The organism is Streptomyces erythrochromogenes (assembly GCF_040684695.1).
Classification (GTDB): domain Bacteria; phylum Actinomycetota; class Actinomycetes; order Streptomycetales; family Streptomycetaceae; genus Streptomyces; species Streptomyces erythrochromogenes_C.
In genome coordinates, this window is sequence record NZ_JBFBGM010000030.1 from 1 (window position 1) to 56572 (window position 56572).

Genomic DNA, 56572 nt, shown 5'->3' on the forward strand with positions numbered 1-56572 from the left:
GGACATCGAGCGGGTTCGCCGGCAGGTGGATGCCCTGCGTACGCTCACCGCCCAGCTCGGCAACGTGTACCGCCCGAGCCGGCCGGCTCGGGGGGCGCCCCTGTCTCGTATACGAAAATCGGCTGACCGGGTCAGCGCATCTTTCCGCCGCGCGGCATCTTCATGCCCTTGGGCATGGGGCCCTTCGGCAGCGGCATGTTGCTCATGAGGTCACCCATGGCACGCAGCTTGTCGTTGACCGCGGTGATCTGCGGGCCGGTCAGGACGCGCGGCAGCTTGAGCAGGGTGGTGCGCACCTTCTTGAGCGGCACCTCGCCCTCGCCCGTACCCACGATGAAGTCGTGGACCGGCACGTCCGGCATGATCCGGGCCATCTTCTTCTTCTCGTTCGCGAGCAGCGGCTTCACCCGGTTCGGGTTGCCCTCGGCGATCAGCACGACGCCGGCCTTGCCCACGGCACGGTGGACGATGTCCTGCTGCCGGGTCATCGCGATGGCCGGGGTGGTCGTCCAGCCCCGTCCCACGTTGTCCAGTACGGCCGCGGCCGCTCCCGGCTGTCCCTCCATCTGCCCGAAGGCAGCCCGCTCGGCCCGTCGCCCGAAGACGATCGCCATCGCGAGGAACGCCACCAGGAAGCCCAGGATGCCCAGGTAGACCGGGTGGTCGATCAGGAAGCCGATCGCAAGAAAGACACCGAAGGTGACGATTCCCACGCCCGCGACGATCAGACCGACCTTCGGGTCGGCCTTGCGCGTCATCTTGTACGTCAGGGCGATCTGCTTCAGTCGCCCGGGGTTCGCAGCAGTCTCTGCGTTTGACTTCCTCGCCATACAGCGAAGTTTACGTGGCCTGCGGGGTTCGGGTAGCCGCGGCCTCAAGTACGTGTTCGGTTTCGACGCGGTCCTTGGCCCGCTGGCGGTCCTCCAGGACCGCCGTCCAGGCGTTGCGGCGGGCCCCGCTCATGAGGAGGGATTCGAGGCCCCGGAAGGCGTCGGAGAGCGTCGGGATGGCGATGGCGCGTACGGGCGCGGCCTGCATGATGTCGATCCCTTTCACGATGCTCACGTCTTCGCGAGGTGGGCGGGTGTCTACGGTGCGTGGACCAAGCGTCACTGACTGGTGTTACCAGGGCGTGACCGGTCGGTCAAATGTGATGGACACGTTGCATACGCCGACGCGGCCCGCCGGGTTCCTTCGTCACGAAAGAGCCTAGGGGCCGCGTCGATGCGGTATTACTCGTTGGTAGCACTTTGTGCGCGACTTCACACGGACGGTCGCGCCGCGCGGCGTCAGACGGTCGCGCTCTTCTCGGCTCCGCTGCGCTTCTCGTTCCCTCGGTCGAGCTCCGCCTCGCCACCGCTTCGGCCGCGTGCCCGCCCTCGTACCTCGGGCAGACCCGCAACCTACGCTACGGCTCCGCTGCGCTTCTCCATCGCCTGCTGGTACAGGCGCCCCGCGCGGTACGAGGACCGGACCAGCGGGCCGGACATCACACCGGAGAAGCCGATCTCCTCGGCCTCCTTCGCCAGCTCGACGAACTCGGCCGGCTTCACCCAGCGCTCGACGGGGTGGTGGCGCGGCGAGGGCCGCAGGTACTGGGTGATGGTGATGAGCTCGCAGCCGGCCTCGTGCAGCTCCTTCAGGGCCTGCGAGACCTCCTCGCGCTCCTCGCCCATGCCGAGGATCAGGTTCGACTTGGTGACCAGGCCGTAGGCGCGGGCCTGGCGGATCACGTCGAGGGAGCGCTCGTAGCGGAAGCCGGGGCGGATCCGCTTGAAGATGCGGGGCACGGTCTCGACGTTGTGCGCGAAGACCTCGGGGCGGGAGGCGAAGACCTCCTCCAGCAGCTCCGGCACCGCGTTGAAGTCGGGGGCCAGCAGCTCGACCTTGGTGTGGCCGGCCTCGCGGTCCGCCGTCTGCTGGTGGATCTGGCGCACGGTCTCGGCGTAGAGCCAGGCACCGCCGTCGGGCAGGTCGTCGCGGGCGACGCCGGTGATCGTGGCGTAGTTCAGGTCCATCGTGACGACGGACTCGCCGACGCGGCGCGGTTCGTCGCGGTCCAGCGCCTCGGGCTTGCCCGTGTCGATCTGGCAGAAGTCACAGCGCCGGGTGCACTGGTCACCGCCGATGAGGAAGGTGGCCTCGCGGTCCTCCCAGCATTCGTAGATGTTGGGACAGCCGGCCTCCTGGCACACCGTGTGCAGTCCTTCGCCCTTCACCAGGGCCTGCATCTTGGTGTACTCGGGGCCCATCTTCGCCCGGGTCTTGATCCACTCGGGCTTGCGCTCGATGGGGGTCTGGGCATTCCGGACCTCGAGGCGCAGCATCTTGCGTCCGTCGGGTGCGACTGCGGACACGACCGGCTCCCTGTGACTTCGATTGTTCGGGCGCCCACCAGGGTACGCCCGTAATTTCGTACGCTCTTACGCCGACCAACCTGCGAGCGGCCGGACTCATTCCCGTTGCCGGGAGGTCTCTATGCGGTCTCGATCTCGCGGGGCCGCAACTCGGCGTGCTCCAGTACGTCCTTCAGGTGGCGCTCGACCACCGGGAGCACCTCGGCGATGGTGACCTCACGGCCCAGTTCGTACGAGAGCGAGGTCACACCGGCGTCCCGGATCCCGCACGGGATGATCCGGTCGAACCACGTGCTGTCCGGGTTCACGTTGATCGCGAAGCCGTGCATCGTGACGCCCTTGGCGACCCGGATCCCGATGGCGGCGAGCTTGCGGTCCTCGCGCCGCTGCCCGGCGTTGGACGGGGCGTACTCGGGCCCGTTGAGCCGGGGGTCGAACTCCTCGTCGGCGAGCCGCGGGTCGAAGTCGAGCGAGAGGCCGCCGATGCTGGGGCGCTCCTCGACCGGGTCGCCGAGCACCCAGACGCCGGAGCGGCCCTCGACCCGGGTGGTCTCCAGGCCGAAGTCGGCGGCGGTGCGGATCAGCGCCTCCTCCAGGCGGCGGACGTGGGCGACCACGTCCACCGGCCGGGGCAGCTTCATGATCGGGTAGCCGACGAGCTGGCCGGGGCCGTGCCAGGTGATCTTTCCGCCGCGGTCCACGTCGATGACGGGGGTCCCGTCGAGCGGGCGCTCACTGGGGTCGGTGCGCCGGCCGGCCGTGTAGACCGGCGGGTGCTCGACCAGCAGGCAGGTGTCGTCGATCTCGTCCGCGAAGCGGGCCGCGTGCACCCTGCGCTGCTCTTCCCACGCCTGGGTGTACTCGACGGATTCCGCCCCGAAGCCCAGACGGACAAACCCAAGCTCAGCCACCGCAGCGCCTCCTCGTCGAACCTGCTGTGTGCACGTACTTCACTGAGCAAGGGTACGGCTGCCGGTACGGGCCCCCTCAGGACCCCGCACCGGGCCCCGACCCCGGTGCCGCTCCGGGCTCCGGCAGGCGGGAGGGCAGGGGCTTCGGCCGGCGGCGGCCCTTCGGCGGGCGGTCCGGATCCTCGTCCGCGCGCGGCAGCCGCCGGTGGCCCTCCGAGTGGTCGTTCACCCAGCCGCACACCCCGCAGGCGTAGCGCCCGTCGAGCCCCGCGATGTAGGTGCCGCAGCGCCGGCACTCGGCCTCGGTGAGCTCGGGCGGAGGCAGCGGAGCCGTGGATTCGGGTCGTTCCTCGGGCAGGTGTGACGGGTGGTGCCGGCGGGTCATGGCCCGCAGCGTACGCGGGCGGAGGGGGGCAGTCCGTAAAGGGCCCTACCGATTCTGCACACGATCGGATGAATGTGGGGCAGAGAGGGCGGCGCGGGCGAAGTTCGCCGCTACATTCACGCCGTTCAAGGGCCGGGACTCCGGTCCGTCGCGTCAGGAAACCGTGGAGCCGATGACGGAACGACCTGCCCAGCGCGTCCCCAACCGCCAGCTGGCGGCGCTGATCGCGGAAGCCGGGTTCTCCAACGCCGGGCTCGCCCGCCGCGTCGACCAGCTCGGTCTGGAACACGGTCTCGACCTGCGGTACGACAAGACCTCCGTGACCCGCTGGCTGCGCGGCCAGCAGCCGCGCGGCACCACCCCGGCGCTGATCGCCGAGGTGTTCACCCGGCGCCTCGGGCGCCGGCTCTCCGCGCAGGACCTGGGACTCGACGCGTGCGCCCCGGTCTACGCGGGCCTGGAGTTCGCGGCCACCCCCGAGGAGGCCGTGGACATCGCGAGCGGCCTGTGGCGCAAGGACTCCGGCTCCCACGCCGAACTGCGGAAGATCGCCTTCACCCCGGCCGGGCTGGTCGTGCCCAGCCGGGACTGGCTGATCGGGCGGCCCGACGAGCGCGTGGCCCGGGGCGCGGAACCGGCGGCGGCCCGCGTGCCCCTCCAGGGCCGGACCTCGGTGCCGCGGCAGCGGCAGATCGACCGGGGGCCCGGGCAGCGCGTGACGGCGGGCGACATCGCCGCGCTGAGATCGGTCAGCGAGCTCTTCCGGACCCTGGACCACACCTACGGCGGCGGGCACGCCCGCCAGGCCCTCGTGCGGTACCTGGAGCACGAGGCCGAGCCGATGCTCCGGGGCACCTACGGCGAGACCACGGGGCGCCGGCTGTTCGCGGCCGCCGCGGACCTGACCCGGCTCGCGGGCTGGACCTCGTACGACATCGCCGCGCACGGGCTCGCCCAGCGGTACTTCGTGCAGGCCCTGCGGCTCGCGCAGGCGGCCGGGGACCGCCCCTACGGCTCGTACGTGCTGGTCACCATGAGCCGGCAGGCGGTCTACCTCGGGCACGGCCGGGAGGCCGTGCAGCTGGCCCGGGTGGCACAGCAGGGCGTCGGTTCCGGTCCGCCGCCGGTGGTGCAGGCGCTGCTGCACGCGTCGGAGGCGCGCGGGCACGCGGTCCTCGGCGAGGTCCGGGCGGCGACGGCCTCCCTGGTGCGGGCCGAGCGCGCGCTGGGCGCGGCCCGGCCGGGTGACGACGTGCCGCACTGGGCGCGGCTGTTCGACGAGGGACAGCTGGCGGACGAGTTCGGGCACTGCCACCGGGACCTGCAGCAGTACCGGGCCTCGGCGCAGCACGCGGAGCGGTCCCTGCAGCTCAGGGCGCCGGGGTTCGCGCGGTCACGGCTGTTCTGCCGGGTGGTGCTGGCCACGGCCCGGCTGGGGCTGGGTGAGCTGGACCAGGCGTGCGCGCTGGGGGCGGAGGCGGCGCAGCAGGCGATGGAGATGCGGTCGGTCCGGGCCGTGGAGTACGTACGGGACTTCGAGCGGCGGCTGGAGCCCTACCGGGACGCGTCGGCCGTGCGGACCTACCGGGACCGGGTGGCGGCGCTGTCCTGACCGCGGCGGGATCTGCGGGTCCGGACCGCCGCCCCGTGCCTTCCTGCGAGAACGGGGGTGCGGCAGGGGCCCGGTCCCGAGGCGGAAGGCCGGGCCCCTGTGTCGTGGGTGGTTCTCAGGCCGCCACCGGGAGTGCGGGCTCCGGGGCGACCGGGAGCGGGATGCCGAAGTCGCGCAGGATGGCGCCGCCGGCGCGGCGGGCCGAGTGCAGGGCGCCCTGGACGGTGTTGGTGTCGCGGTGGTCGCCGCACACGTAGAGCCCGGCCAGGACCCGTACCGGGCGGCGCCGGTCGTGCGGCGGGGGCATCGCGGGGACGGCCTCCGGGGTGTGGTGGACGACCAGCAGCTCCCATTCCCGGGTGCTGGTGTCGTAGAGGCGGGCGAGGCGCGAGGCGACGGTGCGGACCGGCGGCGGCGGACCGAGCACGGTCGTGGTGACGAGGCTGCGGCCGGCCGGGGCCCGCGTCGGGTCGACCGCGCTCATCACGGCGGTGTGGGAGACGGGCCAGTTGGGGTCCCCGTCCAGGACCAGCGAACCGTCCCGGGGCAGCGGGCCGGCCGTGGCGTGGTGCAGGACGGTGACCTCGTGGAACGCGGGCACGCGCAGGCCGGGCAGGAGCTCGGCGGCGGCGCGGGCGCCGGTGGCGAGCAGGACCGAGCGGCAGCGGAACGCGCCGTGCTCCTCGGTGGTGACCAGGTTGGTGGCCACCGACCGGACCCGGACGCCGGTCCGTACGGTGCCGGGCGGCAGTCCCGCGGCGAGCAGGTCGGGCAGGGCCGCCGCGCCGCCTTCGGGCACGGCGAGACGGCCGCGGGCGAAGGTGCGCAGGGCCAGGTCGGCGACCCGGCTGGAGGTGGTGAGCTCCGGGTCCCGCAGCAGGGCGGCGAGCAGCGGCCGGAGCACGCCGTTGAGGGTGCGCGAGGGCAGGCCGCGGGTGCGCAGGGCCGCGGACGCGGTGCGTTCGGGCCGTGCGAGGAGCTTGTCCTCGGGCAGCGCGGCGAGCCTGCCGAGGGCGGCGCTGAGCCGGGCCTGGTCGAGGGAGCCGCTGGCCAGGGCCCGGGCGGGGGTGAGGGACCCGGCCCGCACCTGCCTGCCGTCGGTGTGGACCAGGACCCCTGGCGAGAAGGGGCGCAGGACCAGGGCCCGCAGGGCGTGGGTCCGCTCCAGCTCGCTGTACGCGGTGTTGAGCAACTGTGCGGTCCGGTCGAGCCGGAACCCGTCGGCCGATTCGGTGGCCATCCGCCCGCCGGGATCGTCCGCGGCTTCCAGGACGGTGACCGTGACCCCGGCTGCGATCAGGTGGTGCGCGGCCGCGAGTCCTGAGACTCCGGCTCCTACGATGACGACGTCCGCATGGTGTGCGGCATTGGGTGCGCTGCTGAGCACGTGCCCCTCCCCGAGGTCGGCGCGGCTGTGTGGGGATCCTCCTTCCCCCAACCGGTCGAACGGGAACCCGAGTTGGGCCGGGTATTACGGGCAACTCCGGTCGCACGACGGTCGCATCCGGGTCACGAACGGTCGCACACGGTCGCACGCCGTTTATCGGAGCGCGGCGCGGATGGCCTGTTCGATACCGGGGTCGCGGAAGACGAACCCCGACCCCAGGAGCCGGGCCGGGCGGGCGCGCTGACCGCCCAGCACGTCCTGGGAGAACTCCCCGAGCACCACGCGCAGGGCCACGGCCGGTACGGGCAGCACCGCCGGCCGGTGCAGCACCCGGCCCATGGCGGCGGTGACCTGGCGGTTGGTCAGCGGTTCGGGGGCGGTGAGGTTGACCGGGCCGCTCAGGGCCGGGGTGTCGATGATGTGGCGCAGGGCCGCGACCTCGTCGTGCAGGGAGATGTACGGCCAGTACTGGCGGCCGTCCCCGAGCCGGCCGCCGACGCCGGCGCGGAAGAGGGGGAACATCCGCCCCCAGGCCCCGCCCTCCTTGGCGACGACCAGTCCGGTACGGGCGAACGCGGTGCGGATCCCGGCCTCCTGGGCGGGGGCGGCGGCGGCCTCCCACTCCACGCAGACCGAGGGCAGGAAGCCCTGGCCGGCGGGGCTGTCCTCGTCCACGGGGCGGTCGCCGGTGTCCCCGTAGTAGCCGACGGCGGAGCCGCTGACGAGGACGGCGGGCGGTTCGTCGAGGCCGGCGAGGGCGGTCGCGAGCGCGGCGGTGCCGAGCACGCGGCTGTCGCGGATCTTCCGCTTGTACGCGGCGGTCCACCGGTGGTCGCCGATCCCGGCGCCGGCCAGGTGCACGACGGCGCCGCAGCCGGCCAGCCCGGCCGGGTCCACGTGGCCGCGCTGCGGATCCCACCGCGCCTCGTCCGCCCCGGTGGGCTCCCGCCGCACGAACCGCACCACTTCGTGGCCGTCGGCCCGCAGGGACCGCACGAGTGCACTGCCGATGAGGCCGGTCGAGCCGGTGAGTGCGATGCGCATGGGGCCATCCTGCCGGGTCGCTGCGCTGTGCTCGGCGGCTTTGGGGGTGCGTCGTCGGGTTTCGGGTGCGACCCGGCTCGGCGGGCGTCACTGCACGGCGCTCCGCGCCCGCGCCTCAATCGCCGGCGGGGCTGTTTTCCAGCCCCGCCGGCGATTGAGGCGATCTCCCAGCCCCGCCGGCGATTGAGGCGATCTCTCAGCCCCGCCGGCGTTTGAGGCGCGGGGTGTGGGGCGGAGCCCCACCGGCCGGGCCGGGGCGTCAGGCCGTGGCGGTGCCGAGCCAGGTGCCTACCGCGTAGGTGACGGCCATGGCCAGGGCGCCGCCGGCCACGTTGCGGGCGACGGCGCGCGGAACCGGGGCCCCGCCGAGCCGTGCGCTGAGCACCCCGCACAGCGTGAGCGCCGCCAGCACCGCCACCACCGTCACCGGCACCCGCGCCGACGGCCCCGGCAGGAGGATCGCCAGCAGCGGCAGCAGCGCCCCCACGGTGAAGGCGACGAGGCTGGCGAAGGCCGCGTGCCAGGGGTTGGCCAGCTCGTCCGGGTTGATCCCGAGCTCCACGCGGGCGTGGGCCCGCAGGGCGTCCCGTTCCGTGAGCTGCTCGGCGGCCTCCCGGGCGACCTCGCGGCTCAGGCCCCGCTCCGCCAGCAGGTCGGTGAGCTCGTCGAGCTCCGCCTCCGGCTCCTCGGCCAGCTCCCGGCGTTCCATGTCGAGCGCGGCCCGCTCGGAGTCCCGCTGGGAGCTGACCGACACGTACTCCCCCGCCGCCATGGACAGCGATCCCGCCAGCAGTCCGGCGACGCCCGCCGCCAGGATCGACGCACGCGAGGTGGTGGCCCCGGCCACGCCGACCACCAGGCCCGCCGTGGAGATGATCCCGTCGTTGGCGCCGAGCACGCCCGCGCGCAGCCAGTTGAGCCGTGTGCTCATCTCCCCGCTGGCCGAGCCGTCGCCGGTGCCGTGCGCCTCGACGTGGGCCGGGCCGGGCGTCCGGCGCGGGCCTTCGTTTCCCGTCACGCCACCACTGTCGCGGCCCGGGGCGGGCGGGGCCACCCGGTGGGGCCGGTCCGGGGTGCGCGGGCCCGGCCCCCGTACCAGGGTGGAGGGGTGAGACGCGGACGCGCTGAGCCGGGCGGGCTGCGCGGCGAGCCACCGCCGCGCTGGGCCCGGATCGCGCCCGCGGCGGCCCTGGTGGCGCTCGTCCTCGCACAGTCGCTCACCACCGACGTGGAGCTCGGCTTCTTCCTGGCGGGCCTGCCCCCGGTGGCGGCGTTCGCGTACGGGGCGGCCGGTACCGCGTGCTTCGCGGCGATCGTCCTGCTGCTCCTGGGTGTGCACGACATCGGCGTCGCCCAGGCCCGGGGGACGGACCTGGCCACGGTGGCCGTCGTCGGGCTGCTGAGCGTGGTCATCGCCTGGGTCCGCCAGCGCCGGGACGAACAGCTGGTCAGCGTGCGGACGGTCGCGGAGGCGGCCCAGCTGGCGGTGCTGCCGCCGGTGCCGGAACGGGTGGGCGAGGTGCGCTGTTCGGGCCTCTACCGGGCGGCGCAGCGCGGCACCCTCGTGGGCGGCGACCTGTACGACGTACGGGTGGGGCCGTTCGGGGTGCGGGCGCTGGTCGCGGACGTGCAGGGGCACGGCCTGGCGGCGGTGGCCACCGTGGCGGCGCTGCTCGGGGCCTTCCGCGAGGCCGTGCTCGACGACGCGGAGCTGGCGGCGGTGGCGGTCCGGCTGGACCGGCGGCTGCTGGCGGACTCGGCGGACGCCCATGTGGACCATCCGGAGCTGTTCGCGACGGCGGTGCTGGTGGAGTTCCCGCCCGGGCTGGACCTCGTACGGTTCGTCTCGTGCGGGCATCCGCCGGCGCTGCGGCTGCGGGGGGCGGAGGTCGACGAGGTGACCGTGGAGCCGGGGCCTCCGCTGGGCCTGGGGCTCGCGGGGCCGGACCCGCCGAAGGTGGTGGAACTGCCGGTGCGGCCCGGGGACCAGTTCCTGCTGCACACCGACGGGGCGACGGAGGCCCGGGACGCGGCCGGGCACTTCTACCCCCTGGCGACCCGGGTGCCCGTGCTGGCGCGGGACCCGGCGGGCCTGGTCGGGGCGGTGTGGAAGGACCTTGCGGCCTTCACGAACGGCGGGCCGGGCGACGACGTGGCCCTCCTGCTGCTCTCACCGGACGAGCGTCCGTGACCGGCCCGCCCCGGCTCCGCCCGCCGCCCGTGGCCGGTCGGCGGGCGGCGGGCGGGGTTTCCGGCATGCCGGGGAGCGCCGTCACGACTCCTTGATGAACGCGCGCACCATCTTGCAGGTGACGTTGGACGGCCGGTGGATCCCCGTCCGGACCGCCATCGTCCGGATCTTCCGGTTGGTGGCGCGCTTGGCGTCGTACGTCCCCGAGTCGAGCAGGGATATCGCCAACCGCATCGCCTTCAGACGGCGGTTGTGGCTCTCGTACCACTCGCGGGGCAGGCCCGCCGGCAGCGGCTTCTTCTGGACGGGCCGGACGGTGCTGGCAGTGGCCATCTACAGCCTCCCAAACGGTAGTTGGCTTCCTGTCGTTCTTCCTCGATTTTACCGGGGACCACTGACAAAAGCCCTGGCCGGGCGGGCCCTGGGTAGGGTTGGAGCCATGGAGATCTGGATCAACCCGGCGTGTTCCAAGTGCCGCAGCGCGCTCACCCTGCTGGACGCGGAGGGCGCCGACTACACCGTGCGCCGCTACCTGGAGGACGTGCCCTCCGAGGAGGAGATCCGCGAGGTGCTGGGCCGTCTGGGGCTGGAGCCGTGGGACATCACCCGCACGTCGGACCCGCTGGCGCGGGAGACGGGCGTCCGGGACCTGCCGCGCGAGGGGACGGATGCGGCGCGGGCCCGCTGGATCACCCACCTGGCCGCGCACCCGAAGCTCATCCAGCGCCCGATCATCACCGCCGAGGACGGCACGGCCGTGGTGGCCCGCACCGAGGAGGCCGTCCGCGACGCGCTGTCGCGCACGGCCTGAGATCCTCCGGCCTTGCCCTGCCCTACCCGGCCGGGCAGGGCCCGGCCGGCGCAGCGCCTCAGCGTTTCACGCACAGTGCGCTCTCCCCGAGGGAGTGCGTGCGCCAGCGGACCGGATCGCTCAGGTACCCGGTCACCTCGGGCGCCGGGCCGAGGATCAGATTGCCCGCGATCAGCGTGCCGCCCGGGCGCAGCAGCCGGTGCAGGTGGGTGACGACCTCCAGGGTCGGGGTGAAGCCGTCGAAGAAGGCCAGGTCGTATCCGCCGGAGCCGAGGCCCGGCAGGACCTCCTCGGCCGTGCCGGGCCGGACGCTCACCCGGTCGCCGAAACCGTGGCGGGTGATCTGGCCCCGGGCCAGCCGGACGTGGTCCGGGTCCATCTCGACGGTGTCGACGTGCGCCAGGGGCGCCGCGTCCGCCATCGCCATCGCGGTGTAGCCGAGGGCCGTGCCCACCTCCACGATCCGCAGCGCGCCCAGCGCGGCCGCCACGGTGGCGGGCAGCGAGCCCTCCCCGTACGCGTACGCGCCGCAGCGGTGCGCGCGCCGGTGCCGGCGGGTGGCCTCCTGCACCGCGGCGAAGGCGTCGGGCACCTCCAGGGGGTGCCGCACGGCCGCGATCACCGCCACCGCGGCGGTCCGGACCCGGCGCCACCGGTCCGCGTGATCCGCTGTCCTCGTCCACGGCCTCATCGTCGTCCGCTCCCAGGGAATCGGGCGGGCCCGCACGGCACGCCGCTCTCCGCGTACCGTGGCACTTGAACCGGACTTCAAGTCAAGGGACGACCGGGCTCCGGAACGGCGGACGGGAGACGCATGGACACCGCGGCGGGAGCACGGCTCCTGGACATCGCCGAAGTGGCGGAGGCGACGGGCGTCGCCCCTTCCGCCCTGCGGTACTACGAACGGCTCGGCCTGCTGGCGTCCGAGGGCCGCAACGGCCTGCGCCGGACCTACCTCCCCGAGGCGGTCGACCGGGTGGCCCTGATCCTGGCCGCGCGGGCCAGCGGGTTCTCCCTGGCCGAGCTGAAGGAGCTGCTGGAGGCGGCGCCGGGCGAGGTGCGCCCCTACCTGCACGGCCGGATCGAGGTCCTCGACCGGCGCATCGAGGCCATGCGGGAGGCTCGGGCACGGATCAGCCACGCCCTGAACTGCGAGCATCCGTCCCTGCTCGACTGCCCAACCTTCCGGGCGGGGCTGCGGGACCTGCTGCCCGAGCAGTCTGCCGGGGAGACCGCCTAGACGCGGCGGGCGATGACCTCCATGCAGGCGCGGTAGCGCTCGCTGACCGAGTACTGCAGGGGCTCGAAGCCGTGCTCCTCCATCAGTGCGTAGAGGCGTCGGCGGCTGAAGTTGTGGAAGTGCTCCAGCTCCCCCCAGTAGGGGTTGGCCTCGCCGGCGTCGAGCAGGCGCCAGACCGAGCAGTCGTAGTTGGGCATCGACGCGAAGATCACGCCGCCGTCCCGGAGCAGGCGGTGTGCGGCGGCCAGGCCCTCCCCCGGGTACGGCATGTGCTCCAGCACGTCGGCCAGGCTGATCACGGAGTACCGGCCGGGGGCGTCGAGTTCCGTGAGGTCGGCGCAGTGGGCCTCGATGCCGAGCCGGCGCAGGCCCTCCGCCGTCGACGGCCGCAGATCGAGTCCGTGGGGCTCGAAGCCCCACTCCTCGGCGGTGAACAGCAGCGATCCGTTGCCGAAGCCGACGTCGAGCCAGCGGCCGTCGCCCACGTGGCGCGCGACGCGTTCGACGATGCGCGCCGAGGTGTAGCGGTTCTGCTCGAAGCCGGCGCCGGGCTGCTGGTGGGGGTTGGTCGCGGAGAAGATCTCGGCCGAGACCTCGTCCGAGAAGTAGCCGTCGGTGAAGACGTGTCCGCAGGCGGCGCAGCGCATCCAGGTCATGACCGGTGCGACCACGGGCTTGTAGAGCGGGTGGCGCGAGCAGTCCCCGGTCCTCAGGACGGAGATCTCGGCGTCGGAGCAGAGCGGGCAGGCGTCGTACAGCAGGCGCGGCTGCGGGGAGGCGAGCGGGACGGTGGCGGGAGTGGCCGTGAGGGCCGAACCGGCGGACATGTCAGGAAAATAGCGACTTACGCCTCTGAAACGCCGCTGCCGCGCGGGCCGCGGACGCCGAACGCCGTGAGCGGGCCGGACAGCCGCCGACGGGCACCCTAGGGGTCGGCGAGCAGGCGGGCGATCTCGGTGGCGGCCGTCAGGGGCAGGGCGTGGTGCGGGACCCCGGGCAGTACGTCGACCCGCGCGCCCGGCAGCGCCTCGCGCGCGGCGCGGGCCGCCCGGCCGGGGTCGTGGCAGCGGGCGCGCCCGGCGAACAGGACGTCCACCCGGACGTCGGACTCGGCAAGGCGGGCCAGGGCCACGAGGTCGGGGCGCGGGCCGGTGACCGGCCGGGAGGTGGGGAAGCCGGCGGTGGCGTCCTGGAGCCGGAGCCAGGCCGGGTCGAGGGCGGCCCCGCGGGTCTCCCAGTGGAGGAAGGAGCGGATCCGCTCCGGGGTGGGCCGCACGAGCACGGGCAGGGCGCGCAGGACGTAGCCGGGGTGCAGTCCCACGAAGACCTGGGTGGGGTCGAGCAGGACGAGGCGGCCGAGCCGGGCGGGCCGCCGGGCGGCGCGGTGGGCGGCGATCCAGGCTCCGTACGAGTGTCCGGCGAGGGTCACCGGTCCGTGCGGGGCGAGCCCGTCGAGCACCGCGTCGAGCCAGTCGGCCAGGTCATCGGGGGTGCGCGGGGCCCGTCCGGGCGCCGGGACGCTGAGCCCCGGTTCGCCCACGAGGTCCACGGCGTGCACGCGGTGGGTGCGGGCCGCCCCGGCGGCGGCGCAGGCGCCCCACACCGCGGAGGTGGCCCCGCCGCCCGGCAGCAGCACCAGCGGCGGGGCGCCGGCCGGGCCGCAGCTGTTGACGCGGGTGGTCCCGCAGGGGGTCGGCAGGTCGACGGCGTCGACCGGCCCGGGCCATCCGGCGAGCACCTCGCCGTAGGCGGAACGGAAGGCGGGGGAAGCAGGGGAACGGGAGGACGACGTCCGGGACACGGCGCTGCTCCAATGTCTCGCCAGCCGATAATCTCGCTCAACGAGATAGTAGGCAGGAGGCACTGTGCCGGACAACCACGAACCCGAAAACCACGAGCCCGACAACCACCAGCCCGACGACCACGAGCCGGAGAATCTGCGGCTGGTGCACCTGCTGCGGGCGGTGACCGTGGACTTCGGCCTGCGGCAGGCGGAGTTCGCCGCCCGCAACGGCATGCACCCGACCGACGTGCGGGCCCTGATCTGCCTGCTGGACGCGGCCCGCGCGGGCGAGCCGGCCACGGCGGGCCTGCTCGGTGCCCGGCTCGGCCTCAACTCGGCGGGCACCACGGCCGTGATCGACCGATTGGAGCGGCTCGGCCACGTGGCCCGGATCCGCGACGAGCACGACCGGCGCCGGATCCTGCTGCGGGTGGAGCCGGCCGCGATCCGCCTGGGCCGGGAGTTCTTCGGGCCTCTCATCGACGGGGTGCTGCGGGTACTGGACTCCTTCGACCCCGCCGAACGGGACACCGTCCGCCGCTTCCTGACGGCCACCCACACCGTCTTCGCGAAGGAGCCCCGCCCGTGACCGCCCCGGCCACCGGCCCCGCCCCCGACCCCGGTCGCGACCCCGCCCCCGGCACGGACTCCGAATCCGCATCCGGCTCCGGCTCCGGATCCGGCTCCGACCTGCACCTGGACCTCCCCGCCGAGGGCCCCCGCCGCACCGCCCTCGCCCGGGCCCTGCGCGGCGCGGTGCGCAGCGGGCGGCTGGCCGGCGGGACGCGGCTGCCGCCCTACCGGGCCCTGGCCGCCGACCTCGGGCTGGCCCGCAACGCCGTCGCCGACGCGTACGCCGAGCTGGTCGCCGAGGGCTGGTTCACGGCCCGGCAGGGCTCCGGCACCAGAGTCGCGGAGGGGGTGGCGGTCGCACCCGCGCCGTCCCCCGGGGCCGGACCGCCGCCCGAGCGCCCCCGGCACGACCTGCTCCAGGGCAAGCCCGACCCCGCCTCCTTCCCGCGGGGCCCCTGGGCGACGAGCGCCCGGCGGGCCCTGGCCGGGGCACCCACCGAGGCCTTCGGCCCGGGCGATCCGCGGGGCCGTCCCGAGTTGCGGCGGGCGCTGGCCGGCTACCTGTCCCGGACGCGGGGCGTGCGCACCGGCCCCGAGAACATCGTGGTCTGCTCCGGTTTCGCCAACGGGCTGCGGCTCCTCGCGTCCCTGCGCCCCCGGGACTGGGCCGTCGAGGCGTACGGACTCCCCTTCCACCACGGCATCCTGGACGCCGCCGGGGTCCGCCCGCATCCCGTCGCGGTCGACGAGGACGGCGCCCGGACCGGGGAAATCCCCTCCCCCGCCCGTACGGTGCTGCTCACCCCGGCGCACCAGTTCCCCACCGGGTGCGCCCTGCTGCCCGCCCGGCGGGCGGCGGCCGTGGAGTGGGCCCGCACCACCGGCGGCCTGATCGTGGAGGACGACTACGACGGGGAGTTCCGATACGACCGCAAACCGGTCGGAGCGGTTCAGGGACTGGCCCCCGAGCACGTGGTCCACGCGGGCTCGCTCAGCAAGAGCCTCTCCCCCGCGCTCCGACTGGGCTGGCTGGTGCTCCCGGACCACCTGGTCGGGCAGGTGCTGGCGGCGAAGGGGTTGCGCGAGTCCTGGGCGAGCGCGCTGGACCAGCTGGCGCTCGCCGACTTCATCGAATGCGGGGCGTACGACCGGCACGTGCGGCGGATGCGCCTGCGCTACCGGCACCGCCGCGACCAGTTGGTCTCCGTACTGGCCGCACGGGCCCCCGAGGTCCGGGTCACGGGCATCTCGGCCGGACTGCACGCCGTGGTGGAGCTCCCGCCGGGCCGCGAGGCCCGGGCGCTCGCGGCGGCCCGCGCCGCGGGGCTGGCCCTGGACGGCCTCTCCTCCTACCGGCACCCCGCCGACCGGACCCCGCCCCGCGAGGGGCTGGTCGTCGGCTACGCGGCGCCCCCGGACGCGGCCTTCGCCGAGGCCCTGGAAGCCTTGGCCGAGGTGGCTCGCCGCGCGGTGGACGGGTAGCGGGCTCCTTCACAACGCCCCCACGCGCCGTTCTCGTATGGTGGCCGGAGTGCCGAAAGAGGACATACCGCACCTTAAGGACCGAGTCGTGACCGAGCAGCAGCCGCAGGGAGAGAGCCTGACCACCACCCGCTCGTCCCACCCGCCCTACCCGTCCCACCGGCACGCCGACTGGATGTTCGGCGGGATCTACGGAACGGTCCTGGCCAGCGCCCTGATGGCCGCGCTGAACCAGGAGGGCGAGGACTTCACCCCCTTCTACGACGCCAGCTGGGTCCTGGTGACGGCGGCCACGGCCGGTCTGGCGCACGGCTACTCGCACCACATGGCCTCGCACCGGGAGGAGGCCGGTGGCCACCGCTGGCACGTCCTGGGCCGGGCCCTGTGGAACGAGTGGCCGCTGATCGTGGCCACCCTTCCCACCGTCCTGCTGCTGACCGCCGCCGGGTTCGGCGGCTGGGACGCCTACGACGTGACGGCGGCCGGGCTCGGCCTGAACACGGCCCTGTTGTTCGGCTGGGGCGCGCTCACGGCCCTCCGGGTCGGCCACCGGCTCGGCCGGTCCCTGCTGATCGGCCTGGCCGACGCCACCATCGGCCTCGCCATCATCGTGGCCAACGCCCTCATCAAATAGGGCGCCGCACCTCGCGCGGGGAGCCGCGACCCGGCCGGGGAGCCGGGTGACCGGGGAGCCGGGTGGCCGGGGAGGCGCGGCTCCCCGGCCGTACGCCGCGCCTCAGTCGGGGAGCTGCGCCTCCGCCTGCGCCAGGATCTCCGTCAGCCGGGCCCCGAACTCCGCTCCGCGCGGGTCGGGCACGCCCGTGCGGGCCGCGGTGAGCAGTGCGTCCAGGGCCCGCCCGTAGGCACCCGGTACGTCGCTCCAGCCGGGCAGTTCGTGCACGCCCTCGCTGCCGCGCAGTTCCAGCCCGACCCCGGCGGCCGCCTGCGGGGCACCCAGGCTGAGCACGGCGGTGCTGGCCGCGCCGGAGGCGTGCCGCAGCGCCAGCTGGACGACGTCGGAGGGGCCGCGGGTGGCGCTGACCTCGGTGACGTCCCCGAGGATCGGGATCAGGACCGACAGGGCGTGCGGCCCGACGTCCCACAGTCCGCCCTTGGCCTTGCGCCAGGGCGAGTCGGCGTAGGCGCTGGGGGTGCCGTCGGGCGGGAACACGGCGCCGAGCCAGTGCGCGGCGGCCGTGAACCAGCCGGTGCGGGCGGCCTGCTCCTCGACCCAGCCCGCGGTGGGCTCGGCGAAGCGCAGGGTGAGGAAGACGACGGAGGAGACCCGGTGGCGGGCGACGGCGTCGGCGACGGCGCGGGCGTCCTGCGGTGTCGTCGCGACGGGCTTGTCGAGCAGCAGGTGGCAGCCGGCGGCGGCCGCGCGCACGGCGAGCGGTGCCTGTACGTCGGGCGGCAGGGCGAAGGCGACGACATCACAGTCGGCGAACAGCTCGTCCGGGTCTTCGTACACCTTCACGCCGTGCTGGTGCGCAAGCTCCGCGGCGGCTTCGGGCCGGCGCCCCCACACACCGGCGAACTCGGAGCCCGTGTGCGCGGCGAGCGCGGGGGCATGGGTGCGGGTCGCCCAGGGGCCGGTCCCGAGCAGCCCGACCCGGGGGCGGGTGTCTGCGGGGGCCTGGTCGGCGGCAGTTGGGGCGGTGGTCTCGGCGGGAACTCCGGCGCGGTCTCCGGCGGAGCTCATATCAGACGAAATGCTCACGCGGTCAGTCTGCCCCACCCGGACGGGTGCTCGACCGCCAACCCGCACGAGCCGCCCGACCAGGGGCGTAAACCTCGGTAACACGGGGTTCACACACGGGCAACGGAAGAGAAATCGCGGGCGGGCACGCTGCGGTCAACACCGCAGCGATGAAGCAGCGTCCAGCAGCACCCGCAGAGTCTGAGGATGGGGCCCGTGAGCTACAAGGCTGAGTACATCTGGATCGACGGCACCGAGCCGACGGCGAAGCTTCGCTCCAAGACGAAGATCCTGGCCGACGGCGCCGAGCTGCCGATCTGGGGCTTCGACGGATCGAGCACCAACCAGGCCGAGGGCCACGCCTCCGACCGCGTGCTGAACCCGGTGTTCTCCTGCCCGGACCCGATCCGCGGCGGGGACAACGTCCTCGTGCTGTGCGAGGTCCTGAACATCGACATGACCCCGCACGAGTCGAACACCCGCGCGCTGCTGCGTCCGGTAGCCGAGAAGTTCGCCGGCCAGGAGCCGATCTTCGGCATCGAGCAGGAGTACACCTTCTTCGACGGCGTCCGTCCGCTCGGCTTCCCGGTGGGCGGCTTCCCGGCCGCGCAGGGCGGCTACTACTGCGGCGTCGGCTCGGACGAGATCTTCGGCCGCGAGATCGTCGAGAAGCACCTGGACCACTGCCTGGCGGCGGGCCTGGAGATCTCCGGCATCAACGCCGAGGTCATGCCCGGCCAGTGGGAGTTCCAGGTCGGCCCGCTGAGCCCGCTGGAGGTCTCCGACCAGCTGTGGATCGCGCGCTGGCTGCTCTACCGCACCGCCGAGGACTTCAACGTCTCCGCGACGCTGAACCCGAAGCCGGTCAAGGGCGACTGGAACGGCGCGGGCGCGCACACCAACTTCTCCACGAAGTCGATGCGCGAGGAGTACCGGGCGATCATCTCGGCGTGCGAGGCACTGGGCGAGGGCAGCAAGCCGCTCGACCACGTGAAGAACTACGGCGCCGGCATCGACGAGCGCCTGACGGGCCTGCACGAGACGGCCCCCTGGAACGAGTTCAGCTACGGCGTCTCGGACCGCGGCGCCTCGGTCCGCATCCCGTGGCAGGTGGAGAAGGACGGCAAGGGCTACATCGAGGACCGCCGCCCGAACGCGAACGTGGACCCGTACGTGGTGACCCGCCTGATCACGGACACCTGCTGCACCGGCCTGGAGAAGGACGGCCTGGCCTGACGGCCCCGCCTCCCCGCCCGCACCCCGACGCCCGCCGCGCCTCCCGAGGCCCGGCGGGCGTTGTCACTCCCGCATGGGACGGTGTCCCCATGACGACAGCGGACGTGCCGGCCCTCGGGGCCGAGGTGGAGCGGGAGTTGGCGGGGGTCGTGCGCGGGTGGCTGGTGTGCGGGTACGACGGGCGGGACGCGCTGGCCGAGTCCGCCGAGGAGTACCTCGTCGACGGCGACGTCCGGCCGGTCACGCGCGAGCAGGCCGCGCGGCTCGTGGACCGGCTGTGGCGGGAGCGGCAGGCCGAGCAGGCCGGCTGGACGGGTACGACGGATCCGGAGCGCGTCACCCGCGCCTTCGCCGCCCTGGAGGCGTCGGGCATCACGGCCCGGGAGAACTTCACCTGCTGCCGCGGGTGCGGCCTCGGCGAGATCCGGGGCGACGGCGAGGAGGACGCGCGGGGGTTCGTGTTCTTCCACCGGCAGGCCGCCGAGGGGGCGGCCGCCGGCGGGGACCTGTTCCTCATGTACGGCGGGTTCGAGCCCGACGAGGACCTGACGGTCTCGGTCGGCCGGGAGGTCACCGCGGCGCTCGACGCCGAGGGGCTCTGCTGGACGTGGAGCGGGGCCGCCCACGATGCGATACAAGTGACGGGCCTGGACTGGCGGAAGCGGCTGGCCGGTTGAGGGTTTCTGCCCCGGTTTGACCGACACGTCGACCGTATCGTGAGACAGCCATCCGGGATGCGAGACACAGCCTGCCCCGGGGGCGGCTCTTCTGCTTGAATGGGGCCATGGCCAGCCACTCGCACACCTCGTCAGGTCGCAGCGACCTCGAGCCGTTCTGGCCGTCCCGTCAGGACCACGACTTCGATCGTGAGTGTTGCCGCGCGAAGAACGCGCCGGCCCTCTAAAGCCTCCGGGACCTCTCCTCCGGGTTTCCCCGAGGCCTTCGGTCTGCGCGGTACGACATCGATGACGCACGCACGTCTCCTGCCGACCACTCCGCGTGAAAGAGCTGACCACTCATGGCGAACACCCGCTCCCTGACCTCCGCTGCGACCTCTCCGCTCTCCTATCCCCCCAGTCCCCGCCACCGGCTGCGCGCCGTGGACCGGGACGAGGTGGCCCGGGTCGTGGACTTCCTCCCGCCCGGCGCCACCTGGCTGCCCGCACCCCAGCACACCCTTCCGGCGCTGCCGGGCCAGCCGCCGATGGTCGGCTACCTGGTCCTCGTACCGGCGGACCAGCAGCCGCCGATCGCCTTCGCCCCGCAGGCCGTGGCCACCCCGGCCCAGCCGGTCCCCGGCGCCCGTACCGAGCCCGCGGCGACCGCAGCCACCGCTGCCCCGGCCCCCGCCCCGACCCCGGCCGCCGGCCAGGGCGACGCCCTGATCCGCATCGACGCGGCGCAGCGCACCGCCGAGGTCGACGGGCGCGTACTCGACCTGACGTACCTGGAGTTCGAGCTGCTGGCCCATCTCGTGCAGCACCCGCACCGGGTGCACAGCCGCGACCAGCTGGTCACCACGGTCTGGGGCTACGGCCACGTCGGCGACGGCCGGACCGTCGACGTCCACGTCGCCCGGCTGCGGCGCAAGCTGGGCGGGGCCCACCGCGGTGCGATCCAGACGGTGCGCCGGGTGGGCTACAAGTACGCCCCCTGACCGGCCCGGCCCGGTCCGGTCCGGTCCGGGAACGACGGTGGGCCCGCACTCCTCCACGGAGTACGGGCCCACCGTTTTCAGCGGTGCGGCGCTACGCGGCCGCGGCCGCCGCCCGGCGGCGCGCCACGAAGCCGAGCAGCAGGTCCACCACGAGGAAGGCGGCCAGGCTGATGCCCAGCAGCGGGATGAACCAGCCCACCAGGGCGGTCACCGCGGCCAGCGGCAGCAGCACGGTGACGGGCAGCTTCCGCCAGGCGCCGCGCGGCTGCGCGCGGCCGACCGACAGCGTGCGGTCCTTCGTCGGCCGGCGCAGCCACCACATGCGGTAGCCCCAGAAGACGAGGAACATCACGCCGACGGCCAGGGCGGCGAGCACGATCTGGTTGACGAGCCCGAAGGTCTGGCCCATGTGCAGGTCGATGCCGTAGCGGGTCATCTTCGCGAGCACCGGGTAGTCGGCGAAGCGCAGTTCGTCCATGACCCGGGCGTCGGCGGGGTCGACGGCGACGGCGTCGAAGTGCACCGGCACCTGCTTGTCCTGCTCCTTGATGACGTACCCCTTGCCCTCGGCGGGCAGGGTCACGCGGATCGCCTCGGTGACGCCGGCGTCCCGGGCGGCGGCCACGGCCCGGTCGAGGCCGACGTCGGCGGTGGGAGCGGGCGGGGGCATCGTCGTGCCCTCGGGCATGGTGTGGCCCGCGTGCTCGTCGGCGCCGCCGGCGTCCGTACCCGGGTTCAGCTTGGCGGAGACGGCCGGGGTGGCGCCGCCGAGGCTGTCCTGGAGCTGCCCGATGTTCTCACCGGCGTACTTCGACCAGGTCAGGCCGGTGGCGGAGAGGACGACGAGTCCGGCGACGGACCACAGGCCGACGACCCCGTGCCAGGACAGGGTCCGGCGCCGGTCGGTGGCCCCCCGCTCCGGGAGGACGAGCTGCGCCGCCCGCTTGCGGCGGCGGCCGATCCACAGGGCGAGGCCGCCGAGCGCGACCACCCACATCCAGCTGGCGGCCATCTCGCTGTAGTTGCGGCCGAACTCCCCGAGCTGGAGGTTGGAGTGGAAGGTGCTCAGCCAGGCGCGCAGCGGCAGCGCGTCGCCGACGGTGGTGAGCTGCCCGCGCACCTCGGCGGTGTACGGGTCGACGAAGACGGTGAGGGTCTCGCCCTCCGCGAGGCCCGGGTTCTCCATGATCACGCGGGTGGTGGCCTCGGCGTCGGGGCCCGGCCACACGGACACGACCTCGCCCTCGGGCGCCGCGCCCTTGGCCGCCTCGACCTGGGCGCTGAGCGGCAGGGCTCCGTCGCCGACGCGGGCGACGGTCAGCTCGTCGGCGTAGACGATCTTCTCGGCCTGCCAGGAGGCGGCGTAGAGCAGCCCGGTGGCGGCGGCGAGGAAGAGCAGCGGGGCGATGAGCAGGCCCGCGTAGAAGTGCATGCGCAGGAGCAGCGGGCGTACGGAGGCCCAGCCGCCGCTGCGGCTCCTGGAGGGGGCGGGCGGGTCGGAGTCCGGGGTGGTTGCCGGGTCGGAGTCCGGGGTGGTTGCCGGGGTGGGGTCCGGGGTCGTTTCCGGGGTGGCGTCCGGGGTGCGGACGTCCTTGACCTCTTCAAGGGACATGCTGGTCCTCGGTGTTGGCGAAGGCATGGGGACGGCGGCCCCAGGTCTCGCCTCCCCTCGCACGGGTGCCGTGGAGGTGCGCCGGATCAGGCGCGGGCAGGACGGCCGGGGGCCGTGGAGCGGTGGACACTGCCGCTCCACGGCGGCCCTCGGCGCACCACGGCATGGGCGTGGACCGCTCCGCGCAGCCGGCGCGGCCGCCGGTACGGGGCACGGAAGGCGGGCGGGGCCGGCACGGCGGCCACCCGGGCCCGCACCAGGTCGAGCGCGCGGGCCAGCGGCCGGGCCGCGTGCAGCGCGGCGGCGCCCAGGACGCGGGCCAGCCGGAAGACGGCGGCCTCGCCGCGCGCCAGCCAGGCGGCGCAGACCAGCCCGGCGAGCACGTGCGCGGCGATCATCCCCGCGCCGCCGTGGGAAGCCGTACCGGCCATGTCGGCCATGCCCGCCATGTCGGCCACGCTCGCCATGTCGGCCGCACCGGGGGCCCCGGCGGCGGGCATGTGGTGGTGCCCCCGCGTCGCGGCGGGCCCGGAAGCGGACTCGACCGCCTGCGTGCCGGAGAAGACGAGGTGCAGCACGCCCTGCATGGAGAGCACGGCGCCGGTGATGCCCACGGGTCCGCGCCGCCGCCCGGCGAGGAGCCAGGCGAGGACGCCCGTCACCGCGAAAGCGCCCAGAAGACCGAGAAGGGGAACATCCATCCCGGACATGTGCGAATGCCCCACGGCGCCCAGCGCGACGCACATCGCCGCGAAGAGTGCGGCTCGGGTGGCGCGCAGTGGCGCGAAGGATTCGAACATGGCCGGGACATGTTCGCACGGGGCCCCTTGGTTTCCGCCAGAGGCTTATCCGATCATGAGCAGGTGAATCCAATTCCATGGGGAGCGGTGTACGCCGGCGGGGTCCAGCTCGGCGCGTACGCACTGGAGCGCACCGGACCGGCCGACCGCGAGCGGCTGCTCCGGGGATGCTCGACGAATGTCGACAACCTCGCCGCCGGGCGCTGGGAGACCCTGCTGAGCAGCGCTCTCGTCGTCGAGGAACCGATGCCCCTGCCGTACGCCCTGCTGCTGGTCGCGGTGCTCGGCTACGCCGAATACGCGTACGGGGCCTGGTGGACGGCCGCGGTGTTCCTGTTCGGGCACGCCTCGGCGACCCTCCTGGTGTACGGCGCGCTGCGCAGGACGACCGATTCCGCGACCCGCGCCGCCCTGGACGTGGGGACGAGCTACGGGTTCAACGCGGTCCTCGGCGCGCTGACCTCGGCCCTGCCGCGCGGGCCCGTCCGCACGGCGGCCCGGGCCGGCCTGCTGGCGCTGGCCGCGGCGCCCGTGCTGAAGCGCGGCCGGACCTTCACCGACGCCGGACACCTCGCGGCGCTCGGGATCGGCCTGGGCGTCTCGCTGGCCCTCGATTGCCTTTCCGGCGCAAAGCATCAGAAAATTGGCTGAATCGCCGCATGACACGAGTAACTCGAACACCGCTGGAGCCGCCACGATGACCGCCACCCCCTCCACCACCGTCGCCAACCTCCGCGACCTCGGAGGCACCCCGCTCTCCGGCGGCCGCACCGTCCGCCCCGGCCTGCTCCTGCGCTCCGGCCAGCTCGACCGGCTCGACCTCGACGCCGACCCGGTGGTGGCGGCGCTCGGCGTACGCACCGTCATCGACTTCCGCACCGAAGCGGAGCGCGCCGACCACCCCGACCGCATACCGGCCGGGGCCCGCCTGCTGGTCGCCGACGTCTTCGCGGACAAGCTGCGGGAGGCCGGCAAGAAGCCCGCCGCCGCGCAGCTCAAGGACCTGCTCTCCGACCCGGCGGTGGCCGAGGAGCACCTGGGCGGCGGCAAGGCGCAGACCCTGTTCACCGACATCTACCGGTCCTTCGTGCACTCCGGCTCCGCGCAGGCCGCGTACCGGATGCTGCTGACCGAGGCCGCCGACCCGCAGGCGGGCCCGCTGCTGTTCCACTGCACGGCGGGCAAGGACCGCACCGGCTGGGGCGCGACCGTCGTCCTGGCGCTGCTCGGCGCGGACGACGACACCCTGATGGCCGAGTACCTGTCGGTGAACCCGGCGGTCAAGCAGGCCTTCGCCCCCATGATCGAGGGCTTCACGGCGGCCGGCGGGAACCCGGACATCGCGCTCGCGCTGATCGGGGTCTTCCCCTCCTACCTGGAGGCCGCCCTCGACGAGGTCGAGACGCGCTACGGCTCCATGGAGAAGTACGTGCGCGAGGGCCTCGGCGTCGCGGACGAAACGGTCGAGGCGCTCCGCGCCCGCCTCGTGGCCTGAGGACCTCCCGGGGGGCGCAGGCCGGGTCGGGGACGCCGACGGGGGCGGGGCCCATCCGCCTACTGGGGCGGGGCGCGGACGGGTGACCATCCGACGGCGGGGGCGGGGCGCGGGCGGGTGACCATCCGACGATTCGCTCGTTCTGCTGAACGTGACTGCGCCGGATACCGCCACCCGCCCCCAGCCTCCCGCGGCTCCCGTGCCGCCCGACGTCGAGCAGGCCGAGGCCGCCATCGTCGAGCACTACCCGCGGCTGGTGCGGCTCGCCTATCTGGTGCTGCCCCCCACCCTCGGCCGCAACCGTCGGGTGCTCACCGCCCACTCCCTGGTCCAGCGGGCGCTGCCGCGCGGGCGCCGGGACGCGGCGGCGGGCGCGGCCGCCGTCCAGGGCGGGGTGCCGGGGCAGCGGGGCGGCCCGGACGACTCCGGGTACGCGTACGTCCGGCTGCGGGTGCTCCGCGCGGCGCTGGAGGCGGGGATCCCGCTGACGTTCCGGGCGCTGCCCCGGCGCGCGCAGCTCCCGCCGGCGCTGCCCCAGGTGTGGGGCCTGCGGCTGTTCCCCCGCTCGGGCGGGGCCGAGGAACTCGCCCTCGACCAGTGGCTGGCCACCCTGGACGGTCCCGGCCGGGCCGCCTGCGTCCTGCGCGCCCTGGAGCGGCTGCCCGAGCCGGAGGTGCTCCGGGTGCTCGACGAGGCCGGTGTCCCGGACCCGGCCGCCGCAGTCGCGGAGTCCGGTGATCCGGCGAACGACGCGCTGTTCTCCTCCCCCGAGTTCGACCCGTGCGTGCTCCAGGCCCGGCCCACCGACCTGCTGCGGCGCCGCCGCCTGACGCGGGCCGCGCTGGCCGCCGCGGCCGCCCTCGCCGTGTGCGGGGCGCTGCTCGCGCTGCCCGGCGGGGGCTGGGGCTCGGACGGGGCCGCGGCGCCGCCGTACGCGCGCAACGCCGCGGCCGAACAGGCTCTGGATCCGGCCAAGCTGGTCCGGGTCGCGCCCGCGCTCTGGCACACGTCCTCCCGTACGGACTTCTCCACCTGGCCCGTCCGCGGGGACCGCGCGGACGACACGGCGCTGCTGCGCCGGGCGCTGGCCGTCTGGGCACGGCCCGGCTCCTCCGTGGTCGTCTCGGCCACCCCCGGGACCCCGTCCGGGCCGCCGATGGGACCGGCGCAGCTGCTGTTCGCGGGCGCCGTCGACCAGGCCGTGGTGGTCCTGCTGTACGACGGCCTGCGCGTGGTCCGCTACGCCGAACCGCGCTCCGGTTCCGCGGGCGCGGCCCTGGACTTCGCCCGGGTCGACGGCGCCTCGGCGGACACCGCGACCGCGCTGGTCGTCAGCCGGGTCGACGGCAACGTCCGCTATCTGGCGGCGCCGTGGGTGACGGGGGTGGCCCTGCGGGACCTGCTCAAGCCCGGCGGCCCTCCGGCGGTGCTGAAGACGACGCAGGACGGGGTCACCCCGCCGGTGCCGGGGCCGGCTCCGACCGGCGACTGCACCAGCTGGAACGCCCTGTCCCTGACCGGGGACGGCGCCACCCGGCTGATCACCGACCTGGGCGAGCTGACCCCGGCCCGGCTCACCTCGGGTGCGCCGGGTGCCGAGCGGAACGCGACCGAGGCCGCGGAGCTCGCGGACTGGTCGAGGATCGCCTGCCTGCTGCCGTCGGTGCGCTCGCACGGGGTCCGCACGGTCAACGCCTGGACGTACGCGAAGCAGCCGCTGCCGGAGGGCGACGGGACGGCGGCCTGGCTCTGCACCCGTGCCGAGACCTGGCAGGGCGCGGCGGACCGCGTGCAGGCCCAGTTCCTCGCGCCGGGCACGGCCACGGCGGCTCAGGCGGCGGCCGCGGAAGGGTCCGCGGCGTGCGGGCCGCGCGAACCGCGGGTGCTGGCGGGCGTGCTGTGGAAGTCGCGGGCGGGCCAGTGGTACGTCCTGGCCGCGGGCAGCGCGCAGTTCGCCTCGCTGTCGGTCTCGGGCGGCGGCGTGAACGGTTCGGCGAACGGCAACCGGCTGGCGGTCAAGGCCCCGGCCGGCGCCCAGGTCGACCTGTCGGGGAAGCTGACGGACGGCACGAAGGCAGGCGTCCTGCGCTGACCGCCGGGGCCGGGGCGGGCCGGGGCGGGGTGAGCGCAGGGTCGGGTGAAGATTCAACGACTGTGCGGTTGAAGGGAGTTGGCGGGATCCGGGCATGACGGTCAGAGCGCGTACATGGCATGATCGGATTCCGGTTACCGCTCGGTAATCCCCCACACCCCTGCCCCTTGAAGGTCCACCACGTGCGCACGCTTGCCCGCAGCCTCCTCCTCCCCGGTCTGACCGCCCTCGCGCTCACCGCCACCGGCTGCGCCTCGACATCCCACACCGGCGCCGCCGAACCGGCCGCCCCCTCCTCCCTCGCGCCGTCCGGCGACGGCGGCTCGCAGCAGCTGGACGTGGCCGCCGCGCCCCAGGGCGAGCCGACCCCCGCCGCCGTCGCCCGGGGCGGCTCGAAGGGCCGGACCGAGAAGTCCGCCCTGAAGGTCGCCTCGTACGACGCCGCGACCGGACGGGCCGTCATAGCCAAGGCCCCGCCCAAGGGGTCCTCCCAGGCGCCCTCGCCCGCCACGTCGCCCGAGGCCGACAAGCCCGTCGCCGCGGGCGACGTCATCGCCAGCGCCCCGGCGCCCGGCGCACCGAACGGCCTGCTCGCCAAGGTCACCGAGGTCGTCGGCAAGACCGACCGCGGCACCGAGGTCAAGACCGCCTCCACCACGCTGGCCGCCGTCCTCAACGACGACAAGGCCGACGGCAAGGTCCCCGTCGACCCCTCGACGGTCGTCGTCGAGCCCCTGATGAAGGGCGTCACCTTCTCCTGGGCCAAGGGCGACGGCCTGAAGTTCGGCCCCGAGGGCGCCAAGCTGCCGCTCGGGAACCTCCGGCTCGACGTGAACGCCTCCGTCGACACCGCCCCGGACGCGCCCGCCTCGGCCGGCGCCTCCGTCTCCGGCTTCGTCCAGCTCGCCCCGCAGGTCGAGTTCCAGTACGACGGCAGCCAGGGCGGCGGCTCCGGCCCGCACGGCGCCTTCCTCGGGATGAGCGGCGACTGGTCCTCGCAGTGGAAGCTCCAGGGCCGCGCCGCCGCGAGCACCGGGGCCCCCAAGCGGATCCCCTTCGCCAAGCTGCACAGCTCCCCGGTCATCCAGGTCGGCCCGGTTCCGGTGGTCGTCAACCTCGGCCTGACCTGCTACATCCAGGTGGAGGCCGACGGCAAGGTCACCCTCGACGTCCAGCAGGACGTCAAGGGCGACTTCAAGGTCGGCGGCAGCTACGCCTTCGGCAAGGGCTGGACCCCGGTCAGCTCCTCGAACGTGAAGAGCACGCCGGTCCGGGCGACCGTCACCGCCGCCGGGAAGGTCAAGGGCGCGCTCGGCGCCGAGGCGTCCGTCGGCCTCTACGGAGCCGTCGGCGTCACCGGCGACTTCGCCCCGTACCTGCGCGGCGAGGCCGACGTCAAGGCGACCGCGTCCAGCGACGGCAAGACCTCCGTCGACGGCGCCTGGGCGCTGTACGGCGGGTTCGACCTGAGCGGGAACCTCCAGCTCCAGCTCTCCCTCTTCGGCACGCCCGCCTTCGAGCGCAAGATCCCGCTGGGCTCCCTGAACCGCGAGTGGGCGCTCGCGAGCGGCAGCACCGGGCGCTAGCCGCCCCGGAGGCCGGCCGCTTCGGAGGCCGGCCGGACCGGGCGCCCCGGACGACGCCACACCGCGGCGGGCGCGAGAAGTCGGAGGCGCCGGGGTCTTCTCACCTCCTGTACCCATCAGTACATTGACGCCATGTCTAATACGCCGCTCGCGCCCGCCCCCGTGGCGTCGGAACACGTGGACCTCAAGCCCAGGAACGTGTCCTTCGGCTGGGAGGGCACCCCGCTCCACTGGCTGCCCGGCGAGCCCTTCGCCGGGCACATGATCAATGTGCTGCACCTGCTGCTGCCCGCCGGGGAGCGGTGGTTCGTGCACGTGTACAAGCAGGCGCTCCCCCACATCAAGGACGAGCGGCTGCGGGAGGACGTCGTCGGCTTCATCGGCCAGGAGGCCATGCACGCCGCCGCCCACGACGACGTCCTCCCGCACCTGAAGCGCCTGGGGCTCGACCCGACCCCCTACACCGCCCAGGTGGACTGGCTGTTCGAGAAGCTGCTCGGCGACCGCACCCTGCCGCCCGGCCGGGCCAGTCACTGGTGGCTGATGGAGCGGGTCGCGATGATCGCGGCGATCGAGCACTACACCGCGTTCCTGGGCGACTGGGTGCTCAACGCCGATGCCCTCGACCGGCGCGGCGCGGACCCGACCATGCTGGACCTGCTGCGCTGGCACGGCGCGGAGGAGGTCGAGCACCGCTCGGTGGCCTTCGACCTCTTCATGCACGTCGACGGCGGCTACCGGCGCCGGGCCCGGACGTGGGCGACCGCCTTCAGCGCCCTGGTCTTCCTGTGGCAGCGCGGCGTCCGCTTCTTCATGGAGAACGACCCCCATCTCGTGGACGGCAAGGCCTCCTTCGGGCAGTTCTTCATGGCCGGACAGCAGGGGGTGCTCCCCTCGACCGGCTCCATGCTGAAGTCCATACCGAAGTACCTCTCCCGTACGTACCACCCCTCGCAGGAGGGTTCGACGGCCCAGGCGGTGGCCTACCTGGCCTCCTCCCCCGGTGCCAACGGCGGGCTGGGGGCGCGGGCATGAGGCGCACCCTCGCCGTCACCACGGCAGCGGCGGTCGCGGGCGCGGCCTGGGCGGCCCGGCGGGCCCTGAACCGCCGCATCGGCGACTCCCCGCTGTGGCCGCTGCCGGCCCTGGACGTACCGGTCTCGGGCCACTCCCCGCGCCGCGCGCTGCGCGCGCTGATCGTCTCCCGTACGCAGCCCGCCCAGGACGTGCTGGAACTGCTCCTGGAGTCCCCCGAGCTGCCCGCGTGGACGCCCGGCGCGCACGTGGACGTCACCCTGCCCTCCGGCCTGGTCCGCCAGTACTCGCTGTGCGGCGACCCGGCGGACGAGGGCCGCTACCGGATCGCGATCCGGCGGGTGGAGGACGGCCGCGGCGGCTCCCGCGAGGCGCACGCCCAGCTCGTCGAGGGCGCGGAGCTGGAACTGCGGCCGCCGCGCAACCGCTTCGAGCTGCTGCCGGCGCCGTCGTACGCGTTCGTCGCGGGCGGCATCGGCATCACCCCGATCCTGCCGATGCTCCGCGCCGCCACCGACGCCGGCGCCGACTGGACCCTCCTGTACGGGGGCCGCTCCCTCGACTCGATGCCCTTCCTGGACGACCTCGCCGTCTACGGGGACCGGGTCACGGTCCACCCCGAGGACGAGGTGGGCCTGCCCGACCTGGCCCCGCTCGCCGAGACCGCGCCGGGCACCCTGGTGTACTGCTGCGGCCCCGAACCCCTGATGCAGGCCGTCACGGCGGCGGTCCGGGACCCGGCGGCCGTGCACCTGGAGCGGTTCGCGCCGGTGGCGGCGCCCGGTCCGGCGCGGGCCTTCACCGTCGAACTGCGCCGCTCGGGACGGGTCGTCGAGGTCGGCCCGCAGGAGAGCACGCTCGCCGCCGTGCGCCGCGAGCTGCCGGACACCCCGTACTCGTGCGAGCAGGGATTCTGCGGGACCTGCCAACACCGGGTCCTCGCGGGCGAGGTGGACCACCGCGACGACCTGCTCACGGACCAGGAGCGCGGGGAGTCGATGCTGCTGTGCGTCTCGCGCGCGAAGGGGGACCGCCTCGCCCTGGACCTGTGAGCGCTCCCCAGTAGGGTGTCCCGCATGACGACCGGAGTGCGGCGCAGGATGGGTGTCGAGGAGCGGCGGCAGCAGCTGATCGGGGTTGCCCTGGAGCTGTTCAGCCACCGGTCGCCCGACGACGTGTCGATCGACGAGATAGCGGCGGCCGCGGGGATATCCCGGCCGCTGGTCTACCACTACTTCCCCGGCAAGCTCAGCCTGTACGAGGCGGCGCTGCGGCGGGCCGCCGACGAGCTGGCGCTGCGGTTCGTCGAGCCGCACGAAGGGCCGCTCGGGGCGCGCCTGCTGCGGGTGATGGGGCGGTTCTTCGCCTTCGTCGAGGACCACGGGCCGGGCTTCTCGGCGCTGATGCGGGGCGGTCCGGCGGCCGGCAGCAGCCGGGCCAACGCGATGATCGACGAGGTTCGGCAGGCGGCGTACGAGCAGATCCTCACCCACCTGGGGGTCGGACTGGACGAGGTGCCGGCCCGGCTGGAGCTCGTGGTGCGCTCCTGGGTCTCGCTCGCCGAGTCCACCGCGCTGATCTGGCTGGACGGGCGCAGGATCCCGCGGGCCGAGCTGGAGCTGCAGCTGGTGCACGACTTCGCGGCGCTGGCCGCGGTGAGTGCCGCGTACGACGCGGAGATGGCGGGGATCCTGATGCGGATCCTGGCCGGCGAGCCCGCCGACGGGCCTTTCGGGGAGCTGGTCGGGCGTCTGGTGGGGCTCGTTCCGGGCGGCGCGGCCCCCGCTTTGTGACCCGGCGCGCAAACCCCCGCCCTCTCTTGATCACGACCGATGGTGATCACCGATAATGCCCGCGTGATCATTGACGACGGGATCTTGTTCCGGCCGGCCGTGGAGAAGGACGCCGGCACGCTGGTGCGCCTGTACGACGAGGCCGCCCGCTGGATGGTGAAGCACGGGATCGAGCAGTGGAAGCCCGGCGACAAGGACGCCGCGCACTTCCGGTCGAAGATGCACGACGGAGAGGTGTGGCTGGCCGGCGACGCCGACGGCCGGGTCTGCGGGGCCTACGAGTTGTGGTGGTCCGACGAGGAGGCCTGGGGGATCCAGCCGCCCGTCGCGGGCTACGTGCACCGGCTGATGGTCTCGCGCGAGACCGCCCCCGCCGGGGCCGGCCGCCGGCTGCTCGAACATGCCGAGCGGCGGACGGCCAGGACCGGGCGGGAGCGGGCGCGGCTGGACTGCGTCTCCACCAACCCCCGGCTGCTCGCGTACTACCTGGGCGCGGGCTACCGGGTGGTCGGGGAGCTCCCCGACAAGCGGGGGAAGGACGGCAGGGTCTACGGGGTGATCCTGCTGGAGAAGCGGCTCGACCGGCTCAGCGTCGTGTGAAGACGGAGACGGTGCGGGCGGGGACGGTGAACTCTCCTGTCGTCGCGTCGTAGGCGGACTGCTTGACCGTGGCGTCGGAGCCCGTCGCCTGCACCGGGTGCAGGCGGTAGGCGGTGCCCGCGAGGGCGGCCACGCGCTGGGGCCGGGCGGTGGGCGTGGCGTTGAAAACCACGACCAGGTCGCCCAGGGTCATGGTGATCACGCCCGGGGTCTCCTCCCGGCCCGAGAGCGGGAAGCCCAGCCGGGACTGGACGGCCTCGGCGGTGGTGAGGGCGAAGTCCGGCTCGGTGGTGCGGATCTTCAGCAGGTCGCGGTGGGCCGCCGCGGTCGCGTTGATGTCGGTGCAGGTGGGCGCGGGCCCGGTCAGCAGGGGCTTCGCGTAGGGCCACTTCGGGCCGTTGTCGGCGGCCGGGGGCAGGCCGCGGCCGAAGCCGTTGCCGGCGCGGCAGTCCCACTGGATGGCGTTGAACCAGTCGCCGCTGTCGTAGGAGTTGCGGTCCAGGGACTTGGAGCGCAGCAGGTCGGTGCCGGCCTGGGAGAGGGCCGGGCCCTGGGAGAGGGTGGCCGTCGCCATGGCCAGGACCTGCATGCGGGCCCTGTCGCGGTTGGTGGTGGCGGGCGGGAGCTTGTAGGTCAGGGCGTCGGCGAGGGTCTCGTTGTCGTGGGCGTCCGCGTAGGCGAGGGCGTCGCCGGGGGCGGCCGCGTAGCCGGCCGGAGAGCCGTTGTAGTCCACCTCGGAGCCCTTGACGCGGCGCCCGGAGGTGTCGGTGAAGGAGTACGGGGCGAGGTTGCCGGAGAGGCCGACCTTGATCAGGTCCTGGGCGTGCAGGAGGCGGGCCCTCTGCTCGGCCGGGGTGCCGTTGGCGGGCGATCCGTTGGGCTCGGTGAACAGGCCCGACGCGAAGCCCTGGACGCGCGGGTCCTCGTCGAAGGGGCCGCCGCCGCGGACCGCGTCGCGCGCCCGGTCGGAGAAGGTGGCGATGCCGGTCCCGGCCATGTTCTTCTGCGTCGCCTGGACGAAGCGGGCGTCGTCGGCGATCTCGCCGAAGTTCCAGCCCTCCCCGTAGAGGACGATCTTCTTGCCGTCGACGCCGTCCTTGGCGGGCGTCAGGGCGTCCAGGGCGGCGCGCACCGCCAGGATGTTGGCCTTCGGGTGGTGGCCCATCAGGTCGAAGCGGAAGCCGTCGACCTTGTACTCCTTCGCCCAGGTGACGATCGAGTCGACGACGAGGCGGCCCATCATGGCGTTCTCGGGGGCGGTGTTGGCGCAGCAGGTGGAGGTGGCGACGCCGCCGTCGGCCAGCAGGCGCTGGTAGTAGCCGGGGACGATGCGGTCGAGGACCGACTTGTCCGACTGCCCGGCGGCGACGGTGTGGTTGTAGACGACGTCCATCACGGTGCGCAGCCCGGCCCCGTTCAGGGACTGGACCATCCTGCGGAACTCGACGGTGCGGGCGGTGCCGTTCGGGTCGCTGGCGTAGCTGCCCTCAGGGACGGTGTAGTGCAGCGGGTCGTAGCCCCAGTTGTAGGAGTCCTTCGCGGCGGCGGCCGCCACGCACGCCTGCTGCTCCTGCGAGTCCGGCGCGTACACCGTGAGGTCGCAGGCGGGCTCGGTGCGGTCCGCGGCCTTCTCCGGGATGGTGCCGATGTCGAAGGCGGGCAGGAGGTGGACGTAGGAGGTGCCGGCGGCGGCCAGGTCGCGCAGGTGGCGCATGCCCGCCGAGCCGGTGTCGGTGAAGGCCAGGTACTGGCCGGGGTGGCCGCTGGTGCGGTCCGCGACGGAGAAGTCGCGGATGTGCAGCTCCTGGATCTGCGCGGAGGTGAAGGGGACGGCCGCGGGCTTGCGCAGCTGCTTCCAGCCGGGCGGCGCCAGCTTGGGGTCGGCCAGGTCCACGGCCAGGCTGTGGGTGGAGTCGGCCGTCAGGGCGGTGGAGTAGGGGTCGGTGACGAGGTTGCGGACCACCTGGCGGGTGCTGGGGGCCCAGACGGTCACCGCGTAGCGGTACGGCTTCCCGGTCCAGGAGCGCTCGCCGCGCACGGACCAGACGCCGGTGGCGTCGTCGCGGCGCATGGCGACGGTGCGGCCGTCGAGTTCGAGGGAGACCTGCTGGGCGGTGGGGGCCCAGACGGAGAGGGTGGGTCGGCCGTCCTTGAAGACCGGGCCCAGGGCGGCGGTCGTCGCGTACAGGTCGTCGAGGACTCCGGCGAGCTGCACGCCGGTCGCGGCGAGCACGGCGTCGTTCGCGGCGCGGGCGCTGGCGACGAGCTGGCCGCGCAGGGCGTCCCGTACGCGGTCCCGGTCGCGGGGGTCGACGGTGAAGGCGGTGTACGCGGCCAGGTGCGGGAACTTCTGCTTCTGGGCGGCGGTCAGTTCGGCGCGGCCGAGGCGCAGCCACTGGGCCGGGCCGGTCAGGGCGCCGTTCTCGGCCTTGACGGCGCCTTCGCGGGAGGCGAGGAGCTGGACGGAGGCGGCGGCCGCGGGGGCGTTCCAGGCGACGGTGTTCCGGTCGAGCCAGACGGCCTGGGACTTGGTGAGGTCGAGGGCGGCGGCGGAGCCGGCGGGCTGGGGCAGGAGGTACTTCTCCCGGCCGCCGAGCATCCACACCTCGTGGCCGGTGGCCTTGAGGTCGAGGGACTGGTCGGTGGGCAGGTCCTTCTCGTCGCCCTTGTGCAGGATGTAGCTGAGGCTGGTGGCGCCGGCGGCGAGCGGGACCTCGTAGACCGCGCCGTAGGAGTCGGTGCGGGTCGGCAGCAGCGGCTTGGACCAGTCGGTCGGGGTCGCGGCCCCGGTCCACACGTGCAGGCCCCAGCCGTCGTACGCGCCGTCGGGGCGCTGGTAGTGCAGGACGGCCTTGCCCTGGTCCTGCGGCGGGTAGGCGGGGCGGTCGGTGCGGGCGGGCTCCTTGCCCTGCTCCAGCCAGATCTCGCCGGTCTTCGTCACGTCGACGGTGCGGTCGGCGGCTACGTCCTTGTTGCCGTCCTTGTCGATGACGAGGTAGCTGACGGAGGAGGCGCCGGGCTTGAGCCTGACGTACGCGAAGGCGCCGTAGGCGTCGCGGCCGGTGAAGGCGTGGCCGGCCGGCCAGGGAGTGGCCTCGCCCTCTGCGATGTCGCCCCAGGCGTAGAGCCGCCAGTCGGTGTAGTCGCCGTCGGGGCGGTTGTAGTGGACGACCGCGTAGTCGCGCTGGGTTGCGGTGGGGACCTCGACGGGCGGGACCTGGCCGGTGACGGACTGCGCGAGGGCGCTCGCGGTGCGGCCGGCGGAGTCGACGACGACCGCCTTGTAGCGCAGCGGGGTCCCGGCGGGGGTCTTGGCGTCGATGGGGTGGGTGACCTTGTAGGGGGCGTGGTCGGCCGAGCCGAGGACCTGCCACTTCTCGTTGCCGGTCTGGGCGGCGAAGACGACCCGGTTCAGGCCGCCGCCGCTGACGTCGGCGGACAGCTCGACGGTGCCGGTGGCGCCGGGGGCCGGGGCCTTGAGGGTCAGGGCGGGCTTGGCGGTTGGCTTGGCGAGCGGGGCGACGGCCTTGAGCACCACCGAGCCGAGGGCGGGGACGACGACGGTGAGCTTGCCGGCGGCGGAGGCGCGGATCAGCGCGGAGCCGCCGTAGAGGGTGCGGTACTGGGTGCCGGCCGGGGCGTCGATCTCCACGGTGCGCGACTCGGCGCCGTTGTTGGCGGCGACCAGGTACTCGGTGCGGGTGCGGGCGTCGGTACGGGCGAAGGCGTACACGGAGCCGTCGGAGAACCGTTCGCTCTGGATGCCGTCGCGCAGGGCCGGGTGGGCCTTGGTCAGCTTCGAGAGAGCACTGATCTCCTTGTAGAGGGGGTGCTCCGGATCGTAAGCGTCGCTCGCGTGCGTGCGCGCCGTTCCCAGCTGGTCGTCGTCCAGGTAGTCGGCGGTCTTCGACGCGAACAGCGGCTGGCGGGCGTCCTTGTCGCCGCCCGCGCCGGTGTAGCCCTGCTCGTCACCGGAGTAGATCACCGGGTTGCCGCGGGAGAAGAACATCAGCTCGTTGGCGAGCCGGTAGCGACCCAGCAGCTCCTGCTCGCTCGCACCCGGCCGGTCCTGCTTCAGGAAGGTCCCGAAGCGGCCCATGTCGTGGTTGCCGAGGAAGGTCACCTGCTCGTAGGCGTTGGCCTTGCCGGAGGTGTAGCGGTAGTCGTCGGCGAGGACGGAGCCCAGCCGGGAGGCCGCCGCGCCCTGGGAGGCGTACGCGCGGATCGCGTCCTGGAGCGGGAAGTCGAGGGTCGCGTCGAGCTTCCCGCGGGTCACGTACGGGGAGGTGACGGCGGTGTCGGCGGAGTAGACCTCGCCGAACATGAAGAAGTCGTCCCGCCCGCGGTCGGCCGCGTACGCGTCGAGGGCGGTCGCCCACTGCGTCCAGAACTCCGTGTTGACGTGCTTGACCGTGTCGATGCGGAAGCCGTCGATCTCGAAGTCCTTGACCCACTTCTCGTAGATCTTCTCCATCCCGCTGACGACCTCGGGACGCTCGGTCCACAGGTCGTCCAGGCCGAAGAAGTCGCCCTGCTCGGAGGACTCGCCCGCGAAGGTGGAGTCACCCCGGTTGTGGTACATCGTCGGGTCGTTGAGCCAGCCCGGCACCTTCAGGTTCTTCTTCGCGTCCGGCACGAACGGGGTCCTCGGGAAGGACTCCCCGTCCACCTTCGGGAACTTCCCCTTCCCGTCGGCGTAGTCCTTGTCGTCGAACGGCACCCCGTCCTTCGTCAGATAGGGGAACGCCCCCTTCGACAGGTACGCGTAGGAGGCCTCCCGGTAGTCCACGACGTCGGCGGTGTGGTTGGTGATGACGTCGAAGAAGACCTTCATCCCCTTCGCGTGCGCCTTGTCGATCAGCCGCTCCAGGTCCGCGTTGGTGCCGAAGTGCGGGTCGACCTGGGTGAAGTCGGTGATCCAGTAGCCGTGGTAGCCGGCGGAGACGTCGTCGCCCTTGCCCTGCACCGGCTGGTTCTTGAAGATCGGCGCCATCCAGATGGCCGTGGTGCCGAGCCCCTTGATGTAGTCGAGCCGGTCGGTGAGCCCCTTGAGGTCGCCGCCCTGGTAGAAGCCCTTGTCGGTGGGGTCCAGGCCGGTCTCCAGGCGGGAGCCGGTCAGCCCGCCCCGGTCGTTGCCCGGATCACCGTTCGCGAACCGGTCCGGGAGCACGAAGTAGAACTGCTCGCGGGTCAGGTCGTTGCGGGCCGGTTCGGCGGAGAGTTTCGCGTCCGAGGGCGGCGCGGGCGCCTTGGCCTCGGCGGCCGCGGCGGGGAGGGCGGGCAAGAGCGTCACGGCCAGGGCGGCGGCGAGCACTCCTGCGGCAGGGCGTATCAAGGCGGGTCTCCTTGTGTACGTGTCGCATGGATGAGGGCCGCCCGGCCTGGGGGTCCCCCCGGACGGAGTCCGGGGGATGGGTAAGGGGGTGCCGGGCGGCCCTGGTCTGTGGGGCGGCGGCTCAGCTGCGCCAGGTGTCGCTCAGCGCGACCTTGCCGCTCGCGGGGACGGTGGCCGTACGGTTGGCGCCGCTCTCCCAGGTGACGTTCCCGGAGGCGTCCTTGCGGATGTACTTGTACGCGAAGGACGTGCCGGCCGGGAGGGAGACGTCGAGCTTCCAGACGGGGTAGGCCGCCGGGTCGAGCTTCAACGCACCGCCGGTGTTCCAGTTGCCGAGCTCGGCCCGGTCACCGGTGACGTAGATGTTCTGTCCCGGCACGGTGGTGGCGTTGACGGCGAAGGCCGCCCCGCCGGAGCCCGCCGGGGTGCCCGAGCAGGTACGGGCGTTCACGTGCAGGGCCAGGGCGGTCCCGGCGCCGAGCGTGGCGGTGAACCGGCCGTCGGAACCGACGGTCACGGCGCGCCCGCTCTGCACGTCGCAGTAGTCACCGGCCGGCAGCGAGGTCTGGAAGGTCCGGGTCAGGGACGAGCCCTCGTGGTTGATCGCGACGTAGGCCTTGGAGCCGCGCCCGAAGGCGATCTGGTCGCCGCCGTTGTCCCACCAGTTCACGACGCCCTGACCGCGCGCCGCGTTCCGGAAGCCGACCATCGAGGAGATCTCCCGCCAGGCGTGCTGGCACTTCCACCCGTCCGAGTAACAGGCGTTGACCGTGCCGCCGTTCGGCGGGCCGGCGTCCTTGTCGGTCCACTCGTAGCCGGAGTGCACGTCCGGGGACCCGTACGGCCAGGCCAGCGCGAACACGCCGGCGAGGGTGTAGGCGGACCCGTCCTTGTAGGTGAGGGTGTCGCCGAGGCGCTCGGTGTCGTGGTTGTCGACGAAGACGCCGCTCTGCGCGGAGGGCATGTAGCCCCACGCCTCGCCGAAGTTCTTCAGGTGGGCCAGGTTCTCGCTCTGGAAGACCCGCTTGAGGTCCCGCGCGTAGCGGAACTCCTGCACGTCGCCGTTGCCGAGGTACTCGCTCGGCGAGACGGCCTCCCCCGCCCCGAATATCGCCTCCTGCTTCCAGTAGACCGAGGGGTTCGTCAGCCGGGACTTGATGTTGGCGAGGTCGGCGGCGGGCATGTGCTTGGCGGCGTCGATGCGGAAGCCGTCGACGCCCAGCGAGAGCAGGTCGTTGAGGTAGCCGGCGATCCGGCCGCGCACGTAGTCCTCGCCGGTGTCCAGGTCCGCGAGCTGGACGAGCTCGCAGTTCTGGACGTTGCCGCGGTCCTGGTAGTTGGAGATCGTCGCCCGGCAGTCGTCCATGTCGGCGCCCGAGTAGATCCCCGGATAGGTGTACTTCGTGTACGAAGACCCGCCCGTCCCCGTCAGCGTCGCACCCGCGTCCGCCGGGCCCGCCATGTGGTTGATGACGGAGTCCACGACGACCTTCACGCCCGCTGCGTGACACGCGCCGACCATCGCCTGGAAGGCGGCCCGGTCCCCCAGCCGACCGGCGATCTTGTAGCTGACGGGCTGGTACGAGGTCCACCACTGGCTGCCCTGCACGTGCTCCTGCGGGGGCGAGACCTGCACGTACCCGTACCCGGCGGGGCCGAGGGAATCGGTGCAGGCCTTGGCGACGGAGGCGAAGCGCCACTCGAAGAGGACGGCGGTCACGTCCTTCTCGCCGGGGGGCGTGGCGGCGGCCTGCGGCGCGATGGCGGTGAGCGTGGCGGCGGCAAGTGCGGTGGCGGTGAAAAGAGTTGCAGCTCTGACGGCTCTGGCAGGCATGCGGGGGCCTCCTGGCGGAAGGTGTGGGGATTGGAGCGACCGTAGGTGCCAGGTAGAAGCCCTGCAAGACTTTGCGCAAGAGATTGCAGAATTGTTTCCGAGGCGTGTCCTCCCACCCCCACCCCCGGACTCGGCCCGGACCAGGGCGAGTTCAGAGGCGGGGCGGAGGCGGAGGAACGGAAGCCGGCGGGGCGGGGGCGGAAGGGGCGGCGGCGGCGCGGGGAGCAGCATCCCGGCAGGACGGGAGGCCTGACGACGGCGGGGGCGGGGGCGGGGTGAGCGGCACCCCGGCGCGGGTGGGGCGACAAGGCGCGGGGCAGCTTCGGGTAGGCAGGACCCACTCGGGCGGGAGTCAGTGACGTTCTGGGGGTTTTCCCGTCTGTCCGATGGTTTTCCGGGTCGTGCCGGTCCCTCAAGGGCGCTCCTGCGTCGCGTCGCGTTGCGATGGCCTTCGGCCGCCCTTGACCGCCCGTCCCGCCCCGGAACTGCAAGGACCGGCGGAAAACCCCAAAAGAACGAGCCGGGACCTTCGTTTCAGGGACGGCCACATCAGCGATGCGCGGGGAGGTCGGGGAGCGCCCCACATCGCTACGCGCTCCTGCCCGACGGCGTCCGCAGGCCTCTGTGGCCGGGTTCTTCGCCAGCTGCACCTGAAACACCCGCAACAGGCACAACTCGACCATCGGGGTCTGGGGCCGATGCATGAAGAGGTGGATCTCTCCTGGCCAATGTCGAGACGGCGCTGGCGATCCTCGCACCCCACCTGGCCTTTGCCCGTGGCACGTCTGTAGTTGGTTGCTCGGTTCAGCGTTTTCGGCCATATGCCGTCCGTGCCCGATGGAACGAGATCTTCCGGCATATGTTCGATTTCGTGCACACCTCGGGGGATTGGTGCATCGCTGCCCTCTGCCCCTGGGGTATCGGACGCGGGAGGGATCAGTGACGGTCAATTCTCAACGCGCTGCCAGCGTCATGGCTGGCGTGACACTGCTGTGCGTTACCGCCGTGACGCCGGCGCACGCAGAGGGGTCCTTCAACACCTACATTTCCAACTGGTACGTGAGCAACGAGTCGCGCCACTGGACGGACAGTAACGCCGACGGCGCCTGGACCGGTGTCTATTTCGAGGGCTGCTCGACCAATGGCGCCTTCAACCAGGCGGGGCTCATGCTCCGCAAGGCCGTGGATTGGCAGCCGGACCCGAGTAAGGGGTCTCGCACCAATTACTGCGGGTGGGTCGACTGGAAAGACCCTGATGACGCCGGCGAGTACTACTTCGTGCTGGAGAGCCTCAGCAGCGGAAGCCGCCTGTGGGTCAACAAGGTGACGGTCGGCTTCTAGCCCTGGAATCGGATCTTCGTAGCTGTGCGACCCACCTCTGGCGCCCTCTGACGCGGGCACTGGCAGTCCGGGACGCGTGGCTCGTTCGTCATGGAAGGAGAGCAACGCAGTGTTACGCCATCGCTTTGCCAGCCTGCTGGCCGGCACGCTCCTGATCAGTGTTGCCGGCGCCCTGCCGGCGCACGCTGAGTCAGAGCGCACCTCGTACATCAGCGGCTGGGTCCTGCACAAGGAGTCGAGCCGTTGGAACGACCGCAACTCGGACAGCGCCTGGACGGGTGTCTACTTCGAGGGCTGCTCCACGGACGCCGACTTCTCGTACGCGGGTTTGCACCTCTACAAGGACGTCTCCTGGAGCCCTGACATTTCCAAGGGTTCGCGTACCAACTACTGCGGTTGGGTCGACTGGAAGGACCCTGACGACGCCGGGCAGTACTACTTCGCACTGAAGAGCCTCGCCAACGGAGAGGCGCTGTGGGTGAACCAGGTAAGGATCGGCTGGTAGCACCCCTGCCGGGAGGCCCGCGGCTTCCGCTTCCGCCTTCCGTGAGCTCGGCACATCGGCTTTGTTCCCGTTCCTGCAGCGGTACCGGTATGGGCAAGCCGCCGTACGCCCGATTCGCCTCTGCACTCTGATCGATCCGAGGGTGCTCGATTCGAAGGGACAAGCATGGAGATCAATCGTCAGAAGCTCGCTGGCCTCATGGCCGGTGTCGCTCTGGTCGGCCTGGTCGGGGCCAGCCCCGCGCAGGCTGAAGGCTCGCGGGAGACATACATCACCCAGTGGGCTCCGGGCAAGGAGTCCAGCCGGTGGACGGACAACAACCACGACGGCGCCTGGACCGGCGTGTACTTCCAGGGCTGCAGCACCGACTCGAGCATGGGCTACAACAGATCGGGGCTCCAGCTCTGGAAGCACCAGGACTTCCGCCCCGACATCAACAAGGGCTACCGGGTTAACTACTGCGGGTGGGTCGACTGGAAGGACCCCGACGATGCCGGCGTCTACTACTTCCGGCTGGACAGCCTCCTCAACGGTGGCTACCTGTGGGTCGACTACGTGAAGATCGGCTGGTAGCAGCAGGCTCCGGCACGACGGGTGTCCCGGCGATCTCAGCGCCGGGACACCCGCGCTCACCATAGTCCCACTACTTGCCGCCCCCAGGGCGGCGGATTGCGCGCTGTGAACATGGCTTTGGTATTCGATGACATCGCCTTCCGGTACGGGAGGCAGGCCTCGGTGTTCACCGGGTTGGCCCTGACGGTCGACGCCCCCGCAACGGTGCTCCTCGGCCCGAACGGAGCCGGCAAGTCGACCCTGATGGCCATAGCGGCCTCGCAGCTGACTCCGGCGGATGGGAGCGTGAGCTTCAACGGGGCGCGCCCCGATCGCCGCAGGCGGGCCGCCTACCGCAAGCGCATCGCGTGGATACCCCAGCACATCACACCGGTTCCCGGCCTTACCGTGCGCGAGCAGGTCGCCTACGCGGGCTGGCTGAAGGGGCTGAGCCGCGGCGCGGCCTGGGAGGCCTCGGCCGGGGCGGTCGAGCGGGTCGGGCTGGGCAAGCTGGCGGACCGCAAGAGCCATCAGGTCAGCGGCGGGCAGCTCAGGCGCATGGGCATTGCCGGAGCTCTGACCCATCGGAGCGAGCTGATCCTCATGGATGAGCCGACCGCCGGACTCGACCCGCAGCAGCGCCAGATGTTCCGCCGGCTGGTGGCAGAGCTCTCCCAGAGGGTGCAGGTCCTGGTCTCCACCCACCAGACCGAGGACCTCGCCGACCTTTACCACCAGGTCGTCGTCCTGGACCAGGGTGAGGTCCGCTTCCAGGGAAGCCCGGCAGACTTCCATGCCCTCGCCCCCGCTTCCGGGGGGAGCCGCGAACGGGCGGAGGCCGCCTACGCGCTGCTTGTCGGGCAGGAGATCTAAAGCGATGTTGACCCGCACTCTCGTACGATCGTCCTCCGCGACGGTCATGTTCTTCCTGCTCGCCGCGTTCGTGGCCTTCCTGCTCAACGACACGCTGACCAGTTTCGTGACCCGCGGCTACGGCCCCTCGGCCTTGGGCAAGGCGTCCATGGCGCTGCCGTTCGCGGCCGCGGCATGCGCGGGGAGTGCCGCGTGGGAAGCCGCCCGTCTCAAGCGCGGCCGGATCTTCGACCAGGCCCCTGTACGCAGTCGGCTGGGCGTTGCCCTACCTGTCCTCGTTCCGGTCTGGCTCATGGGCGTCGGCGGCATGGCAGTGGCACTGGCCATCTCCTCCACCGCCGTCGGCGCGGCCCCGTCCCCTTCGCATCTGGGCATGCTCGGCGCACAGGGGCTGCTGCTGGCAGCCAACACCCTCGCCGGATACCTTCTGGGCTCCTACCTGCCCGGCCTGGCCGCTGCCCCCCTCGGCCTCGTCGCCGGCTTCTTCCTCATGGCCTTCCCCGCCTCCTGGGAAACCTCGTGGCCTCGCCAGCTCGTCGCCGGCGGCTTCGGAAGCTGCTGCTCAGTCGGGACCGTCATCAGCCCGCGGGCCGTCGGTGTGGCAGTGCTCTTCGCAGCGGCGGTGTGTGCCGCGGCCCTGGCCGTCATCCACCGCGCAACGTGGGGCACGGCCGCGCTCGCGCTGGCCCTGGTTGCCGGCGCCGTTGCCATCGCCATACCGGTGGCCAAGCCTCTCGGCTACGACCCGGTCGTCGTCCGAGACGCCTCCGATCTGGTGTGCGACACACGGGAACGACCGCAGATCTGCCTCTGGCCCGAGACCGCCGATCACAACAAGGTCGTACAGCAGACCCGTATTTACGCAGCCCGCATGATCGAGGCCGGATTGCCCGTCCCTGCCACCCTCACTCAGAACCGCAGCCCCAAACCCGGGGAGACCACCCTCGGCATCAACGAGGTCCCACGCCTTGAAGACCTCGCAGCCAACATGGCGAACGCCGTCCTGCCCCCGCTTCCGGAGTGTGCCCGCACCACGGGCAAGTTCGCCGCCTACCCCGCCCGTGGACCCCTGGTGGCCTGGATCACGGCCGTCGCGACCCAGTCCCCGCCCCAGCCGGGCCGGTTCAGGCCCGATGAGGCCGCCCTCGCCCAGAAGGTGCTGCAACAGCCTCGCGACGCGCAGCTGGCCTGGTACGAAGCCAACCGCCAGGCCCTGACCACCTGCGACCAGCCGCCACGTCTCGACCCGACGGGGGCAGACCGGTGATCTGGTGGCTCCGCTCACGCGCCGCGGCGGTACTGACCGTCAGCACCCTGCTGACAGCCCTTGCCAGCCTCGTCATCGGCAACGTCGAGCTCCCCATACCCGTTCTGGCCGGCCAGGCAGGAAAGTTCCTCCTGGCCGACCTGATCACGGTCCTCCCCGCGGTGCTGTGGATCAACGGAACCGGCCGCGCCGCCACATCGACCGAGATCACCGCCGTACGCCCCGTCCACCGCTGGGACACCGCCCTCGCCATCGGACTCGCCACAGCAGCCCTCACCATCGCCGGCCTCGCGCACGTCCTGGGCGTCACCGGCATCGCGGTCGCGGTCGGCCGCAACACCGCCGTCTACCTGGGCATCGCCCTGCTGCTCAACCCGATCGTCGGCCACCGCATCACAGCACCCCTCACCGCGGTGTTTCCACTCGTCTGCGCCGCCGCCGGATGGCGCGCCGGCGGCGGCGCCGAACCATGGGCCCTCATCTTGCACCGCCCGAACTCGGGCCCGGCGCTCGCTGCCGGTGTCGCCCTCCTGGCCGCAGGGTGTGCCCTCAGCTTCGCGAAACCACCCGCAACAGGTCCGGTTCGGTTCCGACGCGGCTGACCGCTCCGCACCGATACCCCGCCCCATCGAATACCAGGCGGGGTCGACGGGCGGGCGGAAAGTACCCACAGGCCAGTGGCTACTCCGTCGCTCTTCGGCGAGTGTTGCCGGCCCCCAGAGGGCGAGCCATCGGCCCAGCCGATGCCAACCCCGGACAAGAGCAGGATGCCGTCCCAACCGCTCGCCCAAACAGCGACCATTGGGGCCTCTGCGGCCTTTGAGCAACCCCAGGCGGTCTGGGGACGCGTGATCGAGAAGCGCGTAGCGATCGATGGCGGCCTATGTCCAACCCACGAGGCTCGCAGACGCCGCCGGGCAGGAGCGCGTAGCGATTTGGGGCGTGCCGGGCTCCGCCCGCGCATCGCTGATTTCCCCGATGGTCTCTCGTCGCCCGGCTCGTTCTTTTGGGGTTTTCCGCCGGTCCTTGCAGTTCCGGGGCGGGACGGGCGGTCAAGGGTGGCCGCAGGCCATCGCAACGCGACGCGACGCAGGAGCGCCCTTGAGGGACCGGCACGACCCGGAAAACCATCAGACGGACGGAAAACCCCCCAGAACAACTCAGATACCGCCCGAGTGCATCCCGCTCCCCCACACCGCCGCCGCACCTTCCGGCCCCCGCCCGGTGGGTCGTGGCTCTGAGGCGGGTGGGCAACCACGGGCCCGGGGTGGGGGGCCGAGGGGGCTGGAACCCCCCTACGGCACCTGCCCCGTAGACCCCCGCACCACCAGCTCCGGCTGGAAGACGTACTCCGTGCGCTGGACCGGGGTTCCCGACACCGCCTCCAGGAGGGCTCCCACCGCAGCCGTCGCCATCGCGCGTACCGGCTGGCGGACGGTCGTGAGCGGCGGGTCCGTGAAGGCGATCAGCGGCGAGTCGTCGAAGCCGACCACCGACACGTCCTGCGGCACCCGCAGGCCCCGCTCGCGCACGGCCCTTATGACGCCGAGGGCCATCGGGTCGCTGCCGCACACGATGCCCGTGCAGCCGCGGTCGAGGAGGGCGCCGCCCGCGGCGTGGCCGCCCTCGACCGTGAAGAGGGTGCGCTGGATCCGCCCCTCGGCCTCCGCGTCGGGCACGACGGCCCGGAAGCCCTGCTCCTTGCGGGCCGAGGGCACGTACCGGGTCGGCCCGATGGCCAGCCCGATGCGTTCGTGCCCGAGGTCCTGCAGGTGCCGTACGGCCATCTCGGCGGCCGCCCGGTCGTCCGGGGAGATGAAGGGGGCGTTCACGTGCTCGTTGAAGCCGTTGATCATCACGAACGGCAGCCCGCGCGAGGCGAGTCGCTGGTAGCGGGCCGGGTCGGCGTGGGAGTCGGCGTGCAGTCCGGACAGGAAGACGATGCCGGTGACCCCGCGCTCCTCCAGCTGCTCGACCAGCTCGTCCTCGGTGGCCCCGCCGGGCGTCTGCGTGCACAGCACCGGCGTGTACCCGTGCCCGGCCAGGGCCTGTTCGATGACCTGCGCGAACGCCGGGAAGATCGGGTTGGTGAGCTCCGGGATCAGCAGGCCGACGAGTCCGTTGCTGCGCCGCTTGAGCCGCACGGGCCGCTCGTAGCCGAGCAGGTCCATCGCGGCCAGCACCTTGTGCCGGGTGCCGGCCGCGACGCCCGCCTTGCCGTTGAGCACACGGCTGACCGTCGCCTCGCTGACCTGGGCCTGCGCGGCGATGTCCGTCAGCCGGAGGGGGGAGGTCACCCCGCCGTCACCTGCCACCACACCGTGGTGTCGGCCGGCAGCACGCCGTCCTCGACCGTGCCCTCGGCCACCGCGCCGGGACCGCTCGACAGCAGCACCTCGCCCGTGACGGGGATCCGTACGGCCTCACCGGTGGTGTTGGCCGCGCACAGGAAGTCCCCGCGCCGGAAGACCAGTACGCCCTCCGGGGCCTCCTGCCAGTCCACGGCCTCGCCCGCGCCCAGGTCCGGGTGCTCGCGGCGCAGCCGCAGGGCGGTCCGGTAGAGCTCCAGGGTGGAGGACGGGTCGCCGGTCTGCGCCTCCACGCTCAGCTCCGCCCAGGAGTCGGGCTGCGGGAGCCAGCTGCCGCCGGTGCCGAAGCCGTACGGGGCCTCGGTGCCGGACCACGGGATGGGGACGCGGCAGCCGTCGCGGAAGCCGTCCTGTCCGGCCGCGCGGAAGAAGGACGGGTCCTGGCGGACCTCGTCGGGCAGGTCGGTGACGTCGGGCAGGCCGAGCTCCTCGCCCTGGTAGACGTACGCCGAACCGGGCAGCGCCAGCATCAGCAGGCTGGCCGCGCGGGCGCGGCGCAGGCCGAGCTCGCGGTCCCCGGGCTCGCGCAGCTGGGTGCCGAGGCCGGCCGGGTTGGCGAAGCGGGTGGCGTGCCGGGTGACGTCGTGGTTGGACAGCACCCAGGTGGTGGGGGCGCCGACGGGGCGCATCGCGGCGAGCGAGCCGTCGATGACCTCGCGGAGCGCGGCCGCCTCCCAGTCGCTGGTCAGGTACTGGAAGTTGAAGGCCTGCTGCATCTCGTCGGGGCGGACGTAGCGGGCGGTGCGCTCGACGGTGGGGGTCCAGGCCTCGGCGACGAGGACGCGGTCGCCCTCGTACTCGTCGAGGATGCGGCGCCAGGAGCGGTATATCTCGTGGACGCCGTCCTGGTCGAAGAAGGGCATGACGTCGTTGCCGAGCAGCTTGAGCTGGTCCCGGGCGCCGAGGTCGGGCAGGCCGGGGGCCTTGACCAGGCCGTGGGCGACGTCGACGCGGAAGCCGTCGGCGCCGAGGTCGAGCCAGAAGCGCAGGATGGAGCGGAACTCGTCCTGGACGGCCGGGTGGTCCCAGTTGAAGTCGGGCTGCTCGGGCGCGAAGAGGTGCAGGTACCACTCGCCGTCCGCGACCCGGGTCCACGCCGGTCCGCCGAAGATCGACTCCCAGTCGTTGGGCGGCAGTTCGCCGTCCTCGCCCTTGCCGGGGCGGAAGTGGAAGCGCTCCCGCAGCCTGGAGCCGGGGCCTTCGCGCAGCGCCTGCTTGAACCATTCGTGCTGGTCGGAGCAGTGGTTCGGGACGAGGTCGACGATGATGCGCAGGCCCAGGCCGTGGGCTTCGCGGATCACGGCGTCGGCGTCGTGCAGGGTGCCGAACATGGGGTCGATGGCCCGGTAGTCGGCGACGTCGTAGCCGGCGTCGGCCTGCGGGGAGGCGTAGAAGGGGCTGAGCCAGACGGCGTCGACGCCCAGCTCCTTGAGGTAGGGCAGGCGGCTGCGGATGCCTTCGAGGTCCCCCATGCCGTCTCCGTTGGAGTCGGCGAAGCTGCGCGGATAGACCTGGTAGATCACCGCGTCTCTCCACCAGCCGGGCGTGGTGCCGGTGGTGGTGGGAAGTGCGTCGGCGAGGTGCTGGGTCATGTCGTCCTTGGAGAGATCGGGCCGGGAGGGGAACGGGCAGGCTCGGGTGGTCAGCCCTTGGTGGCGCCTGCCGTCATCCCGGCGACGAGGTGACGCTGGGCGAATACGAAGAAGATCGCCGCGGGGATGGCGATGAGGACCGAGGCGGCGCTCATCGCACCCCAGTTGGAGGTGTACTGGGTGACGAAGGTCTGCAGGCCGCCGGCCAGGGTGAGGTTCTCGTCGCCGACCATGAAGGCGGAGGCGTACGCGACCTCGCCCCAGGCGGTGATGAAGGCGTAGAAGCCGGTGACGGCGAGGCCGGGCTTGGCGAGCGGGAGGATCAGCCGCCAGAACGTGCCGAAGGGGTTGAGTCCGTCGACGCGGCCGGATTCGTCGATCTCGACCGGGATGGTGTCGAAGAAGCCCTTCATCATCCATGCGCAGAACGGCACGGCGATGGTGAGGTAGGTGATGATCAGGCCGACGGGCTGGTTGAGCAGCCCGAGCTGTCCCATCAGGTTGTAGAGCGGGACGATCAGGATGGCCATGGGGAACATCTGCGTGATGAGCAGGGTCCACATGAGCGGCTTCATGCCGGGGAACTTGAACCGGCTGACCGCGTACCCGGTGGTGGCGGCGATGAAGACACCGAGGACGGTGGTGACGCCGGCGACCAGGACGGAGTTGAGGAACCAGTCGAGGAAGTGGCTCGACTCCAGCAGGTACGTGTAGTTGCTGAGCGTCGGTTCCTTGACGAAGTCCGTGGTGATCGCGTGCTGCGCGGGCTTGAGCGAGGTCAGCAGGATCCACAGGACCGGGAAGACGGCGACGACCGAGGCCACGAGCAGGGTGGCGTGGAGGCCGAAGGAGGCGAACGGGGAGCGGCTGCCCCGGGTCCGCGTGCGGGTCGTGGTCATGGTCACCACACCTCTCCCTGCTTGCGCAGCGAGCGCCGGTAGACCAGCGCGAAGATCATGAGCAGCAGGAGGATGAGCACGCCCCACGTCGCGGAGACGGCGAAGTCGCGCGGGCTCGTGATGAAGGCCTCCCGGAAGGCCTGGGTCACCAGGATCTCGGTGGAGTCTCCCGGTCCGCCCCGCGTGAGCAGGAAGATCACCGGGAACATGTTGAAGGTCCAGATGGTGGAGAGCAGGATCACCGTCATGCTGACCGTGCGCAGCCCGGGCAGGGTGATGTGGCGGAAGCGCTGCCAGGCGGTGGCTCCGTCCATCTCGGCGGCTTCGTAGAGCTCGCCGGGGATGGACTGCAGGCCGCCGAGGAGGGCGACCATCATGAAGGGGATGCCCAGCCAGACGTTGACGGCGATGACCGAGAACTTGGCCCAGGTCGGGTCGTCGAGCCACGGCACGGCGGCGATGCCGCCGCCGTCGAGGACCTTGTTGAGGATGCCGTTGTCGCGGTTGAAGAGGAACCGCCAGGCGAAGACGGAGACGAAGCCGGGGACGGCCCAGGGCAGGATGAGCGCCATCCGGTAGGCGGCGCGGCCCTTGAACTGCCGGTTCAGCATGTTGGCGAGGGTCAGTCCGAGCACGAACGTGATGGACACGCACGCGACGGTCCAGATCACCGTCCACACCAGCCGCTGCAGGAACACCGGGTCGCCGAGCACCGCCGTGTAGTTGTCGAGTCCGATGAACTCGTACGTGGCGTCGATGTGGCGGGCGCCGATGTCGCGGGCGACGTTGCGCTCGTTGGCGTCGGTCAGCGACAGGTAGATGCCGCGCACCAGCGGCCAGCCGATGATCACGCCGAGGACGAGCACCACCGGGGCGACCATGGCCCAGGCGTACCAGTGGGTGGCGAGGGCGCGCCTCAGGCCACCTGCGTTCCGGGTGCTCCGGGGGCTCCGGGTGTTCCCTGTGTTCCCGCCGTCAGTCCAGCGGCTCCGGCCGCGGACGGCGGAGTCGTTCCCGACTCCGTCGTCCGCGGCCTTCACCACAGACTGGCTGGTGTCAGCAGCCATCGTTTCGTTACTTCCAGCCCTTGAGGATCTTGCGGAACTCGATGCCGGCCGCCTTGGCCGCGTCCTCCGGGCTCGACGCCCCGGTGATCGCCTTGGTGTATTCGACCTTCAGCGGCTCGAAGAGGGAGCCGTTCTCCGGGATCCAGGCGCGCTCGACGGCCTTGTCCACGGCCGGCTTGAAGAACTGGACCATCTCGCTGCTCTTGACGTCCGGCTGCTCGTAGGCGGCGGTACGGGTCGGCAGCAGGCTCAGCTCCTTGGCGGACTGGACCTGGACCTCCTGCGAGGTCATGTACTCGACGAAGGCGTGCGCGGCGGCACGGTTCTTCGAGCCGGCGTAGACGCCGAGGTCGTGGCCGCCCTGCGGGGAGCCGGCCTTGGCGGAGCCGGCCGGGACGGCGGCGATGCCGAGGTTGGCCTTGTCCTTGAACTGGTCGCCGGCGTAGGTGTCGGCGACGGCCCACGGACCGTTGATCATCATGGCGGCCTCGCCGGTCTTGAAGGCCGTCTGCATGTTGGCGTAGCCGTCGGTGGCGTTGGTGATCGCCGCACCGGAGGCGACCAGGTCGCGGGCGGTCTTGAAGGCCTTGACGCCCGCCTCGTTGTCGACGGTGACCGTCTTGTTCTTCGCGTCGACGAGGTCGCCGCCCTCGCCGTAGATCAGCGGGAGGAACCAGTAGGAGTCGTCGCCGCGCAGGTAGAGGGCGGCCTTGCCGGTCTTGGCCTTGATCGCCTCGGCGGCGGTCTTGACCTCGGCGAGGGTCTTGGGGGGCTGGACGCCGGCGTCGGCGAGCATCTTCTTGTTGTAGAAGAGGCCGAGGGTGTCGATGACCTGCGGCACGGCGTAGGTCTTGCCCTCGTACTTGCCGCTGGCCGCGGCCTGCGGCAGGAACTCGCTGTCGACCTTCTTCGCCATGTCGGCCGGCACCTCGTCGAGGTAGCCGAGGGAGGCGAAGTCGGCGACCCAGCCGACGTCGGCGCGGATCACGTCAGGGGCGTCGGAACCGCTGCTGAAGGCGTTCTTGACCTTGTTCTGCGCGTCGCCGTACGGGACGTTGACGTACTTGACGGTCACCTTCGGGTGCTTCGCGGTAAAGCCCTCGGCGATCTTCTGGAAGCTCGCCTTCTCGGCGTCGTTGGCGGTGTCCCACCACGTGACCGTGCCGGAAAGCTCGCCGCCTGCGTCGGTCCCGCCGTCGCCCTTGTCGTCACCGCCGCAAGCCGTCGCCGCGAGCGCCAGGGCCGCGACCAGCGCGGTGGCCGCTATGCCACGCCGCATATGAACTCCTTCGATGATCCCGGCCGCGCCCTCGCGGTCCCGAGTTGCCAGGAACGTAACAAGACTGAAAGAGGACCGAAAGGCCTTGCGCAAACTTTCTGCAAGCGGAGGCGATCGTTACATCCGTGTGTCCGTACGGTTGCCGCAGCTTGCTGTTAGTTCGAATGCTCTTCGACTGCCCGGGCCCGCAACCAGGGGGCATGTAGCCGCGTTGACCCCGATATGACCCACGAGTCGACGGCCGTCGGCCTTGCAAGCGCTTACAGCAACGCGACGACCGCACGCGGTGACTGGTGGCGCGATGCCGTCATCTACCAGGTGTACGTACGCTCCTTCGCCGACAGCGACGGCGACGGGATCGGCGACCTGCGCGGCGTCCGCTCCCGCCTCCCCCACCTCGCCCGCCTCGGGGTCGACGCCGTGTGGCTCACCCCCTTCTACGTCTCCCCGCAGGCGGACGGCGGCTACGACGTCGCCGACTACCGGGCCGTCGACCCGCTCTTCGGGGACCTCGCCGACGCCGACGAGCTGGTCCGCGCCGCCCACGAGCTGGGGCTGCGGGTCATCGTGGACGTGGTGCCGAACCACACCTCCGAGCAGCACCCGTGGTTCCGGGCGGCGCTCGCCGGGGAGCCGGGGGCCCGGGAGCGCTACCTCTTCCGCCGCGGGCGGGGCGCGGACGGGAGCCTCCCGCCGAACGACTGGGAGTCGATCTTCGGCGGCCCGGCCTGGACCCGGGTCGCGGACGGCGAGTGGTACCTCCACCTCTTCGCGCCCGAGCAGCCGGACCTGGACTGGACCCATCCGGAGGTCACGGCGGAGTTCGACTCGATCCTCCGCTTCTGGCTCGACCTGGGCGTCGACGGGTTCCGCATCGACGTCGCCCACGGCATGGTCAAGGCGGACGGCCTGCCGGACATCGGGCGCGGCGCGCAGGCCACGCTGATCGGCACGGAGCCGCTGCCGTTCTTCGACCAGGACGGGGTGCACGAGATCCACCGCGCGTGGCGGCGCCTCCTCGACTCCTACGAGGGCGGGCGCATCGGGGTCGCGGAGGCCTGGGCCCCCTCGTCGGAGCGGCTCGCCCTGTACGTGCGCCCGGACGAGCTCCACCAGGCGTTCAACTTCCGGTTCCTCACCTGCCCGTGGGATCCGGAGGCGATGCGGACGGTGATCGACGAGTCCCTGTCCGCCACCACGGCGGTCGGCGCCCCCACCACCTGGGTCCTGTCGAACCACGACGTGGTCCGCCACGTCACCCGGTACGGGGGCGGGCGGCAGGGCCTGGCCCGCGCCCGCGCGGCGGCCCTCCTGATGCTGGCCCTGCCCGGCTCCGCCTACCTCTACCAGGGCGAGGAGCTGGGCCTCCCGGAGGTCACCGACCTCCCCCCGGAATCCCGCCAGGACCCCGCCTTCCGCCGCGGGCGCCGTCCGCAGATCCCCGTACCCGCGGGTGCCCCCGCCCCGGAATCGGGGCCTGCGGCCCCCGGCATCATCGCGCCCCGCGAAGGCGAACCCCCCGCCCGCCCGCAGGCCGACGCCGGGGCCGGGCCGGAGGCCGACGGCGGGGCCGGGCAGGAGGCCGACGGCGGGGCCGGGCAGGCGCCCGATCCGCTGACCGCGCCGGAGGCGGAGGGGCAGGACGGGTTGCGCGACGGATGCCGCGTCCCCCTCCCCTGGGACGGCCCGGAGCCCCCCTACGGGTTCGGGCCGGCCGGCAGCTGGCTCCCGCAGCCCCCCGCGTGGGCCGGCCTCAGCGTCGCCGCCCAGACCGGCGACCCGCACTCCACGCTGGAGCTCTACCGCGCCGCCCTGGAGCTGCGCCGGGCCATGCCCGGACTGGGCGCGCCCGGGGCCGGCCCGTCCCCCGACCCCCGCGGGATGAGCTGGCTCCCGGCCCCCGACGGAGTCCTCCTCTTCACCCGCCCCGGCTTCGCCTGCACCCTCAACACCCGCCCCGACCCCGTCGAACTCCCCGCGCCCGGTCGCCCCGTACTCTCCAGCGCCCCCGTGGACACCGACGGCCGCACCGTCCGTCTTCCCCCGGATTCGTGCACGTGGTGGGCATTTTGATGTGGCGGCCGGTACAGTCCAATCCCGTGACCGCACGGCTAGCCGACATCGCAGCCCAGGCGGGGGTCAGCGAAGCCACAGTCAGCCGCGTGCTCAACGGCAAGCCCGGTGTGGCCGCGGGCACCCGCGAATCCGTGCTGGCCGCGCTGGACGTCCTCGGCTACGAGCGCCCCGTACGGCTGCGCCAGCGCAGCGCGGGCCTCGTCGGACTGATCACGCCCGAGCTGGACAACCCCATCTTCCCGGCGCTCGCCCAGGTCATCGGCCAGGCGCTGACCCGCCAGGGGTACACGCCGGTGCTCGCCACGCAGACCCCCGGCGGGTCCACCGAGGACGAGCTGACCGAGATGCTCGTCGATCGCGGGGTCTCCGGGATCATCTTCGTCTCCGGCCTGCACGCCGACACCACGGCCGATATGGGCCGGTATGACCAACTCCGCGGCCAGGGCGTCCCCTACGTCCTGATCAACGGCTTCTCCGACAAGGTGCAGGCCCCCTTCGTCTCCCCCGACGACCGCGCCGCGATGCAGCTCGCCGTCACCCACCTCACCGCGCTCGGCCACACCCGCATCGGCCTCGCGGTCGGACCGAAGCGGTTCGTACCGGTCCTGCGCAAGATCGAGGGCTTCCGGGCCGGGATGAAGGAGCGGCTCGGGCTCGGCGACGCCGAGGTCGAGGAACTGATCCAGCACTCCCTCTACTCCCTGGAGGGCGGCCAGGCCGCCGCCTCCGCGCTGATCTCGCGCGGCTGCACGGCCGTGGTGTGCGCGAGCGACATGATGGCGCTCGGTGCGATCCGGGCGGCCCGCCAGCAGGGCCTGCGGGTGCCACAGGACGTCTCGGTCGTCGGCTTCGACGACTCCCCGCTCATAGCCTTCACCGACCCGCCGCTGACCACGATCCGCCAGCCCGTGCAGGCGATGGGACAGGCAGCGGTGCGGACCCTGCTGGAGGAGATCGGCGGTACGCCGGCCCCCCACAGCGAATTCGTCTTCCTGCCGGAACTGGTCGTGCGCGGCTCCACGGCCTCGGGCCCCGGACAGCGCCGCACCCCGAGTCGTACCTGAGACGGAGCGGCTGCGCCGAAGACCGTCCCGAGGGATGATCGGAGGCGAGAGCTCATCTGGCAGACTCTCTCCCCATGGGTGAATCGAGCGTGAAGACACTGGAAACCCGGACGGACGTCTCCTCACCCGTAGTGGTCGAGACCGAGACCCGCCCGGGTTCCGACCGCGCCCTGCTCCCCCGGCTGCGGGTCCCGCGCCGGCCGCGGATCTGGTTCGAGATCCTGCTGATCGCGGTCAGCTACTGGACCTACTCGCTGATCCGCAATGCCGTGCCCGAGCAGAAGTCGATCGCCCTCGCGAACGCCGACTGGATCTGGGGGGTCGAGAAGACCCTCGGCATCGCCGTCGAGCAGTCGGTCAACCACGCCGTCAACTCCGTGACGTGGCTGATCGTGGGCATGAACTACTACTACGCCACGCTGCACTTCGTCGTGACGATCGGCGTGCTCGTGTGGATCTACCGGTTCCATCCGGGCCGGTACGCCGCCACGCGCCTGGTCCTCTTCGCGACCACCGGCGTGGCCCTCGTCGGCTACTACTTCTACCCGCTCGCGCCGCCCCGGCTGATGAACGGGCAGGACTTCATCGACACCGTGCTGGTGCACCACACCTGGGGCTCCATGGCCTCCGGGAACCTCAAGCACATGTCGAACCAGTACGCCGCGATGCCGTCGATGCACATAGGGTGGTCGCTCTGGTGCGGGCTGACGATCTTCGCGGTCGCCTCGGCCCCCTGGGCCCGGATCCTGGGCCTGCTCTACCCGACGGCGACCCTGGTCGTCATCGTCGCCACCGCCAACCACTTCTGGCTCGACGCCGTGGGCGGCATGATCTGCCTGGCCTTCGGCTACGCCGTCTCGCGCACCTGGTACGGCGCGATGCCGCACCGGCTGCCCCGCCACCCCGAGCACACCGGCCCGCACCCGGCGTCGGAACTCCTCAACCGGGTCCGCACCCGCCGCTAGGGCGCCGGCCCCCGCGGCAGCCCGACCCCGTACGCGCGAGCGCCCGTGCACCGGATTCCTCCGGTGCACGGGCGCTTTCGCGTGGCTCGCGTGCCGCGCGTCAGGAGGAGGACTGGTCCGTCAGGATCGCCGGGTCCGAGAGGCCGGCCGCGCCGGTCTCCACCTTCCCGGCGAAGCGGCGGCCGAAGTCCGCGGTCTCGGACGCGGTCACCGTCACGTCGTACCAGCGCCGCGTGTTCTTCAGGGAGACGCTGTGGGTGACGGTGGCGCCCTTGGCGACCGTGAGGCGCTTGGCGCCTCCGCCGTAGGCGTTGGTGATCGTGAGGGTCGCCGTCGACGCCCCGGCATTGGTGAGGGTGAGGTCCAGGTTGCCCGTGGTGGCGTTGTGGCGTGCGGTGACCTCGGGGCCGGGGGTGGTGCCGGGGTTGCGGAAGCCGCGCAGGAAGCCGTTGGGGCCGTGCACGGTCAGGTCGGTGACACCGGCCGAGTAGCGGGTGTTCCAGGTGTCCGCGATCGACTTCCCGGCCTCGGTCGTGTACGTCCAGGGGGCGTCGGTGCGGTTGGCGGAGGTGACGTAGAACTGCGCGCCCAGGTCCGCGCCGCCGCTGAACGTCAACCGGAACCTGCCCTCGGCGGTGAGGGCCGCGCCGTCGACGTACGGGGCGTACTTCAGCGGGCGGGTGCGGCACTGCCCCTTCTCCTGGCGCGGCATCGCCCCCACCGCCGGCGGGGTCGCCCGGAAGTCGGGGTGCCGCTCGCGGTCCTGCGGCTCCCACCGGCCGGTGTCGGGCAGCGGCACCGTGGAGGTGTCCTTGCGGGCGAAGTCGAAGGCCGAGGTCAGGTCGCCGCAGACGGCCCGCCGCCACGGCGAGATGTTGGGCTCCTGCACGCCGAAGCGCTTCTCCATGAAGCGGACTACGGAGGTGTGGTCGAAGGTCTCGGAGCAGGAGTAGCCGCCGGTGCTCCAGGGCGAGACGACGAGCATCGGGACGCGCGGGCCCAGCCCGTACGGTCCGGCGACGTAGCCGGTCTTGCCGGGGAAGACGTCGAGGGCGGTCGGCGTGGTCGACAGCCCCTGGTTCGCGTCCGCCGGGGCGTACGGCGGGACGACGTGGTCGAAGAAGCCGTCGTTCTCGTCGTAGGTGATGAACAGGGCGGTACGGGCCCACACGTCCGGGTTGGACGTCAGCGCGTCCAGGACCTGCGCGATGTACCAGGCGCCGAAGTTGGAGGGCCAGTTCGAGTGCTCGCTGAACGCCTCCGGGGCGGCTATCCAGGACACCTGCGGCAGGGTGCCGGCGGCGACGTCCGCGCGCAGCCGGTCGAAGTAGCCCTCGCCGGCCTTCGCGTTCGTGCCGGTGCGTGCCTTGTCGTACAGCGGGTTGCCGGGCTGGGCGTTCCGGTACTTGTTGAAGTAGAGCAGCGAGTTGTCGCCGTAGTTCCCGCGGAAGGCGTCGTTGATCCAGCCCCAGGAGCCGGCGGCGTCCAAGCCGTCGCCGATGTCCTGGTAGACCTTCCAGGAGATCCCGGCCGCCTCCAGGCGCTCGGGGTAGGTGGTCCAGTCGTAGCCGAGCTCGGCGTTGTTGAGGACCGGTCCGCCGCCCTTGCCGTCGTTGCCGGTGTGGCCGGACCACAGGTAGTAGCGGTTGGGGTCGGTCGAGCCGATGAACGAGCAGTGGTAGGCGTCGCAGATGGTGAACGCGTCCGCGAGGGCGTAGTGGAAGGGGATGTCCTCGCGCGTCAGGTACGCCATGGTGGCGGGCGTCTTGGCGGGCACCCAGTTGTTGTACTTGCCCTTGTTGAAGGCGCTCTGTCCGCCGGCCCAGTCGTGGTTGAGGCCCTGGAGGTACTCCATGCCGAGGTCGTCGGACGGCGGGCGGAAGGGCAGCGTCTCCTTGCCCGCGTTGTCGGCCTGGTGCCAGACGGACTTGCCGCTGGGCAGGGTCACGGGGCGCGGGTCGCCGAAGCCGCGGACGCCGCGCAGGGCACCGTAGTAGTGGTCGAAGGAACGGTTCTCCTGCATCAGGACCACGATGTGCTCGACATCGGCGATGGTGCCGGTCGTCCCCTGAGCGGGGATGGCGGCGGCGCGCGCGATGCTTTCGCCCAGCACGGTCAGGGCGGCCGCGCCGCCCGTGAGCTGGAGAAAGCGTCGGCGGTTGAGTTCTGCCAT

General features: G+C 72.6%; 50 protein-coding genes. 27 read left to right on the forward strand and 23 right to left on the reverse strand.

The window, feature by feature from the left end; all coding sequences use genetic code 11:
• Positions 1 to 131 precede the first annotated feature (131 nt).
• The 5 genes from AB0O53_RS31990 to AB0O53_RS32010 all read right to left on the reverse strand — a co-directional run bounded on the left by AB0O53_RS31990 (position 132) and on the right by AB0O53_RS32010 (position 3653).
• Positions 132 to 830 carry a DUF4191 domain-containing protein gene (locus AB0O53_RS31990; RefSeq protein ID WP_030849255.1) on the reverse strand — a complete coding sequence of 233 codons (699 nt, stop codon included), beginning with the start codon at positions 828 to 830 and terminating at the stop codon, positions 132 to 134.
• A 10-nt stretch (positions 831 to 840) separates the two neighbouring features.
• Complete coding sequence (locus AB0O53_RS31995) at positions 841 to 1038, reverse strand: SCO2195 family GlnR-regulated protein (RefSeq protein ID WP_136230622.1); 198 nt, start codon at positions 1036 to 1038, stop codon at positions 841 to 843.
• Positions 1039 to 1403: 365 nt separating this feature from the next.
• Positions 1404 to 2357 (reverse strand): lipoyl synthase, encoded by a 954-nt coding sequence (gene lipA / locus AB0O53_RS32000; RefSeq protein ID WP_351001403.1) that lies wholly within the window; start codon positions 2355 to 2357, stop codon positions 1404 to 1406.
• A gap of 119 nt (positions 2358 to 2476) precedes the next feature.
• On the reverse strand, positions 2477 to 3268 hold the full coding sequence (lipB, locus tag AB0O53_RS32005) for a lipoyl(octanoyl) transferase LipB (RefSeq protein WP_365200279.1): 792 nt from the start codon (positions 3266 to 3268) through the stop codon (positions 2477 to 2479).
• Between the two features lie 76 nt (positions 3269 to 3344).
• Positions 3345 to 3653 (reverse strand): hypothetical protein, encoded by a 309-nt coding sequence (locus AB0O53_RS32010; RefSeq protein WP_351001397.1) that lies wholly within the window; start codon positions 3651 to 3653, stop codon positions 3345 to 3347.
• 172 nt (positions 3654 to 3825) lie between these two features.
• Here AB0O53_RS32010 and AB0O53_RS32015 point away from each other — a divergent pair, with 172 nt between their 5' ends.
• Positions 3826 to 5265, forward strand: a complete 1440-nt coding sequence (locus AB0O53_RS32015) for an NsdA family TPR-like regulatory protein (RefSeq protein WP_351001394.1) — start codon at positions 3826 to 3828, stop codon at positions 5263 to 5265.
• A 115-nt stretch (positions 5266 to 5380) separates the two neighbouring features.
• On the opposite strand, the gene AB0O53_RS32020 is transcribed toward AB0O53_RS32015, so the two are convergent.
• From AB0O53_RS32020 to AB0O53_RS32030, 3 genes are all read right to left on the reverse strand, one after another.
• Entirely contained in the window at positions 5381 to 6652 is a 1272-nt protein-coding gene (locus tag AB0O53_RS32020) for an FAD-dependent oxidoreductase (protein WP_365200283.1), read from the reverse strand.
• A 153-nt stretch (positions 6653 to 6805) separates the two neighbouring features.
• Entirely contained in the window at positions 6806 to 7696 is an 891-nt protein-coding gene (locus AB0O53_RS32025; protein WP_365200286.1) for a TIGR01777 family oxidoreductase, read from the reverse strand.
• A 259-nt stretch (positions 7697 to 7955) separates the two neighbouring features.
• Complete coding sequence (locus AB0O53_RS32030; RefSeq protein ID WP_365200399.1) at positions 7956 to 8627, reverse strand: VIT1/CCC1 transporter family protein; 672 nt, start codon at positions 8625 to 8627, stop codon at positions 7956 to 7958.
• A 177-nt stretch (positions 8628 to 8804) separates the two neighbouring features.
• On the opposite strand from AB0O53_RS32030, the gene AB0O53_RS32035 reads away from it, so the two are divergent.
• Complete coding sequence (locus AB0O53_RS32035) at positions 8805 to 9887, forward strand: PP2C family protein-serine/threonine phosphatase (RefSeq protein ID WP_351001385.1); 1083 nt, start codon at positions 8805 to 8807, stop codon at positions 9885 to 9887.
• An 81-nt stretch (positions 9888 to 9968) separates the two neighbouring features.
• Here the strand turns inward: AB0O53_RS32035 and AB0O53_RS32040 are convergent, their stop codons facing one another.
• Positions 9969 to 10220 (reverse strand): hypothetical protein, encoded by a 252-nt coding sequence (locus AB0O53_RS32040; protein WP_030032818.1) that lies wholly within the window; start codon positions 10218 to 10220, stop codon positions 9969 to 9971.
• Between the two features lie 106 nt (positions 10221 to 10326).
• On the opposite strand from AB0O53_RS32040, the gene AB0O53_RS32045 reads away from it, so the two are divergent.
• Positions 10327 to 10698, forward strand: coding sequence for an ArsC/Spx/MgsR family protein (locus tag AB0O53_RS32045; RefSeq protein WP_351001382.1), 372 nt, complete (start codon positions 10327 to 10329; stop codon positions 10696 to 10698).
• Between the two features lie 58 nt (positions 10699 to 10756).
• Here AB0O53_RS32045 and AB0O53_RS32050 read toward each other — a convergent pair whose 3' ends face one another.
• On the reverse strand, positions 10757 to 11389 hold the full coding sequence (locus AB0O53_RS32050) for an O-methyltransferase (RefSeq protein WP_365200290.1): 633 nt from the start codon (positions 11387 to 11389) through the stop codon (positions 10757 to 10759).
• A gap of 123 nt (positions 11390 to 11512) precedes the next feature.
• On the opposite strand from AB0O53_RS32050, the gene AB0O53_RS32055 reads away from it, so the two are divergent.
• Positions 11513 to 11938 carry a MerR family transcriptional regulator gene (locus AB0O53_RS32055; protein ID WP_351001376.1) on the forward strand — a complete coding sequence of 142 codons (426 nt, stop codon included), beginning with the start codon at positions 11513 to 11515 and terminating at the stop codon, positions 11936 to 11938.
• On the opposite strand, the gene AB0O53_RS32060 is transcribed toward AB0O53_RS32055, so the two are convergent.
• Positions 11935 to 12765 (reverse strand): class I SAM-dependent methyltransferase, encoded by an 831-nt coding sequence (locus AB0O53_RS32060; protein ID WP_351001373.1) that lies wholly within the window; start codon positions 12763 to 12765, stop codon positions 11935 to 11937. The two genes, AB0O53_RS32055 and AB0O53_RS32060, sit on opposite strands and share 4 nt — an antisense overlap.
• Positions 12766 to 12863: 98 nt before the next feature.
• Positions 12864 to 13739 carry an alpha/beta fold hydrolase gene (locus tag AB0O53_RS32065; protein ID WP_351001370.1) on the reverse strand — a complete coding sequence of 292 codons (876 nt, stop codon included), beginning with the start codon at positions 13737 to 13739 and terminating at the stop codon, positions 12864 to 12866.
• A gap of 136 nt (positions 13740 to 13875) precedes the next feature.
• On the opposite strand from AB0O53_RS32065, the gene AB0O53_RS32070 reads away from it, so the two are divergent.
• The 3 genes from AB0O53_RS32070 to AB0O53_RS32080 all read left to right on the forward strand — a co-directional run bounded on the left by AB0O53_RS32070 (position 13876) and on the right by AB0O53_RS32080 (position 16410).
• Positions 13876 to 14310, forward strand: coding sequence for a MarR family winged helix-turn-helix transcriptional regulator (locus tag AB0O53_RS32070; protein WP_351001415.1), 435 nt, complete (start codon positions 13876 to 13878; stop codon positions 14308 to 14310).
• 107 nt (positions 14311 to 14417) lie between these two features.
• On the forward strand, positions 14418 to 15776 hold the full coding sequence (gene pdxR / locus AB0O53_RS32075; RefSeq protein WP_403142499.1) for a MocR-like pyridoxine biosynthesis transcription factor PdxR: 1359 nt from the start codon (positions 14418 to 14420) through the stop codon (positions 15774 to 15776).
• An 88-nt stretch (positions 15777 to 15864) separates the two neighbouring features.
• Positions 15865 to 16410: a hypothetical protein gene (locus AB0O53_RS32080; protein ID WP_351001367.1), complete on the forward strand. Its 546-nt coding sequence runs from the start codon at positions 15865 to 15867 to the stop codon at positions 16408 to 16410.
• A gap of 102 nt (positions 16411 to 16512) precedes the next feature.
• On the opposite strand, the gene AB0O53_RS32085 is transcribed toward AB0O53_RS32080, so the two are convergent.
• Positions 16513 to 17478, reverse strand: coding sequence for a Gfo/Idh/MocA family protein (locus AB0O53_RS32085; RefSeq protein WP_365200403.1), 966 nt, complete (start codon positions 17476 to 17478; stop codon positions 16513 to 16515).
• 213 nt (positions 17479 to 17691) lie between these two features.
• Here AB0O53_RS32085 and glnII point away from each other — a divergent pair, with 213 nt between their 5' ends.
• The 3 genes from glnII (at position 17692) to AB0O53_RS32100 (ending at position 20368) form a co-directional block, all read left to right on the forward strand.
• Entirely contained in the window at positions 17692 to 18711 is a 1020-nt protein-coding gene (glnII, locus tag AB0O53_RS32090) for a glutamine synthetase (protein WP_351001364.1), read from the forward strand.
• A gap of 89 nt (positions 18712 to 18800) precedes the next feature.
• The gene (locus tag AB0O53_RS32095; RefSeq protein WP_351001361.1) at positions 18801 to 19388 is read left to right on the forward strand and encodes a DUF6891 domain-containing protein; all 588 of its coding nucleotides are present in this window, start codon (positions 18801 to 18803) and stop codon (positions 19386 to 19388) included.
• A 341-nt stretch (positions 19389 to 19729) separates the two neighbouring features.
• On the forward strand, positions 19730 to 20368 hold the full coding sequence (locus tag AB0O53_RS32100) for a winged helix-turn-helix domain-containing protein (RefSeq protein ID WP_351001358.1): 639 nt from the start codon (positions 19730 to 19732) through the stop codon (positions 20366 to 20368).
• Between the two features lie 91 nt (positions 20369 to 20459).
• Here the strand turns inward: AB0O53_RS32100 and AB0O53_RS32105 are convergent, their stop codons facing one another.
• Entirely contained in the window at positions 20460 to 21980 is a 1521-nt protein-coding gene (locus AB0O53_RS32105) for a PepSY-associated TM helix domain-containing protein (RefSeq protein ID WP_365200297.1), read from the reverse strand.
• A gap of 86 nt (positions 21981 to 22066) precedes the next feature.
• Positions 22067 to 22780, reverse strand: coding sequence for a hypothetical protein (locus AB0O53_RS32110; RefSeq protein ID WP_351001352.1), 714 nt, complete (start codon positions 22778 to 22780; stop codon positions 22067 to 22069).
• A 63-nt stretch (positions 22781 to 22843) separates the two neighbouring features.
• Between AB0O53_RS32110 and AB0O53_RS32115 the strand changes: the two genes are divergently transcribed.
• From AB0O53_RS32115 to AB0O53_RS32150, 8 genes are all read left to right on the forward strand, one after another.
• Complete coding sequence (locus tag AB0O53_RS32115) at positions 22844 to 23431, forward strand: rhomboid-like protein (RefSeq protein WP_351001349.1); 588 nt, start codon at positions 22844 to 22846, stop codon at positions 23429 to 23431.
• Positions 23432 to 23477: 46 nt separating this feature from the next.
• Positions 23478 to 24275, forward strand: a complete 798-nt coding sequence (locus tag AB0O53_RS32120; RefSeq protein WP_365200302.1) for a tyrosine-protein phosphatase — start codon at positions 23478 to 23480, stop codon at positions 24273 to 24275.
• 151 nt (positions 24276 to 24426) lie between these two features.
• Positions 24427 to 26367, forward strand: a complete 1941-nt coding sequence (locus AB0O53_RS32125; RefSeq protein WP_351001343.1) for a hypothetical protein — start codon at positions 24427 to 24429, stop codon at positions 26365 to 26367.
• Between the two features lie 182 nt (positions 26368 to 26549).
• Positions 26550 to 27953, forward strand: a complete 1404-nt coding sequence (locus AB0O53_RS32130) for a hypothetical protein (protein WP_365200306.1) — start codon at positions 26550 to 26552, stop codon at positions 27951 to 27953.
• Between the two features lie 132 nt (positions 27954 to 28085).
• Positions 28086 to 28988 carry a metal-dependent hydrolase gene (locus tag AB0O53_RS32135; RefSeq protein WP_365200309.1) on the forward strand — a complete coding sequence of 301 codons (903 nt, stop codon included), beginning with the start codon at positions 28086 to 28088 and terminating at the stop codon, positions 28986 to 28988.
• On the forward strand, positions 28985 to 30040 hold the full coding sequence (locus AB0O53_RS32140) for a PDR/VanB family oxidoreductase (RefSeq protein ID WP_365200312.1): 1056 nt from the start codon (positions 28985 to 28987) through the stop codon (positions 30038 to 30040). The genes AB0O53_RS32135 and AB0O53_RS32140 overlap by 4 nt, the downstream gene beginning before the upstream one ends.
• A gap of 24 nt (positions 30041 to 30064) precedes the next feature.
• Positions 30065 to 30781: a TetR/AcrR family transcriptional regulator gene (locus tag AB0O53_RS32145; protein WP_365200315.1), complete on the forward strand. Its 717-nt coding sequence runs from the start codon at positions 30065 to 30067 to the stop codon at positions 30779 to 30781.
• A 63-nt stretch (positions 30782 to 30844) separates the two neighbouring features.
• Complete coding sequence (locus AB0O53_RS32150; protein WP_351001328.1) at positions 30845 to 31381, forward strand: GNAT family N-acetyltransferase; 537 nt, start codon at positions 30845 to 30847, stop codon at positions 31379 to 31381.
• Here AB0O53_RS32150 and pulA read toward each other — a convergent pair.
• Together pulA and AB0O53_RS32160 are read right to left on the reverse strand one after the other, a co-directional pair.
• Complete coding sequence (gene pulA / locus AB0O53_RS32155; RefSeq protein ID WP_435886701.1) at positions 31368 to 36716, reverse strand: pullulanase-type alpha-1,6-glucosidase; 5349 nt, start codon at positions 36714 to 36716, stop codon at positions 31368 to 31370. The genes AB0O53_RS32150 and pulA overlap by 14 nt on opposite strands.
• Before the next feature lie 121 nt (positions 36717 to 36837).
• Positions 36838 to 38550, reverse strand: a complete 1713-nt coding sequence (locus tag AB0O53_RS32160) for a carbohydrate-binding module family 20 domain-containing protein (RefSeq protein ID WP_351001325.1) — start codon at positions 38548 to 38550, stop codon at positions 36838 to 36840.
• Between the two features lie 939 nt (positions 38551 to 39489).
• Here AB0O53_RS32160 and AB0O53_RS32165 point away from each other — a divergent pair.
• From AB0O53_RS32165 to AB0O53_RS32190, 6 genes are all read left to right on the forward strand, one after another.
• Positions 39490 to 39891, forward strand: coding sequence for a hypothetical protein (locus AB0O53_RS32165; protein WP_351001322.1), 402 nt, complete (start codon positions 39490 to 39492; stop codon positions 39889 to 39891).
• Positions 39892 to 40000: 109 nt separating this feature from the next.
• Complete coding sequence (locus AB0O53_RS32170; protein ID WP_351001319.1) at positions 40001 to 40396, forward strand: hypothetical protein; 396 nt, start codon at positions 40001 to 40003, stop codon at positions 40394 to 40396.
• 165 nt (positions 40397 to 40561) lie between these two features.
• Complete coding sequence (locus tag AB0O53_RS32175; RefSeq protein ID WP_351001317.1) at positions 40562 to 40969, forward strand: hypothetical protein; 408 nt, start codon at positions 40562 to 40564, stop codon at positions 40967 to 40969.
• A gap of 111 nt (positions 40970 to 41080) precedes the next feature.
• On the forward strand, positions 41081 to 41821 hold the full coding sequence (locus AB0O53_RS32180) for an ATP-binding cassette domain-containing protein (protein ID WP_351001314.1): 741 nt from the start codon (positions 41081 to 41083) through the stop codon (positions 41819 to 41821).
• A 46-nt stretch (positions 41822 to 41867) separates the two neighbouring features.
• Positions 41868 to 43088: a DUF7224 domain-containing protein gene (locus AB0O53_RS32185; protein WP_365200321.1), complete on the forward strand. Its 1221-nt coding sequence runs from the start codon at positions 41868 to 41870 to the stop codon at positions 43086 to 43088.
• Complete coding sequence (locus tag AB0O53_RS32190) at positions 43085 to 43690, forward strand: hypothetical protein (protein ID WP_351001308.1); 606 nt, start codon at positions 43085 to 43087, stop codon at positions 43688 to 43690. The genes AB0O53_RS32185 and AB0O53_RS32190 overlap by 4 nt, the downstream gene beginning before the upstream one ends.
• 693 nt (positions 43691 to 44383) lie before the next feature.
• Here AB0O53_RS32190 and AB0O53_RS32195 read toward each other — a convergent pair.
• Genes AB0O53_RS32195 through AB0O53_RS32215 form a run of 5 tightly spaced genes read right to left on the reverse strand, consistent with a single transcriptional unit; the run spans position 44384 to position 50294 of the window.
• A complete protein-coding gene (locus tag AB0O53_RS32195) occupies positions 44384 to 45385 on the reverse strand; it encodes a LacI family DNA-binding transcriptional regulator (protein WP_351001305.1) in 1002 nt (333 codons plus the stop codon).
• Positions 45382 to 47049 (reverse strand): glycoside hydrolase family 13 protein, encoded by a 1668-nt coding sequence (locus tag AB0O53_RS32200; protein ID WP_365200325.1) that lies wholly within the window; start codon positions 47047 to 47049, stop codon positions 45382 to 45384. The genes AB0O53_RS32195 and AB0O53_RS32200 overlap by 4 nt, the downstream gene beginning before the upstream one ends.
• Before the next feature lie 50 nt (positions 47050 to 47099).
• The gene (locus AB0O53_RS32205; RefSeq protein ID WP_351001299.1) at positions 47100 to 47948 is read right to left on the reverse strand and encodes a sugar ABC transporter permease; all 849 of its coding nucleotides are present in this window, start codon (positions 47946 to 47948) and stop codon (positions 47100 to 47102) included.
• Between the two features lie 2 nt (positions 47949 to 47950).
• Complete coding sequence (locus AB0O53_RS32210) at positions 47951 to 49015, reverse strand: carbohydrate ABC transporter permease (protein WP_351001296.1); 1065 nt, start codon at positions 49013 to 49015, stop codon at positions 47951 to 47953.
• Positions 49016 to 49022: 7 nt separating this feature from the next.
• On the reverse strand, positions 49023 to 50294 hold the full coding sequence (locus tag AB0O53_RS32215) for an extracellular solute-binding protein (RefSeq protein WP_351001293.1): 1272 nt from the start codon (positions 50292 to 50294) through the stop codon (positions 49023 to 49025).
• 222 nt (positions 50295 to 50516) lie between these two features.
• Here AB0O53_RS32215 and AB0O53_RS32220 point away from each other — a divergent pair, with 222 nt between their 5' ends.
• From AB0O53_RS32220 to AB0O53_RS32230, 3 genes are all read left to right on the forward strand, one after another.
• Positions 50517 to 52367, forward strand: a complete 1851-nt coding sequence (locus tag AB0O53_RS32220) for an alpha-amylase family glycosyl hydrolase (RefSeq protein ID WP_365200330.1) — start codon at positions 50517 to 50519, stop codon at positions 52365 to 52367.
• A gap of 26 nt (positions 52368 to 52393) precedes the next feature.
• Positions 52394 to 53434 (forward strand): LacI family DNA-binding transcriptional regulator, encoded by a 1041-nt coding sequence (locus AB0O53_RS32225; RefSeq protein ID WP_351001288.1) that lies wholly within the window; start codon positions 52394 to 52396, stop codon positions 53432 to 53434.
• Positions 53435 to 53508: 74 nt separating this feature from the next.
• Positions 53509 to 54399 carry a phosphatase PAP2 family protein gene (locus AB0O53_RS32230; RefSeq protein ID WP_351001286.1) on the forward strand — a complete coding sequence of 297 codons (891 nt, stop codon included), beginning with the start codon at positions 53509 to 53511 and terminating at the stop codon, positions 54397 to 54399.
• A gap of 100 nt (positions 54400 to 54499) precedes the next feature.
• On the opposite strand, the gene AB0O53_RS32235 is transcribed toward AB0O53_RS32230, so the two are convergent.
• Positions 54500 to 56572 (reverse strand): phosphocholine-specific phospholipase C, encoded by a 2073-nt coding sequence (locus AB0O53_RS32235; protein WP_365200335.1) that lies wholly within the window; start codon positions 56570 to 56572, stop codon positions 54500 to 54502.

Coding starts and splice junctions, on each gene's coding strand:
- AB0O53_RS32015 (WP_351001394.1), top strand. CDS start 3,826: ATGACGGAACGACCTGCCCAGCGCGTCCCCAACCGCCAGCTGGCGGCG.
- AB0O53_RS32110 (WP_351001352.1), bottom strand. CDS start 22,780: ATGTTCGAATCCTTCGCGCCACTGCGCGCCACCCGAGCCGCACTCTTC.
- AB0O53_RS32025 (WP_365200286.1), bottom strand. CDS start 7,696: ATGCGCATCGCACTCACCGGCTCGACCGGCCTCATCGGCAGTGCACTC.
- AB0O53_RS32040 (WP_030032818.1), bottom strand. CDS start 10,220: ATGGCCACTGCCAGCACCGTCCGGCCCGTCCAGAAGAAGCCGCTGCCG.
- AB0O53_RS32095 (WP_351001361.1), top strand. CDS start 18,801: ATGACGACAGCGGACGTGCCGGCCCTCGGGGCCGAGGTGGAGCGGGAG.
- AB0O53_RS32135 (WP_365200309.1), top strand. CDS start 28,086: ATGTCTAATACGCCGCTCGCGCCCGCCCCCGTGGCGTCGGAACACGTG.
- AB0O53_RS32185 (WP_365200321.1), top strand. CDS start 41,868: ATGTTCTTCCTGCTCGCCGCGTTCGTGGCCTTCCTGCTCAACGACACG.
- AB0O53_RS32220 (WP_365200330.1), top strand. CDS start 50,517: ATGACCCACGAGTCGACGGCCGTCGGCCTTGCAAGCGCTTACAGCAAC.
- AB0O53_RS32235 (WP_365200335.1), bottom strand. CDS start 56,572: ATGGCAGAACTCAACCGCCGACGCTTTCTCCAGCTCACGGGCGGCGCG.
- AB0O53_RS32100 (WP_351001358.1), top strand. CDS start 19,730: ATGGCGAACACCCGCTCCCTGACCTCCGCTGCGACCTCTCCGCTCTCC.
- AB0O53_RS32215 (WP_351001293.1), bottom strand. CDS start 50,294: ATGCGGCGTGGCATAGCGGCCACCGCGCTGGTCGCGGCCCTGGCGCTC.
- AB0O53_RS32160 (WP_351001325.1), bottom strand. CDS start 38,550: ATGCCTGCCAGAGCCGTCAGAGCTGCAACTCTTTTCACCGCCACCGCA.
- AB0O53_RS32010 (WP_351001397.1), bottom strand. CDS start 3,653: ATGACCCGCCGGCACCACCCGTCACACCTGCCCGAGGAACGACCCGAA.
- AB0O53_RS32175 (WP_351001317.1), top strand. CDS start 40,562: ATGGAGATCAATCGTCAGAAGCTCGCTGGCCTCATGGCCGGTGTCGCT.
- AB0O53_RS32145 (WP_365200315.1), top strand. CDS start 30,065: ATGACGACCGGAGTGCGGCGCAGGATGGGTGTCGAGGAGCGGCGGCAG.
- AB0O53_RS32085 (WP_365200403.1), bottom strand. CDS start 17,478: ATGAGCTCCGCCGGAGACCGCGCCGGAGTTCCCGCCGAGACCACCGCC.
- AB0O53_RS32140 (WP_365200312.1), top strand. CDS start 28,985: ATGAGGCGCACCCTCGCCGTCACCACGGCAGCGGCGGTCGCGGGCGCG.
- AB0O53_RS31995 (WP_136230622.1), bottom strand. CDS start 1,038: ATGCAGGCCGCGCCCGTACGCGCCATCGCCATCCCGACGCTCTCCGAC.
- AB0O53_RS32205 (WP_351001299.1), bottom strand. CDS start 47,948: ATGACCACGACCCGCACGCGGACCCGGGGCAGCCGCTCCCCGTTCGCC.
- AB0O53_RS32210 (WP_351001296.1), bottom strand. CDS start 49,015: ATGGCTGCTGACACCAGCCAGTCTGTGGTGAAGGCCGCGGACGACGGA.
- AB0O53_RS32120 (WP_365200302.1), top strand. CDS start 23,478: ATGACCGCCACCCCCTCCACCACCGTCGCCAACCTCCGCGACCTCGGA.
- AB0O53_RS32180 (WP_351001314.1), top strand. CDS start 41,081: ATGGCTTTGGTATTCGATGACATCGCCTTCCGGTACGGGAGGCAGGCC.
- AB0O53_RS31990 (WP_030849255.1), bottom strand. CDS start 830: ATGGCGAGGAAGTCAAACGCAGAGACTGCTGCGAACCCCGGGCGACTG.
- AB0O53_RS32230 (WP_351001286.1), top strand. CDS start 53,509: ATGGGTGAATCGAGCGTGAAGACACTGGAAACCCGGACGGACGTCTCC.
- AB0O53_RS32200 (WP_365200325.1), bottom strand. CDS start 47,049: ATGACCCAGCACCTCGCCGACGCACTTCCCACCACCACCGGCACCACG.
- AB0O53_RS32030 (WP_365200399.1), bottom strand. CDS start 8,627: ATGAGCACACGGCTCAACTGGCTGCGCGCGGGCGTGCTCGGCGCCAAC.
- AB0O53_RS32055 (WP_351001376.1), top strand. CDS start 11,513: ATGGACACCGCGGCGGGAGCACGGCTCCTGGACATCGCCGAAGTGGCG.
- AB0O53_RS32045 (WP_351001382.1), top strand. CDS start 10,327: ATGGAGATCTGGATCAACCCGGCGTGTTCCAAGTGCCGCAGCGCGCTC.
- AB0O53_RS32050 (WP_365200290.1), bottom strand. CDS start 11,389: ATGAGGCCGTGGACGAGGACAGCGGATCACGCGGACCGGTGGCGCCGG.
- AB0O53_RS32060 (WP_351001373.1), bottom strand. CDS start 12,765: ATGTCCGCCGGTTCGGCCCTCACGGCCACTCCCGCCACCGTCCCGCTC.
- AB0O53_RS32105 (WP_365200297.1), bottom strand. CDS start 21,980: ATGTCCCTTGAAGAGGTCAAGGACGTCCGCACCCCGGACGCCACCCCG.